Genomic DNA, 57041 nt, shown 5'->3' with positions numbered 1-57041 from the left:
GCTGCCGCTGCGCGCCAGCCGCGCCTGCAGGCGGTCCACCAGTTCCGGCAGCTTGGACAGGCAGCTGGCGAGGTCGGGCAGGTCCTGGGCGTAGGTCTCTTCGACGCTGATCGTCTTGCGGCTGCGATCGGTGGACACCGGCCGCTCGTCGCGGCCCTGCGCCAGCGCCAGCAGCCGCTCGCCGAAGCTGCCGAAATGGCGGAACAGGTCGGATGGCGACCAGCGCCTGAGATCGCCGCAGTTGCGTATGCCCAAGCGGTGCAGCCGCTCGGCGGTGACGCGGCCGACGCCGTGTATCTTCTCCACCGGCAAGGTGACGACGAAGGCGTCGATGTCGCGCGGGCGCACCAGAAACTGGCCGTCCGGCTTATTCCAGTCGCTGGCCACCTTGGCCAGGAACTTGTTGGGCGCGATGCCGGCCGAGGCGGTGATGCCCACCTCGTCGCGAATCTGGCGGCGGATCGCCTCCGCCATCAGCGTAGCGCTGCCCTGCTCGTGCGGCTGGCCGGTGACGTCCAGATACGCCTCGTCCAGCGACAAGGGTTCGATCACCTCGGTGTAGCGCTGATAGATGGCCATGATCTGCTGGCTCGCCAGCCGATAACGCGCCATGTCGGGCGGCAGGATCACCAGCTCCGGACACAGCCTGAGCGCGCGCGCCGACGACATCGCCGAATGCACGCCGTAGCGGCGGGCGATGTAGTTGCAGGTGGCGATCACCCCGCGCGTTTCCGGCCGTCCACCCACCGCCAGCGGCAACGGGCGCAGGCTGGGGTCATCGCGCATCTCGATGGCCGCATAGAAGCAGTCGCAGTCGACATGGATGATCTTGCGCAGCGGGGCGGACATCAGCGGTCTCAGCCGGGGCGGTCGCTATGGCCCAGCGGCTTGTCCGGCGCGATGCGGTCGCGCACAAGCTGCTTGAGAATCTTCAACTCGGGGAAGCCGCCGTCGCGGCTGCGGTCCCACAGCAACTCGCCGTCCACCTCGATGCGGAACACGCCGCCGCTCCCGGGCCGCAGCGCCACTTCGGACAGCTCTTTCTCAAAAGTGGTGAGCAGTTCCTGCGCCAGCCAGCCGGCGCGCAGCAGCCAGCGGCAACCGGTACAGTAGTGGATGGCGACTTTGGGAAGGGCAGTGGGGGAATCAGGGGAAGTCATGACAAAAGGCGATGGCGGAACAAAAGCACAGCATACCGCAAAAAACGTCGCCGGCTCCCTGTCTTGTAGCTTGTTGTCGGGTGTGGAACACCCGCTCCTCCATCATTTCTCTTTTATAGGCAGACTTGGCGCAAAACCAGTTTCGGGAGCCGGCGGCCAGTGATGACGTCTTGTTCAAAACTCATTACCCGGGCCCAGTGTGCCCAGCCGCCATCCGGCTGTAAAGCGAATGGCCGCCGCGCCGGCAGTTGCTGCAAAGCACCATGTAACTTCGGCGCAACGTCGGACCAACGCAAATAAAAACAGCAGCTTGCCCTACGGGGCCGGCTGCTGTTGTTGCAGGCGAAAACGCTCAGTGGCTGTGGCTGTCGGCCTCGCCGCCGTCCTGCACCACCACGTCCACCGTGACGCTGCCGGCCTTGTCGAACTTAAGCGTCAGCGGAAAATGATCGCCCTTGTTCAACGGCTGCTTCAAGCCCATCAACATCACATGATAGCTGCCCGGCGCAAACTTGACGGTCTGGCCCGGCGCCAGCGCCACGCCGCCCTCCACCTTGCGCATGCGCATCACGCCGTTGTCGTTGATATGGGTGTGCAGCTCGGCGCTTTCGGCGCGCGGGGTGCTGGCCGACAACAGGCGGTCTTCGGTCTTGCCCTGGTTCTGCAGCGACAGGTAAACGCCGCCGGTGGGGCTGGCGGCCGGCATCGCGCGGCTCCACGGGTGGCCGATATGGATGGCGCCCAGCTGGAAAGAATGGGCGGCAACCAGGCCGGACAGGCACAGGCCGAGCAGGGCGGCGGCAAGACGTTTCATCGCGGACTCCATCGATTGCAAAGGGAAATGGCGCAACTTTAACATGGCGGAATGCGCGCGCGCCGCGGCAAAATGTCGCAGCCGTCGGTCCGGCACAACACCTCCGCATGCCGCTGGTTTAAAGCGCAAGCGCCTGCTATCCGGCCCAGGCAGAACCCTCTACAATCGCAAGGCTATTCAATCGGCCCTGCATCATGTTCAAAACGTTGTCGCTGCAATTCCTGTTTGGCGGTCTGCTTAGCCTGATCACCATCACCAACCCGCTGTCGAAGATTCCGCTGTTCATCACGCTGACGCGCGAAATGAGCGTCAGCGGCCGCGACAGTCAGGCGCGCCGCGCCTGCGTGTTCGCCGCCGCCATCATGGTGGTGAGCCTGCTGGCCGGCAACCTGATCATGGCGGCCTTCGGCATCTCCTACGGCGCGCTGCGCATCGCCGGCGGCTTCGTGGTGGCGGTGCTGGGCTATCGCATGCTGTTCCTGTCGCAAGACCCGGGCCAGACGCCCAAGCAGTCGGGCGAACGCGAGGACTACGCGTTCTTCCCGTTGGCCATGCCCGGCATCAGCGGCCCAGGAACCATCGCGGTGGTGATAGGCATCTCCACCGAAATCGCCGAACTGGCCACGCTGCCGGCCAAGGCGCTGGCCTTCGCCATGACCTTCTCCGCGATCGGCCTGACCTGCGTCGGCATGTGGCTGACGCTGAAGTCGTCGCTGCTGATCTCGGAACGGCTGGGACGCGGCGGCCGCGAAGTGATGACCCGGCTGATGGGCTTCCTGCTGATCTGCATCGGCGTGCAGTTCGTCGGCTCCGGCATCCGCACCTTCATGGCCGGCTCCTGAGTCCGTACCGCGACCATCCGTAGCCGCACGGCAGCATGCTATATTGATTCTCCCTCTCAGGCAGGATCCGCAGGCATGAGCCGCACCCCTCCGCAACTGGCGCTGGACGGCGCGCGCGACACCATTCCAATGGTGGTCGGCGCCGCCCCGTTCGGCGTGATCTTCGGCACGCTGGCCGTCGCCGCCGGCCTGTCGCCCGCCACAACCTTCGCCATGTCGCTGCTGGTCTTCGCCGGCTCCTCGCAATTCATCGCGGTCAGCCTGATTTCGGCCGGCGCCGCGCTGCCGGTGATCTGGCTGACCACCTTCGTCGTCAATCTACGCCATGCGCTGTACAGCGCCACCCTGCTGCCTTACGCCCGGCAATGGCCGCTGGCCTGGCGCTGGCCGTTGGCGTTCTGGCTCACCGACGAAACCTTCGCGGTGGTGGAGCACCGCTTCCGCAGCCAGGGCGCCGCCGGCGGGCAGTGGTACTGGCTGGGCTCGTCGCTGGCGATGTACGGCAACTGGCTGGCCTGGACGCTGGCCGGCGTCTGGCTGGGGCGCTCGGTGCCCGGGCTGGCCAAGCTGGGGCTGGACTTCGCCATGGTGGCCACCTTCGCCGCCATCGTCGCGCCGCAGTTGAAGAAACGGCCCACGCTGGTAGCCGCCGCCGTCGCCGGCCTCACCGCGCTGCTGGCGCGCGGCCTGCCCTACAAGCTGGACCTGATGCTGGCGGCGCTGCTGGGCGTGGCGGCTGGCCTGACATTGGAATACCGCCAGCACAGGATCCGGCCATGAACGCGCAACACGGGCTGATCATCGCCGGCATGCTGGCCGCCACCCTAGCCATCCGCGCCAGCTTCCTGGTGTTCGGCCACAAACTGGCCTTCCCCGCCTGGCTGAACCGCGCGCTGCATTACGTGCCGGCGGCGGTGCTCAGCGCGCTGGTGGTGCCGCTGGCGCTGGCGCCGGCCGGCCATATCGACGCCTCCCCGGCCAACCCCTACCTGGTCGGCACCATCGTCGCCATCGTCGTCGCCTGGAAAAGCGGCAAGACGCTGCTGGCGATACTGGTCAGCTTCGCCGTCTACGGCCTGATGCGCTGGCTGCTGTAGTCCCGCCGGCCGAAAAATGAACAAGGCCGCCCGGAAGGCGGCCTCGTCACTCAACAACGCTCACACTGCGGGTCAGGCGTTCTCACCCGCCAGCCCGGCCTTTGCCGGCTGCGGCTTTTTTAAGCGGAACCCCACCCACAGCAGCGCCAGCCACGCCGGCAGCACGTACACCGACACCGCCATGCCCGGCGTGAACAGCAGGATGCCCAGGATCATCAGCATGAAAGCCAGGCACACCCAGTTGGCCAGCGGGAACCAGATCGACGGAAACACCAGCTTCTGGCCGGCCTTGGCCTGGCGGAACTTCAGGTGGGTCAGGCTGATCATCGCCCAGTTGGTCACCAGCGCCGCCACCACCAGCGACATCAGGATGCCGAAAGCCTGGCCCGGCAACAGGTAGTTGAGGATCACGCAGGCGAAAGTGGCAGCCGCTGACAGCAGCGTGGCGTTGACCGGCACGCCGCGCTTGTCCAGCTGCTTCAGCGCCTGCGGCGCGTTGCCTTGTTCGGCCAGGCCGTACAGCATGCGGCTGGTGGCGTAGACCCCGCTGTTATACACCGACAGCGCGGCGGTCAGCACCACGAAGTTCAGCGCGTGCGCGGTGAAGCCGGCGCCGATCTGCTGGAAGATCATCACGAAGGGGCTGCCGCCGGCGGCCACCTTGCTCCACGGGTACAGCGACAGCAGCACCACCAAGGAACCGATGTAGAAGATCAGGATGCGGTAGATCACCTGGTTCACCGCTTTGGGGATGGTCTTCTGCGGATCGGCCGCCTCGGCCGCCGTCATGCCGATCAGCTCCAGGCCGCCGAAGGAGAACATGATCACCGCCATCATCATGAACAAGCCGCCGGCGCCGTGCGGGAAGAAGCCGCCGTCGTTCCACAGATTGCTGACCGAAGCTTGCGGGCCGCCATGGCCGGACAGCAGCAGGTAGGCCCCGAACACGATCATCGCGATCACCGCCGCCACCTTGATCAGCGCGAACCAGAATTCCGACTCGCCGTAGGATTTGACGTTGGCGAGATTGATGCCGTTGATGGCGACGAAACAGACCAGCGCGGTCGCCCAAGTGGGCACGTGCGGCCACCAGTACTGCACGTATTCGCCGACCGCAGTCAGCTCGGCCATGCCCACCAGCACATACAGCACCCAGTAGTTCCAGCCGGACAGGAAGCCGGCGAACCTGCCCCAGTAGCGATAGGCGAAATGGCTGAACGAACCCGCCACCGGCTCCTCGGCCACCATTTCACCCAGCTGGCGCATGATCAGGAAGGCGATGAAACCGGCGATGGCGTAGCCAAGTATCATCGAGGGGCCGGCAGCCTTCAGTACGCTGGCCGAGCCGAGGAACAGGCCGGTGCCGACTGCGCCGCCCAGCGCGATCAACTGTATGTGTCGGTTTTTCAGCTCGCGCTTCAAACCGGTATGGGTCTCGCTCACGGTCAATTCTCCTTATTGGGCGGGCGGCAAGCTAGCCGCCCTGACAGGTGCCCAGCCATCTAACCACCCGCGCGCCTCGCCGTCAAACTACTGGGCACAATATAAATGCCCAAAATATGCCTTATGACTGCGTTTTAAAAATATAATTTCCTTATGTTTGCAATTTCAAACCATAAATTGCTCATCAATGCCCATCAAACTGCGAATTTCCACCCTAGTTCCATAGCCGGCGGCGCGAACGTTCGGTTACCTGCGGTGACAAATGCCGAACAAAGCGTTTGCAACTGTCTGCCAATATGCAGTGTCAGAGCAGCAAGCGACGGATAGCGCGTCGCATCAGGGAGATAACAATGAAACAATCGGTATTGATCGCCAGCGTATTGGGTGGCGGCATCGCACTGGGCGCCATCGGCGTGGCGGGCATCCAGGCTTTGAAACCGGCGACTCCGGCCGTGGTGGCCACAGCCAGCGCGCCGCAAGCGCTTGCCTCGGCCCCGGCGGCGCAAATTCTGGCGCCCGCCGCCGCCTCCACTGTCGTGGCGCAAGCCACGCCGCAGCCGGTTGCGCCCGTTGTTGTGGCGCCTGCGCCGGCCCCCACAGTCAAGCCCAAACCCGTGCATTCAAGCTACGCCAAGATCCTGGGCGTGTCGCCGATCAAGCAGACCGTCAGCGAACCCAAGCAGGTGTGCCATCAGGAACAGGTGACCCACCAGGCGCCGGTGCAGGACAACAACCGCATCGCCGGCTCGGTGCTGGGCGGCGTGGTCGGCGGCCTGCTGGGCAATCAGGTGGGCGGCGGCAACGGCAAGAAGGCCGCCACCGTGCTCGGAGCGCTGGCCGGCGGTTTCGCAGGCAACAAGGTGCAGGAAGGCATCCAGCAGCGCGACCAGGTCACCAGCACCCAGACCATTTGCAACACCGAGAACGTCGACAGCGAAAAGGTGGTGGGCTACAACGTCCGCTACTCGCTGGACGGCAAGACCGCCACCGTGCGCATGGACGAAAGGCCGCAAGGCAAGACGTTGCCGGCCCGCGACGGCAAGCTGCTGATGTAAGCGCGGCGCGCCGGGCCTCCAGACGCCCCATGCGCATGAAAATGCCGTTCCGCCAACGCGGGGAACGGCATTTTCGCATTCCGCCCAGCGCGGCCCCGGCGGATCAGGCCGACACGCCCTTGGCGGGTGGCACCCGCCGCTGCTTGCTTGCCACCCGTTCCGCCGCCTCCGGCGCACCAAACAACGCGATCAGGCGGTCGCGCCAGTTCTCCGCCCGCCATGCCTCCAGCAACATGTCGCGCCACTCCACCACGCTGACCCACAGCGGATTGAAGCTGTTCACCGGCTTCACCGTGCCATAGTCGCAGGGCTCGCTGTCCAGCTCTTCAACGAAGGTGCCGAACAGCCGGTCCCAAACCACCAGCACGCCGGCGTAATTGTGGTCTATGTAACGCGGATTCCTGGCGTGGTGGCTGCGGTGTATCGACGGGGTGTTGAACACATACTCCAGCCAGCCCAGCTTGGGCACCGCCTGAGTATGGACGAAAAACTGGAAAGCCAGGTTGAGCAGCACCACCGCCACCACCTGCTGCGGCGGAAAGCCCAGCCAGGCCAGCGGCAGCCAGAACGCCCACATGCCGGCCAGCGGATACATCAGGCTCTGGCGGAAGGCGGTGGTGAAATTCATCCGGGTGGAGCTGTGGTGGACGCTGTGCGCCGCCCACAGCCAGCGCACGCGGTGACTGACGCGGTGGAACCAGTAGTAAAGGAAGTCCTGCCCCAGAAACAGCAGGAAGAAGCTCAGCGCGCTGTCGGGAAAACTGAACAGCCGGTGCTGCTGGTAGATCCAGCCGTACAGCGGCAACACCAGCAGCCAGGCCAGCTTGTCGGCGCCCTGATGCAGCAGCCCCAGACCCGCGCTACACAAGGAATCGCGCAGATCATACAGATTGCCGCGCCGCCGCAGAAACCACAGCTCTCCGGCGACGAACAGCAGGAATACCGGCACCAGCGCCAGCAGGATCAATTCAACCGGAAACTTCATCGACAAGCACCTCGACGGGCAACGAGCAAACACTCGATTGGAGTTTAGACTCTACCACGCCATGGCTGTCAACTGCGCCTCTACGCCCACCACGGCTTCGTCGCCGCCATGTGGCGAGAAAGCCATAGCCGCTAGTCGCGCCGCGCCATCAGCGCCGCCAGGGAGGCGTCGCGGTCGGCCCAGACGCGGGCTACGCTGTGCCGACCGCCCAGGCGCTGCAGATACTCGCCGCAACCGGACAGCCGCAGCGTCATGTCCTCGCCCAGAAAGCCTTGGCTCAACTTGGCCACCAGCGGCAGGATGCTGGCGGCGCTGATGTCGGCGAAGCTGAAATCCTCGCCCGCCAGCCATGGCCTTTGCTGCGCCAGCTGCGCCACCGCGCTGATGCCGCGGGCGATGCCCTGGCGAATCTCGTCGCACTGCGCCGGCTCCGGCCTGCTGCCCTTGACCATATGCCGCACCAACGGCCCGCTGGGCGCCATCACGTACAACTCCAGCATGGTCATCAGTTCGCGCGCCAGCGCGCGGCCGTTGGGCGTGGGCGGCAATAGCGAGGCGGTAGGATAGGCATCTTCCAACCATTCCAGGATCACCGTCGACTCCGCCACCGGATGGCCGTTGATCTCAACGAAGGGCACCTTACCCATCGGGCTTTTTTCCAGCAACCAGTCTTCCTGCGATGGCGAGGTCAACACCTCCTGGAAGTTCACTCCCTTTTCCAGCAGGCCGACTTTCACCTTGTTGTAGTAGGGCGATAACGGAGTACCATGAAGTTTGATCATTCCATCTCCAAAATAGGTTGCGAAAACAGCCCGGGGAATACTCGCATCGGCCGGCCCGCAGTGGCAGCTTGCCGCATATTCAGTTATTTAGCCATCATCTGGCTTTTCTGCTGCAACAATTTGCGGATTTGCGGCAACATCTGCTGCGCGGCCTTCTCGCCCTCCAGAATGGCCTGGTTGCGGGCGTCGAAATCAGCCGAGCCGATGTTCAGCACATTGGGGTGGATCACCACGTCGGCCTGCTTCAGTTCCTGCGCCAGCACCGGTCCGTTCATGATGTTGAGGCTCTGGTCAAGCATCGACAGGAAACCGGTGGCCTTGCCGACCTTGGGCCGCGCGGTGATGTCCACCGCGATCACGAACTGCGCGCCCATCTCGCGCGCCGCGCTGACCGGCACCGGACTGACCAGGCCGCCGTCGACATAACTCTTGCCGCCGATCTTCACCGGCAAGAACACATTGGGGATGCTGGCGGAGGCGCGCACCGCCTGGCCGGTATTGCCGGTGCGGAACACCACCCGACGTCCGGAGTCCAGTTCGGTGGCCACCGCGCCAAACGGACGGGCCAGCTTCTCCAGCGGGCGATTGCCCACCTGGGTGTTGATCCAGTCTTGCAGTTTCTCGCCCTTGATCACACCCTTGCTGGACAGCGTCCAGTCGGTCAGGTCGGCCTGGTCCAGCGCGATCGCGCGTTGCTGCAGCTGCATGCCGTTCAAGCCGGACGCGTACAGGCTGCCCACCACGCTGCCGGCGCTGGTGCCGGTGATGACATCCGGCACGATGCCGGCGGCCTCCAGCACCTTGATCACGCCGATATGGGCAAAGCCCTTGACCGCGCCGCCGCCCAGCGCCAGGCCGATCTTAGCCTTGGATTGCGGCTTGGGGGCTTGAACCGGCGGCGTGGTGGTGCCGCAAGCGGCCACCATGGCGGCGACGCCGGCCAGCAGCCAGCAACGAAAAGTGGTTTTGCTCAACATGATTTCATCAGTCTTTCAGACATTGGCGACCGCAACGGCCGCCCCAACGGGCGCGGGATCGAGCATCACATAATTGAGATGCCGCGCGCCCTCCAATTCGAAATGGGTTTCGCCGTGCAGCGCCATGCCCAGCCGACGGTAAAAGGCGATCGCGCGCTCATTGCCGTGCCACACCCTCAGCCACAGCCGCGGCTGGCCAGACTGAACCTGCGCCCATTGCCGCGCAGCCATCATCAGCCGCCGGCCCAGGCCTTGTCCGGTATGGTTCTCCACCAGATAAAGCCGCTCCAGCTCCAGCGCCGGGCCATCGCACCCCTCGCAAGCGCTATCCAGGCTCAGCTGCGCATAGCCCAACAGATGGCCGCTGCGCTCCAACACCAGCAAGTGGTGCGAACGATCGGCGATCAACGCCTCGAAATTCGCAGGGGTGAATTCTGTCAGCACATAGTCGGCCAAGCTCGGGCGGATGCCATCGGTGAGATAGGTGCTCAACCACACCTGAATCGACAGCGCAGCCAGACAAGCCGCGTCATCGCGGCGCGCTTTGCGGATTTCCACACTCATTAAGCAGATTCCTGTTGGCTCCGCCGGTTCCCGCTCAGTCGGCCCGCGGCGCTTTCTTGACGAATTCGATCACCTGGCGGCCGTCGTCGCTCATCTTGGCCACCTTCTTGCCGCTGCCTTTCCAAGCATGGCCGTACACCACCTCGTAGCTGGCCGGCAGCTTACCGTCGTGGCGGTAGCGCTCGTAGGCCGCCTCCACCTTGCGCCAGGCCTGTTTGCCCATCAGGCCGCGGCCGCGGCCGGCGGTAGCGTTGTGCGCGCCTATCGCCTTCAGGTCGCGCATCACGCCGCGCGCGTCGTCGTAGGTGAGAACGATCTTTTCCATGTCCATCACCGGCTCGGCGAAACCGGCGCGCATCAGCGCGTCGCCGATGTCGTGCATGTCGATGAACTGGTTGACATGGGTGGCGGCGTCGACGCTGGCGAAGGCGCCGCGCAATTCGAACAGCGTATCCGGCCCCAGCGTGGAGAACATCAGCAGGCCGTCCGGCTTCAGCACCCGGCGCAGCTCGGCGAACATCCGGTCCGGCTCGTTTATCCACTGGATGGTGAGGTTGGACCAGATCATGTCCACGCTGTCGTCGGCCAGCGGCAGACGCTCGACGTCCGCCACCACCTGCCACGGCAGGCTGGGCTTGAACAGCTTCTTCAGCAGGCCGTCGCCTTCGCGCTGACGCTGGCGCGAAGCCATCAGCATCGCATGCGCCAAGTCCAGCTCCAGCACCCGCGCCTGCGGATACTGGCCGCGCAGCTGGGCCGCGCCGTAGCCGGTGCCGGCGCCGGCATCCAGAATCACCGCCGGCTGGTGCTTGATGTACTCCAGCCGTTCCGCCATACGGTCGGACACTTCGCGCTGCAACACCGCTGCGGAATCATAGCTGGCCGCGGCCTTTTCGAACGAGGCGCGCACCCGCGCCTTGTCGGTATAAAACGCTTCACTCATGCCTGGGCTTCCAGATGCTGGGCAAGCGCGCGCACGAAATCCTGTTCATGCGACAGGAAGGGCGCGTGCGAGGCTTGCGGGAATTCGTAAAGGATGGCGTCGGCCAGCGCGTCGGCCAGCCAGCGGCCGGCGCCTAGCGGGGTGATGGCGTCGCGCGCGCCGTAGAACAGCGCCGCCGGGCAACGGATGCCGCCGGCCAGCGCGCGCGCGTCGGCCTCCAGCAGCAATTGCAGCGCCGGCAGCAGGCCTTGCGGTCGGCCGTGCGAAAACAGTTCGCCGCGCAGCGCCTTCAAAGTGTCGCGGGCAGCGGGCGCCCCCATCATCTGCAGCGCAAGGAAGCGCTCCAGCGTCTGTTCGAACGCGCCGCCCAAGCTGGCCGCCACCGCTTCGATGGACTTGCGCTCCTGCGCGTGCGGCCAGCTGTCGTCGCGCACGAAGCGCGGGCTGGTGGCCACCAATGCCAGGCTCTTCACCCGCGCGGGATGGCGCGCGGCCCAATGCTGGGCGATCAGACCGCCCAGCGACCAGCCGACCACGTGGACGGGCAAGGGGAAATGGGATGCGATCAGGTCGGCCACCGCGTCGGCGTCAAACATCTCCAGCGCCGGCGAGGCGCCATGGCCGGGCAGATCCACCAGGTGGACGCAGAAACCCGTCGCCAGTTGCTCGGCCACACGGGCAAACACGCCGCCGTGCAAACCCCAGCCATGCAGCATGACCACGTCCGGCCCCTGGCCCAGCGTTTCAACAAACAGATTCATGGACAGACAAATGGGGGAAAGACGCTATTTTCGCAAGAGTACGATGCGAAAGAAACCTCCAAAGCCGGCTTCTTCGTCGTGAATCGGTTGCAGTTTGGTAACAGCGACGATATCCCCCAGCCGCCGGTTGACATCGCTGGCCAGCATCCGGGCCAGCAAATTGCCGGCGCGGCGCCACAAGGACGCGCGCGCGCCGTCGGCCAAGAACTTGTCGAACACCACCGCCCGGCCGCCGGGCTTCAGCACCCGCTCCACTTCGCGCAGGCAGGCCTGTGGATCGGGCACCACCGCCAGCACCAGGTGCAATACCACCGCGTCGAAGCTGGCGTCGGCGAAAGCCAGCCGCTGGGCGTCCATCTGCTCCGCGCGCACCTCCAACCCCAGCGCGGCGGCACGCGCGCGCAGCTGTTCCAGCATCGCTGGCGCGATGTCTATCGCGGTGAGATGGCGGCAGCGCACCAGGAAGTCCAGATCCAGCCCGGTGCCGGCGCCCACCAGCAGCAGCTGCTCGCCCGGCTGCGGATTGAGCAGGCCCAGCGAACGGCGGCGGCTGGCGGCGAAACCCTGCGCCAGCGTGTCGTACAGCGGCGCGTACAGATCGTAGCGCCAGCGGTTGAAGCGGGTGGACCATTCACGCCGCACAGCGGATTTCCTGTTCGAAGCGCGCCAGCCGCGCCCAGTCTATGCCCCATTCCGGCGCGGGCGCGGCGAAGTAGAAACCCTGCAGCTTGCCGCAACCCATCTCCTGCAGCATCGCCAGCTGGGAAGCCGTTTCGACCCCCTCGGCCACCACATCCAGATCCAGCGCGCGCGCCAGCGCCAGGATGGCGCGGACGATGGCGGCCGACTCCTCTTTGTGGTCCAGGTCGAACACGAAGGACTGGTCTATCTTCAGCACGTCGAAACGGTAGCGGTGCAGGTAGGACAGCGCGGAATAGCCGGTGCCGAAGTCGTCCAGCGCCAGCTTCACCCCCAGGCCGTGCAGAGCCTGCATCACGGTGGCGGCGGTTTCCGGCTGGTCTATCAGCGCGCTCTCGGTGATTTCCAGATGCAGCATGGCCGGCGGCAGCTGGTAGTGGGCGATGCGCTCGCCTATCCAGCGCACCAGGTCGGGATCGTGGAAATTGGCCGACGACAGGTTGATGTGCAGCGCGATCTCCTCGCCCACCTGGCCCTGGCTGCGCCAGGCCTGCAACTGGGCGCAAGCGGCATTGATCATGTAGCGGTCCAGCCGGGTGATCAGCCCGCTTTCCTCCGCCATCGGCAGGAAGATGCCGGGCGAGATCAGGCCGCGCTGCGGATGCAGCCAGCGCACCAGGGTCTCGAAGCCCACCAGCTTGCCGGTCTTGGCCTCGATGAAGGGCTGGTAGTAGGGAACCAGCTGGCCTTCCTCCTCCAGCGCGCGCCGCAGCTCGGACTCCAGCGCCAGCTGGTCGGCCTGGTCGATGCGCAGCTGGTGGCTGAACAGGGTGTAGCCCTGGCGGCCCTGCTGCTTGGTGCAGTACATCGCGTGGTCGGCGTCGCGCAGCAGATCGTCGGCCTTGTGGTAATGCTCGCGGTCGGCCAGCACCACTCCGACACTGGAGGTGGAAAACACTTCGCGCCCGGCCAGGATCACCGGCCGCTCGAACTCGCTGACGATGCGGCGGGCGATGACCTCGCACTCGTCCACCGAATCCATGCCGAACATCAGCACCGCGAACTCGTCGCCGCCCAGCCGCGCCAGGAAATCGTAATGGCGCAGGCAGGAGCGGATGCGGGCACCGGCCTCGAACAGCAGGTGGTCGCCGGCCAGATGGCCCAGGGTGTCGTTGACCAGCTTGAAGCGGTCCAGGTCGATGAATACCACCGCGAAGCGGTCGCCGCCATCGGTATACTCATCCCAGGCCCGGCGCAGCGCCTTGGCGAAATAGGTGCGGTTCGGCAACTTGGTCAGAGGATCGTGCAGACTGTCGAACTCCAGCTGGGCGTTGACCGCGTCCAGCTCGCCGGTGCGCTCGCGCACCCTCTGTTCCAGTTCGGCATAAGCCTGCTGCAGCCCCTCCAGCGCGCGCACCCGCGCCAGCGCGGCGCCAATATTGTTGGCGACGAACTCCAGCACCTCCTGATCGCGGAAGTTGTACGTCACGTCGCTCTCGTAGCTTTGCACCGCCAGCACGCCCAGCAGTTCGTGGCCGCAATACAGCGGCACCCCCAGCCAGCTTTTCGGGTTCACGCCCCCGTCGCCGCCCATCTGCCCCGGCAGCGCGCTACTGGGGTCCACCAGCAGCGGCCGCCCGCTGTGCAGCACCTGCTCGATGAAGCCCTTGCCGGGCTTGCGGGGCTGCAGCGGCGGCGAGTACTCGTCGGAACAATAGGGGAAGCTGATGCGATCGTTGACCGTATCGTACAAGGCCACCAGGCAATTGCGCGCCGCCACCATCTCGTTCAGCAGCCGGTGCAGGCCGCTGAGAAAGGCCTCCAGCGACAGGCTGGTATTCGACAGTTCGGCGATGCGGAACAACACGTCCTGGAATTTTTCCGCCCGCTTGCGGCTGGAAACCTCGGCCCGCAGCCGGGCGTTGGCGCCTTCCAGCTCGCTGGTGCGCAGCCACACCTGCCGCTCCAGCTGGCCGCGGTACAGCACCCGGTCCAGCGCAAAGCCGACATGGCGCGCGGCGAACATGAACAGCAGCTGCTCGGCCGAAGTAAACGGCGTCTGGTCCTCATACAACTGCAACACCACCGCGCCGATCAGCGCGCCGCCGACATTGACCATCGGCGCGCCCATCCAGAACGCCGGCAGCTGCGCCGGATGCGCCAACCCCTGCTGCCGGCACACTTCCAGAATGCGCTCGGCGCTCAGCACCATAGGCTTGCCGCCGCGGATCAACCAGGCGGCCAGGGAGGCGTTGGCGCCGTTGAGCGGAAACACGCTGTCGGCGTCCGGCGGCGCCGGATCGCGGGTGTCGAGATAGAAAGGAAACCGCAGGGTGGCGCTGTCCTCGTCGTACAACGCGATGTAGAAATTGCTGGCGTCCATCAGCCGCGACATCAGCCGGTGCAGCCGCGGCAGCATCCGTTCCGGCGTGGCGCTTTCTCCGGCCAGCAAGCTGATCTCCAGCATGGTTTCATTGGCGGCGCGGGCGGCCGCCTGTTCGGCGCGCAGCATCGCGCAGTGCAGGTGGCCGGCAAGCAGGGACGCGACGCCGGCTGTCCAGGCCGGGGCTTGGCCGCGCCAGACCAGCCAGCCCAGCGTCTTGTCGGCCGCGCGCAAGGCGAGCGCGCCGCCATCCGGTCCGGGCAGGCGGCCATTGCCGAGCGCGTCGGCCTCCGGCAGCGTATCCGCCGCGCCCAGGCAGGCGAGGCGTTGCCACGCCATGCCAATCCGTCCCCACACCGCGGCCGCAGTCAAACCGCCAGCCTGCCGCAGCAGCGCCAGGGCCTGCTCGGCAGCCTGTTCGGGAGTTTCCAGGTATTCAGCCGTGCTCTTCATGTCGTTATCGTAGTATGAGTTAGCTGGAAAGTCCGCATGCGACGCCCAAGCCCCTTCCCCAGGGCCGGCACCGCCGGCCTCCTCCCCGAAGACCGGATAAGCGCAAGCCCGGAGCCAAGGCTCCGGGCTTGCGTCGTCAGAGCGGCGACGACATGCCGCGGCGGTTCCCGCCTTAGCGGGAAGTCAGCTTTCGGCCAGCAACAGCATGCGGTCAAGCAAGGTGTCCAGCTGCTGCACATCATGCAGCGCCGACAAGGAAATCCGCAGCCTGGCGCCATTGTCGGGCACCGTCGGCGGGCGGATGGCGGGCACCCAATAACCCTGCTGCTGCAAGCCTTGGGCCAGTTTCATGGCATGCGCATCGCCGCCTATGATAAATGGTTGGATCGGTGTGCGGGAAGTCCCCGTCGAATAAGCCGTGCCGGCCAGGCGCCGGCGGCAGCACGCCACCAGCTGCGCCAGGCGTTCGCGCCGGTCGTCGGCCTCGGCGATCAGCCTCAGGCTGGTGCTCACCGCGGCTGCCAGGGCCGGCGGCTGGGCGGTGCTGAAAATATAGGTGCGGCCGCGATTGACCAGCCAATCGACCAGCAGGCTGCTGCCGGCGACGAAAGCGCCGGCCAGGCCTGCGGCCTTGCCCAGCGTGGCCATATAGATCAGCCGCTCGCTGGAGAGGTCGCGCTCAGCCTGAGAACCGCGTCCCTGCCCCAGCACACCGAAGCCGTGAGCGTCGTCGATGTACAACCAGGCATCGTAGCGCTCGGCCAGCGCCAGCAATTCCGGCAGCGGCGCTTCGTCACCATCCATGCTGTATACCGCGTCCACCGCGATCAGCCTGGTGCGGGCGCTGCTCCCCGCCAGCAACTGCTCCAGATGGTCGAGGTCGTTATGGCGGAAGCGCTGGAAATCGGCGCGCGACAATAGACAGCCGTCGTTGAGCGAAGCGTGGTTAAGCCTGTCGGCGAACACCGCGTCGCCGCGGCCGACCAAGCTGGTGATCACCGCCAGATTGGCGGCGTAACCGGAGCCGAACAGCAGCGCCGCCTCGCGGCCGACAAAGCGCGCCAGCGCCTCCTCGGCCTGCTGGTGGGCCTGGCTGTGGCCGGTGAGCAGATGCGCGGCGCCGCTGCCGACGCCCCAGCGCTCCACGCCCTGCTGCACCGCGCGCACCAGCGAGGGGTGATCGGCCAGGCCAAGGTAATCGTTGCTGGCGAAAGACAGGTATTCGTTGCCGTCGATGATGATCTCGACGCCTTGCGGCGACTCGAGGCTCACCCGCTGACGGCGGCGGTGGCTGGCGTCCAGCTCCAGCAAGGCTGCGGACAGGTCTTGTAGGCGCATATGGCTTGCACTCTTTTACGTTGTTGACCAAACCGCGGCAGCCAAGCCACCCCGGCACGACACACTATATATATGTTTGCATTTAAGCCGACAGCGGGAAATTGCGAAGATTTATTTATAGCGCCTGCAGATCCAGCTTGCGCATCAGCGCCTGATCGGCCAGGACGTCGGGATTGCCCGTTGTCAGCAGCTTGTCGCCATAAAAGATGGAATTGGCCCCTGCCAGGAAACACAGCGCCTGGGTGGCTTCGTCCATCTCGCGCCGGCCAGCCGACAGGCGCACATAACTACGGGGCATGGCGATGCGCGCCACCGCGATGGTGCGGACGAATTCGGTCCAGTCCAGCTTTTCCGCCCCCTCCAGCGGAGTGCCCACCACTTTCACCAGATTGTTGACCGGCACCGACTCGGGCTGCGGATCGAGATTGGCCAGCTGGGTGATCAGGCCGGCGCGGTCGCGCCGGGTTTCATTCATGCCGACGATGCCGCCGCAGCATACCGACAGCCCCGCCGAGCGCACCTTGCCCAGCGTGTCCAGCCGGTCCTCATACTCGCGGGTCTGGATGATGTCGGCGTACTTGTCCGGCGCGGTATCCAGATTGTGATTGTAGTAATCCAGCCCCGCCTGTTTCAGTTGCTCGGCCTGGCCATCGCGCAGCAAGCCGAAGGTGGCGCAGGTTTCCAATCCCAGCGCCTTCACCCGGCTCACCATGTCCAGCGTCTTGGCCAGATCGGCATCCTTGGGACCGCGCCAGGCGGCGCCCATGCAGAAGCGGCCGGCGCCGTTGGCCTTGGCCTGCCGCGCCGCCGCCACCACCTCGTCCACCGTCATCATCGGCTCATTGGCCACCGGTGTGTCATGATGCACCGACTGCGGACAATAGCCGCAATCCTCCGGACAGCCGCCGGTCTTGATCGAAACCAGCGTGGACAGCTGCACGCGGGTAGGGTCGAAAAACTGCCGATGGATTTCCGCCGCGCGGAACACCAGCTCCATGAAAGGCAGCCCCAGCAGCGCCTCTACCTCGTCGACGCTCCAATTAGCCTTTTCCGGATGCGGCGCAGCCGGGCGCTTGAACTCCATCGTTACTGAATGCATCGTATGCTCCAACATGTGTTTGTCATTTTGACGAAAAATCAGGCCGTTCGTCACCCTGCCCGCATGGGCAGAGCTGCAAAATCTTGGAGCGTGGATGCGATGCTGTCAAACCACATAATAGAATTAATTAACAACTGCTCATTTATTAGGCAAAAATGCGCGCTCTGCGGCCGCGCCGACAGCCAGGGCGCGCTCTGCCCCGGCTGCCGCGCAATGCTGCCGCCCCTGCCTGCGTCCCGCTGTCCGCGCTGCGCGGAACCGACGCCGGACAGCATGCTGTGTGGCCATTGCCAGCGCCATCCGCCGGCCTTCGACGCGCTACACGTTCCTTATCTGTTTGGCTACCCCCTGAATGGCCTGATCCATGCGTTCAAATACGGAAAACGCTTACAATTGGCCGGGGCGCTAGCGGACTTGCTCACCGATTTCTCCGGTTGTCAAGCCCACGAATACGACCTTGTCATCCCCGTTCCATTGGCAAATGAACGACTTGCGGAAAGAGGCTTCAATCAGAGTTCCGAGCTTGCCAAAGCGTTCGCTGTTACAATAAACAGCCGTTTTTCGGACGACCTGTGTTGGCGAAAATGCAACACATTGCCGCAAGCCTCGCTCGGTCGCGCCGCAAGACTGCAAAACGTGCGTCATGCATTCGGCGTAAAACGCCGCTGCGACGGGCTTTCCATTGCCATCATCGACGACGTCGCCACTAGCGGCGCCACCCTCTCAGCCCTAGCCAAAGTGCTCAAAAAACAGGGTGCGGAACGGGTCGATGCATGGGTGCTTGCCCGGGCGTTTTCCCCAAATACTTGACCAAGATTTTGATTCCTTGGAACAATCCAGCCTGCCAACGATGTTCACTGTTGTTCTATTTCAGCCGGAAATCCCGCCCAACACGGGCAATGTGATTCGTTTATGTGCCAACACCGGCTGTGAACTGCATCTGGTCAAACCCCTGGGCTTTCCGCTCCAGGATGCCAAGTTGCGGCGCGCAGGACTCGACTATCACGAGTATGCCCGCGTTGTGGTCCACGAAGACTGGCCTGCCTGTTTGCAGGCGCTTCAAGGACGACGGATTTTCGCCGCGACGACCAAGGGCGCTACGCGCCATGACCGGATTTCCTACCAACCCGGGGACGTTTTTCTGTTCGGTCCCGAATCCCGCGGCTTGCCGCAAGATGTGCTGGCTGCCCTGCCGGCGCAACAAAGGATTCGTTTGCCGATGCGTCCCGAGTCGAGAAGCCTCAACCTCTCCAACGCTGTCGCGGTGACAGTGTACGAGGCATGGCGCCAGCTCGATTTCACAGGGGGAGGGTAAGCGGTTCGCAAGGTTGGCCCAACAGCATAGGGAGGTTTATGCAACCTGTACTCCGATGGCTGTGGCTTGTATTCGTCAGTCTCGTGCTTGTGGCCTGTTCCACTGTGAAGACGGCCAGTGCCACAAACCAGTCGGCTTCGCCGACAAACAAGAAGACCGTCGCCAAGAACGGAGCTTATTTCCAGAACGACGGTCCGGCCGATCATATCCCGGTCAACCTGAACCTGGTGCCCGACGCCGTGCCGCAGGATGAGCCGCTGATCAAGTCGGCCAATCTGCCCTACTCGGCGCTGGGCATGAGCTTCCGTCCCGATGTGCGAGAAAAGCCTTACCACGCCACAGGCCGTGCCTCTTGGTACGGCAAGCAGTTCCATGGACGCAAGACGTCCTCGGGCGAACGTTACGACATGTTCGCCATGACCGCAGCGCATCCAACGCTGCCGATCCCGAGCTATGCCCGGGTGACCAACTTGACCAACGGCAAGTCGGTGGTGGTTCGCGTCAATGACCGCGGACCGTTCCACAAGAGCCGTCTGATGGACCTGTCGTACGCCGCGGCGTACAAGCTGGGCTTTATCCAGCAGGGCAGCGCCAAGATCGCGATAGACCGCGTCTGGCCCGCAGCCGACAACACCTTCTCCGCGTCCGCGCAACCGGCCACCCAGCCGGTCAGCCGCGAGTTGCGCGCAGGCGACAATCCGAAGTACCTGCAACTGGGCTCGTTCGCCACGCTGGCCAACGCCGAAGCGCTGTTGCAGAAGACACTGGGCGAGCTGGACGATCATTACGACTCCAAGCTCGGCATCGTCAATCAGCAGGGGGTGTACAAAGTACGCCTGGGACCGTTCCCGTCTGACGACGCCGTGCGCAGCGCGGCCGAGAACCTGCACGTGGAAACCGTGATCACCAGCCTGTAACGGCTGTCAGCTGAACCGTATGGCATAGGGCGAAAGGCGAAGGATGCATCCTTCGCCTTTTTTCATGCCCGCCGGGCAATAAAAAGCCCCGACCTTCTCGGGCCGGGGCAATGCCTGGACATAAACGACTCAGGCCCCGCTCAGGGAGCCAAGCGGGAGGTGTGAACACCTGCTGTTTAGGCGATGGGCCGCTGTTAAAGTTCCTCCGCCGGAGGCAGCAGCGGCGGCTCCTGCTGCGGCAGCGCGTCGAACCAGCCCTTGACCACCTGCTCCACCTCGTCCACTCCGGTCTTCTTCAGGCTGGAGAACATCTGCACGCTGACCGACGGATAATCGGCCAACTCGCGCTTGACCAGCGTCAACACCTTGCTCTGTTCTTGGCGCGACATCTTGTCGGCCTTGGACAACAGAATGTGCACCGGACGGCCGGCGACACGGAAAAATTCCAGCATTCTGCGATCCAGGTCTTTCAATGGGTGGCGAGCGTCCATAATCAACAGAAGGCCGATCAGGCTCTGGCGCGTCTGCAGGTAGCGGCCCAGCAGTTCCACCCAGTGGGCGCGCACCGCTTCCGGCACTTCGGCGTAGCCGTAGCCGGGCAAATCCACCAGAAAACACTCGTCTCCCAGCTCGAAGAAGTTGATATGCTGGGTTCGGCCCGGCGTCTTGGACACATAAGCCAAACGGGTGCGATTGGCCAGCGTGTTGATGGCGCTGGACTTGCCCGCGTTGGAGCGACCGACGAAAGCGACCTCGGCGCGGGTGGCCGGCAGGTCCTTCATGTGGTTGACGGTGGTATAAAATCTGGCGTTCTGAAAAATCGACATGGTAGTAAGGTTGAAATCAGTTGGTATAGAATAACAGGTTTGGAATTGCTATTTTTACAGATATTTTAGGGCAAGCCCCTAAAGGAGCGACCATGAGACGTAAAATGCTGTTGGCGATGGCAACCCTAACCCTGGCCGGCTCCGTGCTGGCAGCCGCTCCGGTGGCAAAGGGGGACCCGGCAAAAGGCAAGCAGATCGTGGATACCGTCTGCGCGGCCTGTCACGGCGCGGACGGCAACAGCGTCGCGGCGGCCAATCCCACTCTTGCCGGCCAGAGCCAGCAGTATCTGTATAGCCAGTTGAAGGCGTTCAAGAGCGGCGAACGCAAGAACCCCACCATGTTCGGCATGACCGCCGGCCTGTCCGATGGCGACATGCACAACCTGGCCGCCTACTTCAGCGAGCAGAAGCCGAAAGAGCGCGAAGCCTCCGACAAGCAGCAGCTGCCGCTGGGCGCCAAAATCTACCGCGTCGGCAACGCCGCCAGCCACGTGCCGGCCTGTATGGCTTGCCACGGTCCGGCCGGCAAGGGCCTGCCCGACCAGTTCCCGCGCCTGGGCAGCCAGCACGCCGGCTACGTCGCCAAGCAGTTGGCCGACTTCAAGGCCGGCGCCGACCGCAAGAACCCCATCATGGCCGACATCGCCAGCCGCATGACCGATGCCGAGATGAAGGCGGTGTCCGAATACATTTCCGGCCTGCGCTGAGCCGTGACGCCTGCGGTCGGCAAGCCGCAGGCCGCATGCCCGTCATGCGGCCCGGTATGCCGACGCAACTTTGCCGACCAGGCGCGTTCGAAAGGGAAGCTCCGGACCGGCTTCCCTTTTTGTGTTACCTACCATGACAAACCATCGCCGCAACACCACTCGCCACGCGCTGTACGAATTGTTCAGCTCAATGCGTTTCGCCATCGGCCTGCTGACCATCCTGGCGATCGCCTCGATCATCGGCACCGTGCTCAAGCAGAACGAGCCCTACCCAAACTATGCGTTTGAATTCGGCCAGTTCTGGTTCCAGGCTTTTGAACAGCTCGGGCTGTTCGACGTCTACCACTCGGCCTGGTTCCTGACCATCCTGGCCTTCCTGGTGCTGTCGCTCACCCTGTGCGTGCTGCGCAACGGGCCGGGCTTCGTCAAACAGATGCGCTCCTACCGCGACAAGGCCGGCGAGAGCTCGCTGGCGGCCATGTCGCACAGCCAGGCCCTCGCCGTCGCAAACGCCGCGCCGGAACCGCTCGCCGCCTACCTGCAGGCCCAGGGCTACCGTCTGCGCCTGCGCGACAATCCCGACGGCAGCCTGCTGATCGCCGCCAAGAAGGGCTCCGCCGGCAAACTGGGCTACTTCTTCGCCCACATCGCGCTGATCGTGATCTGCGTCGGCGGCCTGATGGACGGCAACCTGCCGCTGAAGCTGGGGCAGCTGATAGGCCGCGTGATGCCGGAGACCCGCGACATCCCGCAAAGCCAAGTGCCGGCGGCCAGCCGGCTGTCGGCCTCGAACCTGTCGTTCCGCGGCACCACCCGCATCGTGGAAAACAAGAGTGCCGACGTCACTTTCATCGATTCCGGCAACGGCTATCTGGTGCAGGAGTTGCCCTTCATCGTCACGCTGAAGAAATTCCACGTCGACTACTACAGCAGCGGCATGCCCAAGCTGTTCGCCAGCGATATCGTGGTGACCGACAAGGCCAGCGGCAAGCGCACCGAAGCCACGGTCAAGGTCAACCACCCGTTGATCGTCGACGGCATCGCCATCTATCAGTCGTCGTTCGGCGACGGCGGCTCGCCGCTGCGCTTCAAAGCCTGGAATCTGGCCGATACCGCGGTCGCGCCGGTGCCGCTGCAAGGGGTGTCGATGGCCAACCAGCCGTTGCGCGCCAACGGCAAGGACTATGCGCTGGAGTTCGGCGAACTCAGGGTGTTCAACATTGAGAACGTCGGCAAGCCCGGCGCGGCCGATCCCACGCTGCTGCAACGCATGCACGACGCGCGCGAGGTGAAGCAAACCAAGGAGCTGAAGAACTTCGGCCCGTCGATCAGCTTCAAGCTGCGCGACAGCCTGGGCCAGGCGGTGGAATACCTGCACTATATGGCCCCGATCCAGCAGGACGGCGCCAGTTATCTGATGGCCGGCCTGCGCCGGACCCCGGCCGAGCCCTTCCAGTACCTGCGCCTGCCGCTGGACGACGAGATGGGCATAGACCGCTTCATGCGGCTGCACGCCGCCTTGCGCAACCCGGCGCTGTATGACGAAGTGGCGCGTCGCGCCACCCGCAAGGCGATGGCGGGCGGCGTGATAGACCAGCAGTTGGCGCAGAACTTCGGCGACAGCGTCAAGGGCGTGCTGCAGCGCTTCGCCGACGGCGGCTTCGCCGGACTGGAGAAATTCCTCGATGAGCGGGTGCCGGCCGACAAGCGCCAGGCGGTGGCGCAGACCTATATCAAGATCCTGCAGGGCGCGGTGGTGGACGTGATGGCGGTGGCCGACGAAAAGGCCCATGCCAGCCCGCTGGCCGCCGACGCTCAGCATTACCGCTTCCTGCTGGACGGCCTGGTGGCCAGCAGCGGCCTGCACGACTACAACGCGCCGGTTTTCCTGCAGCTGGACGGCTTCGACCAGGTGCAGTCGTCCGGCCTGCAGATGACGCGCTCGCCGGGCAAGAACCTGGTTTATCTCGGTTCGATCTTGCTGGTGCTGGGCATCGTGCTAATGTTCTATGTGCGTGAATTCCGTCTGTGGATACGCATCAACGGCAAACAGCTGCGGGTGGCGATGACATCCAACCGGCACAACCGCGATCTCGACCGCGACTTCCAGCGTCATCTCGACGCCATCCAACAGCTGACACGGGGATCATGATGGAACTGGCTACGAATTCTTTTGCACGGACGCCGCTATGGAAGCGGCTGAGCCTCTGGGACTGGGGCTACGCGCTGTTGATCGCGCTGGCCGCCGGTCGCGCCTTCCAGCTCTACCACCAGGGCATGGACGTCTACGAACAGGGCATCCTGGCCGGCGCGGCGCTGGGCCTGGTCGCGCTGGGCTGGTTCTGGAAATCCTGGCGCTGGTTCTTCCCGCTGGCGGGCGCCTTGGCGCTGCTGGCCATCGCCGACTACCGCCACGACCTGGCGCGCGGCCAGACCGCGTTCTGGCTGAAGTTTGCGTTGTCCAGTCAATCGGCCATCATGTGGATGTGCACGCTGTTCTTCCTGGCCACCGCCGTCTACTGGCTGGCGGTGGCGCGGCGCTCCGAGCTGCTGCTGCGCATGGGCCGCGGCCTGACCTGGTCCGCCGCCGTCATGGGCTTCGCCGGCCTGTTCGTGCGCTGGTACGAGAGCTACCTGATCGCGCCGGACGTCGGCCATATCCCGGTGTCCAATCTCTACGAAGTGATGGTGCTGTTCTGTCTGATCACCGCGCTGATGTACCTGTACTACGAAGCGCAGTTCGCCGCCCGCCAGGCCGGCGCGCTGGTGCTGCCGGTGATCAGCGCCACCGTCTGCTTCATCCTGTGGTACAGCCTGGACCGCCAGGCGCATGAGATCCAGCCGCTGATCCCGGCGCTGCAGTCGTGGTGGATGAAGATACACGTGCCGGCCAACTTCGTCGGCTACGGCTCCTTCGCGCTGGCAGCGATGCTGGGCGTAGGCGAGCTGCTGGTACTGAAGGGCTGGCTGAAGGACCGCCTGCCCTCGGCCGAGGTACTGGACGAGATGATGTACAAGGCCATCTCAGTCGGCTTCCTGTTCTTCACCATCGCCACCATCCTGGGCGCGATGTGGGCGGCCGACGCCTGGGGCGGCTACTGGAGCTGGGACCCGAAGGAAACCTGGGCGCTGATCGTCTGGCTCAACTACGCCGCCTGGCTGCACATCCGGCTGGTGAAGGGCTGGCGCGGCGCGCCGCTGGCCTGGTGGTCGGTCGGCGGCCTCCTGGTCACCACCTTCGCCTTCCTCGGCGTCAACATGTTCCTGTCCGGGCTGCACTCGTACGGCGGGCTGTAATCTTTCCCTGCCATCATCAACGCCCCGCCGCAAGCGGGGCGTTTTGCATTTTCCCCGCCTACCGCAGTGGCATTTGGTATCCTTGTAGCGCTTTTATCCCTTTTTTATCCCTTAAGGAACGTTCTACACCATCATGGACTTATCGTGGCTGTCCGACCCCGCCGCCTGGCTGGGCCTCTTGACGCTGATCATTCTCGAGATCGTGCTCGGCATCGACAACCTGATTTTCGTGGCCATCCTGGCCGAAAAGCTCCCGCCGGAACAACGCGACCGCGCCCGCATCACCGGCCTGTCGCTGGCGCTGATCATGCGCCTGGCACTGCTGGCCAGCATCTCCTGGCTGGTCACCCTCACCACCCCGCTGTTCTCGATCTGGGGCCAGGGCTTCGCCGGCCGCGATCTGATCATGCTGGGCGGCGGCGTGTTCCTGCTGTTCAAGGCCACCACCGAGCTGCATGAGCGGCTGGAAGGCGTGGACGAGGTGAAGGGCAGCGGCCAGCGCGCCTACGCCGCCTTCGCCACCGTCGTCGCGCAGATCCTGGTGCTGGACGCGGTGTTCTCGATAGACTCGGTGGTGACCGCCATCGGCATGTCCGAGCACCTGCCGGTGATGATGCTGGCCGTGGTCATCGCCATGGTCCTGATGATCGCCGCCAGCAAGCCGCTGACCGCCTTCGTCAACGCCCACCCCACCGTCGTGATGCTGTGCCTGGGTTTTTTGCTGATGATAGGCTTCAGTCTGGTGGCCGACGGCTTCGGCTTCCACATTCCCAAGGGCTATCTGTACGCCGCCATCGGCTTCTCGGTGTTGATCGAATCGTTCAACCAGGTGTCGCAGGCCAACCGCGTCCGCTACCTCAACCGCAACCAGAGCTTCCGCGAGCGCACCGCCAACGCGGTGCTCAGCCTGATGGGCACCCGCCTGTCGGAAGCCAAGCCCGAGGCCAAGCCGGAAGTCGGCCCGCAGCCGGTGGAAGACACCGCCTTCGGCCACAACGAGCGCGCGATGATACACAGCGTGCTGACCCTGGCAGAACGGCCGATCCGCGTGATCGCCACTCCGCGCGCCGACATCCACCGGCTGGACCTGAGCCAGCCGGAAGCCGCCCGCCGCAAGGCGCTGCGCGACAGCCCCTATTCGCGGCTGGTGGTGATTCGCGACGGCAGCATAGACGAGCCGCTGGGCATCGTCGCCCGCAAGGACCTGCTGGCCCAGCTCTTGGACGGCGGCCAGCTCGACATCGACGCCGCGCTGCGCCAACCGCTGGTGCTGCCGGAAACCGTGACCGTGCTGAAGGCGCTGGAGAGCTTCCGCCAGAACGCCGCCGACATGGCCTTCGTGGTCAACGAATTCGGCAGCCTGGAAGGCATCGTCACCCAGAAGGATCTGATGGAGGCGATCGCCGGCGAATTCCCGGAAGAGCATGAAAAACACGAGCTGCCGGCCATCGTGGTCAACACCGACGGCAGCTACGACGTGGAAGGCAGCCTGGAGTTGATGACGCTGGAGCAGTACCTGACGCTGGGCGACTTCGAGGACGAAGACTTCCACACCGTGGCCGGCCTGTTGATGGACTGCCTGGAACGCATCCCGCGCGAGGGCGACGAGGTGACCGTCGGCGACTGGAAGCTGCGCGTCACCGCGCAGAAGGGCAACCGCACCGAGCGGGTGCTGATCAGCCCGCTGGCCGAAGGCTTCGATGCCAGCATCTGATGTTCCCCAGGGCCGGTCCCGGCCCTGGTTCCTCTATGTGCTGCGCTGTGGGAACGGCGCGCTCTACACCGGCGTCAGCACCGATGTGGCGCGCCGCTACGCGCAGCACCAGACAGGCAAGGGCGCGCGCTACACCCGGCTCAATCCCCCCGCCGCCATCGCGCTGGTGATCGAATACCCGGACCGCTCCGCCGCGCTGCAGGCGGAATACGCGTTCAAGAAGCTCTCCGCCGCAGCCAAACGGGATTTTCTCCGCCGCCATGGCGATGCCGTCGGTTTTGGCTGAACCCGCTTGGTGAAGGGCTGTAATCGACGGCCCTCCCACTCGATGCCAACCGGCAATCGCCGCCACTCTCAAATCCGCGCCGGATACGCACTGCGAAACACTGTTCAAGCCTGAACAGCGGCTTCCATCGATTGCATTATTTCCCCTCCGCACACCCCCCATCGACCAAACAGACAGCGATGGCAGACGGTGGCGCCGGCACTTCACGCCATAGGCTACGCGTGAAAGTGCAACTTTCTTGCATCACACACGCAAAAACCATTGGCATATTTATTCCTCATTGTAATATTCATGGGAATAGACTGCCAAACAGTCAGACAATTTTAATAGTTCTCAATATTCCATAAAGTTCATTGTTGTCATCAAAAAGTGCCTGTGGCATTTTTACTCCATAAAAGTTCCCCACAGTCGCCTACCTATCTATGCCTCACCCCGATGCCCACCCAACTCTGCTGATCCAGCGGATGGCCAAGCGCCAAGCCAAAACCGGCATGACCATCCGCGCCAGCGCCAGCCACGACCAGTTCCTCGCCGGAGATGAACTCTGGCAACTGGCCGGTCGATACCGCGCCGGCTTTCTGCAGCGCGGCTTGCAGCGCGGCGACATCGTCGCCATCGCGCAACCGACTTGCGCAGAATCGATGGCCGCGGTGATCGCCGCTTGGTCCGAAGGCATGGCCATCAGCTTTCTCCCCCACGATATTGCCGCCAGCAACAGCCGCATCACACCCGAACAGTTCACCCAAATGCTGGCGCTGCTGGAACCTGCATTGTTACTGACATCGCGTGCAGTGGTTCCGCATATTCCCGGCGGGCTTGCCGAAAAAATCCTGCTGCAAGAGGAACTTAGCGACTGGGCGGCTGGTATCCTGCCCCAATCGGGACCGATCAAGACCTCAGCCGGCGACCTTGCCGTGCTGCAGCTGACTTCCGGCAGCACCGGACAGCCCAAAGCCGTCGAAATCACGCAGCATATGCTATCGGCCAATTGCGATGCCATTGCCAGCCGGGTGGGGGCCAACCGGCAAGACATCATGGTGAGCTGGCTGCCACTCCACCACGATATGGGTTTGTCCGCCATTACCCTGGCATGGTGGGTCGACGCGCAGTTGATCCTGATCCCCACGGCGAGCTATGCCCGCCGCCCCACCATCTGGCTGGAGACGATTTCCAACTTCCGGGCAACGCTTTCCCCTGCGCCGGCCTCGGCCTATACACTGATGACCCGATTCGCGGACGCCTTCACCAATCGGGCCTTGGCGCTGGATAGCTGGCGTTACGCTTGGGCGGGAGCAGAGCCCGTGCACGACAAGCATGTCCAGGATTTCATCCGGGCGTTTTCCCGGTACGGTCTGTCTCCCTCCACCGTACAGCCTGCCTATGGCATGGCCGAAACCGTGGTGGCCACATCGCTGAACCGCCCTGGAAAACCCTATGCCATTTGTTGGGTTGATCGCGCCAAACTGGAGCTGGCGGGCGAGGTCCAGGCGGCCTCTGCTGGCGCACCCGATGCGATTGCGCTGGTTTCAAACGGCAAGGCCGTCGACGGTGTGCAAATAGCCGTGTTCGACGACGCCGGGAACCCATGCCCGACCGGCCGCAGCGGACGGCTATGCATTCGCGGCAGCTCGGTCATCCATCGCTACCACAAACAGCCTGTCTGCCTGGATCAGGATGGCTGGTTTGACACCGGGGACATCGGTTTTCTTCATAACGACGAGGTCTATGTCTGCGGTCGCGTCAAGGACTTGATCACCCGTTCCGGCGTCAACGCCAGCCCCTACCAGATCGAATGGGTGGTAGAAGAACTGCTGGCGCTCCGGCCCGGCTCCGCCGCCGCCTTCTCCTATCTGGACTTTTCGTCTCACCAAGAGCGCGTGGTCGTCCTCGTCGTTCACACGCCCTCCATGGACAAGGAGGCCGCGACTTCCAGCCGCATCGCGGTGGAAGTTTCCAAACGCTGCGGCATCCAGATCGACCTGGTGCAATACGTTACTCACTCCCAGATTCCCAAGACCACCAGTGGAAAAATCAAGCGCCAACAACTGCGCCAGCAATTTGCGCAGGCCCGGCATTCGTCGCCGGCGGCCGCCCTGCAACCCCAGCCGCACTCTAACGCCGAGGATTTATCAAGTGTTTGATCTGATTTGCAACGTGCTGCGCGAAAACGCCGAGCGAGGCATTCTGCCGACGCATCTGGCGACATCCGAACTGGATCCCGACACGCTCCTGCCGGAGCTTGGCATCGACTCCCTCGGGGTCATGACGCTGATTTCCGAGCTATGCGGCCGCCTCGGCATCGAGCCGCTAGACCTCGCAGCTTTCGAGCACTCATCGCTCGAGGAGCTTGCCGGCCTGCTGCAAGCCGCGACTGCACCTCAACTCCAGCCCGTCGAGTAGCGCCGGCACCGAGCGGTCGCCGGCTTCAATCGACTTGTCCCCTTCACAGCAGCAAGAGCGAAAGAATCATGAGCAACGCCAACGCCAACAAGATGCGCCCACCTTGGTTTTTCAACTTGCGAGCGGATGCGGCAGCCATTCTGCTAGCCGGCCCCCTCGTCTCTCTGGCCCTTTATTTGGCGGTCCAACAGCGCGGCCCATCCTTTCTGCTCTGCGCGCTGGCCTTTGCGCTGCTGCTAGATCTGCCGCATGTCTTGCACACCTATATCCGCCTGTTCGCCAATCCGGCCGATTTCCACCGCCATCGCCAGAGCTTCTGGAGAAGCCTGCTGATCCTAGCCCTGCTATGCAGCGCGCTCGGCACGCTGGGCCAGTACGCCATCTTGGTCACGATCTGGGTATATTGGCAGCCCTACCATGTCTGCAAGCAGCACTTCGGCGTAGCCACACTGTATGCGCGCAAGTCCGGCTACAAGCACAGCACTCGCCATGTATTGCTTCTGCTGATCTGCGGTTTCGCGGCTCCGCTGCTCTACCGGCTTTGCCACGGCGGCTTCCGCTTCGGCCAGTACCAGCTATTCGGCCAGTCGCTGCCGTTCTCGGGGCTGCAGGTATACACGCCGCCGCTTCCCGCCTGGAGCGCCGGCATAGGCTACGCCGTTTTCGGCTTGGCGGCGCTTGTCTACATGGCACGCGAATACCAGGCTGCTCGAAGAGCGGCAGGCCTGCCCCGCTTTGTCAACCTGATGCTGGCTATCGTCCTAATCCTGTATAACGCGGCCTATCTGCTGATTTCAGACCTGTACGCGCTGATATTGATCGCCACCAGCGTGCATGCCATTCAATACCATTTGGTTTGCGCCTCTACAGTGCGCAATCTGTATGCCCAGCCGTCGGAACAGGACAATGCTGCCAGTCCTCTACTCCATGCGCTGCAGCGCGGGGTCCGCTATCTGACCCGGCATCCGCTGGCCTGGTGTGGCGCCCTGCTGATGGCAAGCCTGCTGGTGCTCTGCAGCGAACTGCCAACCCTAGGCATTCTGCCGCTGATCGTGGTGCTCCATCATTTCTATCTTGATGGTGTGATCTGGAAGCGCTCATGAATACCGCAAGCCTCCATTCCCGCGCCGCGCCGCCCACTGCCCGCCAGCACTCCCTGATCTCAGACCTGCTGCCCCTGGTACAAGACCTGACGACGCATCGGGCATGGATCTACTGGAGCGACCTGGCGCTCAGCACCGGCCTGTTCTGGGGAGGCCTGTACGCGCTGTCGAGCAATAGCTGGCTGCCGGCCTGGCTGCAACTGGCCGTCGCGGTCGTCGCCACGCTCGCGCTCTATCGGGCAGCGATCTTCATGCACGAGATCGTGCATGTGCCGCGCCGCAAGATGCCCGGTTTCATGCTGGCCTGGAATCTTGCATGCGGCATTCCGCTGATGCTCCCGTCCTTCATGTATCAAAGCCATCTGGACCATCATTCGGCGCGCCATTACGGCACTGGGCAGGATCCTGAGTATTTGCCTTTTGCCCGCAGCCCTCTGGCCAGCTGGCTGATACTGATCGCGGGCGCCCTGCTGACGCCTGTTCTGCTATTTGCGCGTTTCGCCCTCTTGGCACCGGCCTCCCTGCTCTCGCCGGCGTTACGCGCATGGCTGGACCGCCATCTGTCCTCCGTGGTGCTGCACTTCCGGTATGTCCGGCCCGAGGCAGGCCCAAAGCAGGCTCGAGAGCAACGTTGGCAGGAGGCGGGCGCCACTTTATTTATCTGGCTGATGCTCTGGCTGCTGGCCAACGGCCTCTTGTCGGCAAGAGGACTGCTCTTTTACGCGGGCATGGTGCTATCCACCTTGCTGATCAATGCGATTCGCACCCGCTTCGCGCACCACTACCGGCTGGACGGGCAGCCGGTGAGCCATGTCGAGCAGCTTGCCGACTCGGTCAACCACCATGCCGCCGGTCGGTGGCTAACCCTGCTAGAGCCGGTTGGCATGCGCTTCCACGCATTGCATCACCTGTTCCCGTTTCTCCCCTACCACTCCCTGGCAGAGGCCCATCGACGCCTGATGAACGCCCCTGGCGAAGCCGCGCGCTTTTACCGGGAGGTTTGCCTGAGTCCGACGCAGCGACAAGTTGCTGATCTGGCATTTGAAAAAAGGATTGCCCCTTGATCACTGAAAACCATCCCCAGGAAACCAGCCTCTTCGAGCGTTACGTCAATCCCGAACTCGGAGAGCTGACTCGTCGGATCGGCTTGGACAAAGCCTATGTCTGGGGCAAGGACTGCATATTGCGGGACGCGGAAGGCAATGAATACCTGGATTTCCTGGCGGCATACGGCGCCTTGCCATTCGGGCATTCCCCCAAACCCTTGCTGGACAGCCTGGCCAGTTTCCGGGATACCCTGGAGCCTATTTTCGTCCAGCCCTCCGCGCTGCAGGCCAGCGGCGAGTTGGCCCGCCGCCTGCTTGAAATCGCTCCCGGCCGTTTCAAAAGCGTAACCTTCCAGAACAGCGGCGCTGAAACAGTAGAAGCCGCCATCAAGGCCTGCATCGCCGCCACCGGCCGGCGACGCATACTGGCGGCGCGCAATAGCTTCCATGGCAAAACGCTGGCGGCCCTGTCCGCGACCGGCAATGCAAAATACCAGGACGTCTTCTTTGCGCCGCTGCCCGGATTCGATTTTGTCGACTTCGGCGATGCCCAGGCATTGCACGAGGTCCTGGCGTCCAAACCCGGCGAGTATGCCGCCGTGATCCTGGAGCCGATCCAGGGCGAAGGCGGCATCCGCGTGCCGCCCCCGGGCTACTTCCAGGCGGTGCGCGCAGCCTGCGACGAATTCGATGTGCGGCTGATCATAGACGAAGTCCAAACCGGCCTCGGCCGGACCGGCCGGCTATTCGCCATCGAGAAAGAAGGCATTCAGGCCGACTGCCTTCTCATTGCCAAAGCGCTGGGCGGCGGCGTGATGCCGATAGGCGCCTGCCTGCTTGGCGAGCGCGCCTATAGCGAAGACTTCCAGCTCAAGCACTCCTCGACCTTTGGCGGCAACAGCCTGGCCTGCCGGATAGGCCTGCGGGTGCTGGATCTGCTTTTGGATCGGGACTCGCCGCTCCTGGCAAACGTCTTGGAAAACGGCGCTTATTTATTGGACCGCCTGCGCAGCATGGCGCGGAAATACTCCAACGTGATTGCAGAGGTCCGCGGCGAGGGCTATCTGCTGGGAATCGAGTTCAACGTTGGCCGCGAGTCGTTTGAACCTTATTTCGGGAGCTTCCTGGGCATCATCGCCGAGCAGGAAAACCTGGTGCCGCTGATTGCCGGCCATCTCTTGAATGTCGGACGCGTCCGCGTGGCGCCCACGCTGAACGGCGCCAATACGCTGCGCGTGGAACCGCCACTGATCGCCACCCGCGCCGATTGCGATCGTTTCCTGCAAGCGCTGGAACACACCGTGGCAGTGGTCGCCGCCGGCAACACCGGCGCCCTCATCGCCCATTTGGTTGATGGGGAGCCGCTGCAACGCCAAAGCCAAAGCACTTCGGCCTCCCGTCCTCAGCCCAGCAGCGGCATTCCGCGCTTCGGCTTCATTCTGCACCCGCTGGAACTGAACAATTACCGGGAATTCGACGAAAGCCTGCAGAACTTTTCCGACGAGGCACTCCTCCGGATGGAGGAACGCCTCAATCCGCTGCTAGAGCCCTTCCACGTCTCCTCCATCCAGCTGCAGTCTCCAGACGGCAGCCGTGCCGAAGGAGATTTCATCATGGTGCCGCGTTCCGCGGCCCAACTGGCGAAAATGCCGGTGGAGGAGGCCGCGGCGTTGATCGAGGACGCCATGGCGATTGCGCTGCGACGCGGAGCGCAACTGATAGGCCTGGGAGGACACACCTCGATCGTCACCGGCGGCGGCATCCGAGTAGCGGGCAAGGGAGTGCCCATCACCTCCGGCAACACCTATACCATGTTGTCCGCCATCGAAGCGGCCGGCATCGCGCTTGAGACTACCGGGCGGAGCTTCTCGCAAGTCCGCGTCGCCGTGGTGGGCGCCACCGGCAGCATCGGCTCCGCCATCGCCCGCCTGATCGCCGTCAAGGCTCACCGACTGGTATTGGTGGGCAACCCGCGCAGTGCGCGCTTCAACCTTCCGCGCTTTACCGGGGTGATTCAGCAGATCGCGCATTATGCCGCAACCGGCGTGGCCTACGATCCAGGCAGTGTGCTGGACTGCCTGGCCAAGCGGCTGGCCGCGGGCGAATCCGTAGAGCAGGTGGCGCAGGCCGTGCTAGACGACAATAGTCCGGGCGCCACTTTGCGCTACAACAATGAGTTGGAGGAGGAGTTGCGCCAGGCAGACGTGGTGCTGGTGGCGACCAGCAGCACGGAGCGCTTCATCGAACCCGAGTTCATCAAGCCCGGCGCCATCATTTGCGATCTCTCCCGCCCGGCCAACGTCAGCCACGCCATTGCCCGGCAACGGCAGGATGTGCTGGTCATCGACGGCGGCATCGTCGAAGCGCCCGGCCGCGCCTCGCTTGGCTCACGCTTCGGCATACCGGAAGACCTGTGCTACGCCTGCATGGCGGAAACCATGATGATGACCCTGGATAAGGTCTTCAGGGACGCCAGCCTGGGCCTGGATCTGGACAACCGGGATCTGGAGCTGTTCCCTCTCCTGGCGCAGCGCCATGGCTTCCGCATCGCCGGGCTGCGCAGCTTCGACCAAGCGCTGGAACCCGGCCGCTGGCAAAGTTTTCTCGCGCAATTCGAGCATGCCAGGCCGCATCGCAAGATCGGGGAGCCCGCCTAATGCCCATCTTGCAAAAAACCGTGCTGCTGCCAGGCCGCACACCGGAGGAAGTGTTCGAGTTCTGCTTGGACGGCGTCAACTTCCAGCGCATTTTCCCCGAGCCGATTACCCCGATCGGCGACGTCGACCCGTCGCAGCTGCGTATCGAGGCAGGCAAAGAGTTCATGTTTCGCCACTGGATGTTCGGCCTGCTGCCTTCAACCTGGCGGGTACGCATTGCCGATCTGCAGCCCAACGAGTACTTCATCGACGAAATGCTGCGCGGCCCGCTCAAGCGGTTCCGGCATGAGCACCGGGTCGCCTCCTGCGCGGAGGGCACGCTATACACCGATCGCCTGGATTACGCATCCTACGGCGGCGCGCTGGCTGAGCAGCTCTTCGTCAACAAGTACATGGCGCGGATTTTTGCCGCCCGTCACCGCAATATGCAACGTCTATTGGCTCCCTTATGATCAGAATCGTTCCCGTTACTGACCGCCGCAGCCGCGAATGGTTTATTGATGTGCCCTTCCGGCTGTACCGCAACGATCCGCTGTGGGTTCCGCCTTTGCGCAGCGACATGCGCAAGCTGATTTCCCCCAAGCACAACCCCTTCTTTGCCGAGGCGGACATTCAGAATTTCGTCGCGCTGGATGCCGACATGACGCCAGTGGGCCGCATCAGCGCCATCATTCACCATGAATACAACCGCCGCTTCGGCGAGGACCGGGCTTTCTTCGGCTTTTACGAAACCAGCCCCGACCCCGCGGTCAGCGCCGCTCTGTTCCAGACAGTAGAGTCCTGGAGCCAGGCACGGGGCAAACGCACCCTGATCGGCCCGTACAGCTACACCTCTACCCAGGATGCCGCCCTGCTTCTGGAAAACCTGGACAGCCAGCCGCCCTGCCTGCTGCAAACCTATAACCCCGAGTACTACCGCCAACACCTGGAGTCCGCAGGCTTCAACCTGGCCTTCACCTTCAGCACCTATGGCGTGGACAGCGTCAAGACGCCGCGCACGGACAAACTGCAAAACCAGGCCGCCATGCTACGCCAGCGCCATAACATCCAGGTCCGCAATGCCAGCAAGGCGGAGCTCAAGCAGAATCTGGACGAGCTGCGCCGCCTATTCAACGACTGCTTCGCCGACAATCTCGAAGTGGCGCCGATATCCCGGGAATCCTTCCGCTTCCAACTGGACTCGGTGCGTCCGTTTATCGATCTGGCGGGCATCCGGGTCATCGAGGTGGACAATCAGCCGGCAGCCTTCTTCCTCATCCTGCCCGACCTGAACGAACTGCTGACGCGCCTGGGCGGCAAGCTTGGGCTACTTGACCTGATCCGGCTCCCACGCTACCGCAAGCAAATCCGCAAGTGCGTGATCGCGCTGATCGGCGCTCGCCCCATGCTGCATGGCCAGGGAGTGGGCCGCATCATTGCCGACGAAATCATTCGATACGCTTACGGACGCTATGAAGAAGTCCACACCATGTGGATAGACGACCGCAACCCATCCAGCTACGTCTTGGCCGCCAACGGCGGCATGCAACGGACAAAACGCTACGGGGTGTTCCAGAAGTCACTTGGGGCGGGCAGCGCCGCCGCGAAGGAAGCGCAGGCATGACTGAGGCAATCATCCGCCTAAGCGGCGTATACAAGCATTATCTGATCGGCGAGGAAAAAACGTCGATTCTGCACGGCATCGACCTTTCCATCGCACGCGGAGAAATGGCCGTGATCCGCGGCATGTCCGGCTCCGGCAAGACCACGCTGCTCAACATCATCGGCGGTCTGGACACGGTCGACGCTGGGGAGGCCATCGTCGCCGGGCATCCGCTGCACCGGCTGAACTTCAAGGAGATGACGCGCTTCCGCGCCGAGAATCTTGGCTTCATTTTCCAATTCCACAACTTGATTCCCACGCTGTCGGTGATGGAAAACGTGCTCTCGGGACTAGAGGCCATGCGCCCGCTCAAGCATGCCGATGAGCAGCTGGCATTGCACTATCTGACGCAAGTGGGCCTGGCCGGCCATGAAAACAAATTTCCCAACCGGCTCTCCGGCGGCCAACAGCAGCGGGTGGCCATAGCCCGGGCGCTGATCAAGCACCCTGCCGTGATCCTGGCCGACGAACCTACCGGCAGCCTGGACGAGGAAACCGGCCGGACGGTGATGCAGTTATTGCGCCAACTACAGACCGAACAGAAAACCACGGTGGTCATGGTGACACATAACCCGGAACTGAGCCGGTATGCCAACCATGTCTACGAAATGCGCTCCGGCCACCTGCAAACTCACACGCTTCAGGCGCTGGAGCCGGTATGAAATCATTGCTGCTGCGGCATGTCGGCCGCTCCATGCTGCGGATACGCTACCGCCTGCTGGTCATCGCCATGATCTGCGCCACCACCTTCGGCGTGCTGGTGGGCGCCTATTCCGCCATTGATGGCCTGTTCCACACGGTAGACACCATACAGGGCGGGTCTCAAATGGCGGATATCGAACTCTTGTTCGCCACCGACGACCACAAGAACCTGCCAGATTTCACGCAGATTCCAGGCGTCCGCCAGGTTGAAACCCGTTTGCTGCTGACCGGCCAGGCAAAACTGCAGCCACAGGGAAACGTTTCCGCGCTGCTGATCTCGGCCCCTCCCGCGCAATTCTCCAACATCAATAGGCTAAAGCTGCTGCAAGGCCGGCTGCCAATGGAAAACGACCCCCAAGGCATTGTGCTGGAACGCAACTGCGCCAGTTTCTACGGCAAAAGCATAGGGGACGCCATTCCGGTCAAGATCGGCTACGGACAATACCGGTTCACGGTACGCGGCGTTGCGGAAAGTCCCGAATATCTTGTCGCGCCGCTGAATCCAAGCGTCTATGTGCCCACCAATGGCTCGCTGTGCGTCATGTTCGGCGCCGACGCCTTCATGGACCGGCAATTGGGTTTTCCCGCCATCAACAGCGCCCTGCTACGCTTCAGCTCTCCCCACGCCGCGGAAAAAGCCAAGGCCGGCATCATCGAATTGGCGCAGACCCGGCTATCGCTGGACTTCGCCCTGTCCCGGCAGGAACAGTTCAGCCAGAAATTCCTGGAACTGGACTTGAACACGTTCAAGGTGTTCCTGCCCACCGTGGTGCTGGTCTTCGCCATCACCTCGGTCATCGTGGTCTTCTTCCTGATGTATCAATGGATCAAGGAGGAACGCCCGCAAATCGCCATGCTGTTGACGCTAGGCTACAGCCGTGCCCAACTGGCCTTTGCTTATTTGCTGCCGGCCTGGGTGATCATTCTGCTAGCGCTCATCATGGGACTGGCGGTAGCGGAGTTCGACATGTGGGCATTCGGCAGCAACTATGCCCGCGCCATCGGCATGCCAGAACCCACGCTAGTGTTGCAGCCCGTGTATCTGGCGGCGGCTTTCCTCCTGCTGGGCGGTTCCGTGGGCATCGGCATGCTGCTGCCGCTACGCTCCATTGCAAGCATCGCCCCTATCGATGTGCTAAGGGAACAGTCCACCACCCAGACCAGTCACCGCACTGAAGCTCTGGTGCAGGCCGCCCGCCTGGTGCCCGGTCCGTTCTGGCTGAAATACGCCATACGCAATCTGCTGCGCGCCTGGCCGGTGTCATTGGTATCCAGTCTTGCCATCTCAGCCAGCTTGGCTGTCACCGTGTCTTTCTATATTTCGCTGACATCGATGGAGCATACCGCGCTGGGCAGCGTCCAGCAGGATCGCTGGCAAGCGGTGGTCGATTTGGACGCCCCATGGTGGGATGACCAAATCGCCAAGCTGCAGGCCGCGCTTCCCCACAGCCGATGGGTTCCGTTCGTCAAAGGCGGCGCGCAGCTGATCAGCCCTAACGGCGGCGGCCTCCGGGTCGACAACGCTTTCCTGCTGGGAATCACGCCTCGCGACCAAGTGCGCCATGTCAACCTGATCCAGGGACGGATGCTGACGGACTCGGATGCGCAGGGCATCATCATTGAACGCCGCCTGGCGGCGGATCATCATGCCAGGGTCGGTCAACCCATCACGCTCAAAGTCCGCGGGCGCATCTTCCAGGCAACGGTGGTCGGGATCCACTCCAGCGCCGTGCCGGGGGAGATCATCACGCTGCGCCCGTTCGCTCAGCAAATGCTCTCGCTGGACGGCCAGTTCACCGGCGCCTATCTGGTTTCCGGCTTGGATGGCAAAAATGCCGCAGCGCTCGCTCATGTCCCCGGCATTGTCCGCATCACCAGCAAGGATGAGATCGTTGCGGCCATCCTGAATATCAGCAGCCATATCTGGGTCATCATCCACCTGTCCGCGCTGATGAGCATCGTGGTTTCCGCGCTGTTCATCCTGACCAGCATCACCTTCACTATCATCAGCCGACGCGGCGAGTACGGCATGCTGCGCATCATCGGCTACCGGGACAGCCTGATCACCAGAATCGTGCTGGCGGAAGCGGCGATGATAGCTATCGTCGCCGCCCTTCTTGCCATCCCTCTGGCCTACGGCTTGGGCAATACGCTCAATGAGCAGCTGACCCAGGTGTGGTTCAAGGTGAACACCTATCTGAGCTGGATGGACTACCTGCGGGTTCTGCTGCCCGCCTTGCTGGCCATGCCATTCGCCACCATGCCGGCGCTGAGGTCGGTGTTCCGCCTCCCGCCCACGGAAATTCTCAAAGAAAGGAAATTCGGATGAACGCTATTTACCGAGCTTGCTCGCTTCTGGCGCTGCTTGCCCCGCTGCAGGCGCTGGCGGCCGATGCAGGCCCCTTGATGCATGAGTCCGACAAGCGCCTCAAAGCTCCCGACGAAACCATCCAGTACGACATGGAGCTTTACGACGGCGGCAAACTCACCACCAGCCGCAAGCTGGTGCGCCTAGACAAGCAAATGGCCGACAGGAACAGCACCGTGGTGCGCTTCAGCTCCCCTGTCGCCGTCAAGAACGTGGCGTTGCTGATCGAGGACTCGGGCGCGGCGATCAACGATATCTGGTCCTACACCCCATCCACCAAAACCTTGCGGCGCATCGCGGGCTCGCAGAAACAGAACTGGTTCATGGGCACGGAGTTCACTTACGAAGACTTCGAGGACTACAAGCTCAATGCCTACCGCTTCGATCTGAGCGGCAGCCAGTCGCCATGCCTGCAATGGGCGAAATGCGCCGTGGTGGACGCCACGCCGCAAGCCTCAGCCGAGCAGCAAGCCAGCGGCTACGCCAAGAAGCGCTACTACATTGAGGCCAATAGCTACTACCCGGTGCAGATCGAGTACTTCGACCGGCACGGCGCCCTAGTCAAAAGACTGACGACCGAAGGACTGAAGCATTACGGGCAATACTACCGCCCCACCAGCCAAACCATGTGGAATCTGGCCAATGGTCGCAAAACCAAAATGATCGTCTCCGACGTGAGCATCAAAACGGGGCTGGCCGACAACCTTTTCACTCCACGCTACCTGCGCAACGAAAACGAATAAGACCGGAGCCGAAAATGACCACTACCTCCCAATCCCTGCGCGCTGCCGTGCTGGATCTGGTCGCCAGCTTGCTCAATCTGGACCGCCAGCTGCTGAGCCCGGAGCTGACCATTGAAGATCTGGGCCTGGACTCCCTGGACGTGCTGAAAGTGACCCATGCGCTGGAAAAACAGTTTCGCATCAATCTGTCCGCGTATAGCCATCAGGATGTCTCGTCGCTGGGACGCCTGAGCGAGATTCTGCAATACGAGCTCGGCAAGCTGGGCCTGAAAACATGAATCGCGTCGTGATCACCGGCATCGGCTGCGTCAGCCCCTTCGGCTACGGCGTTCCCGCGCTCTGGAGTGGGCTGGCCCAGCCGCGCAGCGCCATCGCCCCCGTGCCGTGGCTGGAAAACGAGCAAGTGGCCTACCGCAACGGCGGCGCCTGGGCCGACTACCAGCCGCAAAACCATTTCGCCAACTCGCGACAAGCCTTGCTCGACCGCGCCAGCCAGTTTGCCTTGCTGGCCTGCCAGGAAGCCATCGAGCACACCGGCCATCCTGCCGCCGGCATTCGGCCCAACCGAGTCGGCGTGTACATCGGTACCGCGGTAGGCGGCAGCGATACGCTCAGCCAGGCATACCAGGAGCTGCTGGTCAGCGACTACCCCGTCATCTCCCCGCTGACAGTACCCAAAGCGATGGCGAATGCCGCTGCCAGTCAAATCAGCCTGCAATACGGCTTGCGCGGCCCCTCGCTGACCATCGCCACCGCATGCGCTTCCTCGACCCAGGCGGTTGGCGAGGCGTTCCGGTTATTACAGAACGGCGGCGCCGACGCGATGATCGCAGGCGGAACGGACGCGTGCCTCAACCCGCTGACCTGGAAGGCCTGGGAGGCCATACGCGCGATGGCGCCCGACACCTGCCGTCCCTTTTCGCAAGGGCGCAGCGGCATGGTGCTGGGAGAAGGCGCCGGCATCCTGGTGCTGGAAACCCTTGAACATGCCTTGCTGCGCGGCGCACGCATCCTGGCGGAAATTGCCGGCTATGGCAGCAATTGCGACGCGGTCGATCTTGTCAAACCCTCGGTGGAAGGCGCGGCGCAAGCCATGCGCGATGCGCTGGCGGACGCGCGGCTCACGCCGGCCGACATCCAATACATCAATGCGCATGGCACCGGGACAGTGCTGAACGACAAGGTCGAAACCGCAGCGGTCAAGGCGGTCTTCGCGGAGCATGCCCGCAAGATTGCGATATCGTCGGTAAAGTCGTCCATCGGCCACCTGATGGGGGCCGCCGGCGCCGTCGAGCTGATCGGCGGCCTGATGGCCTTCGAACAGAACACGCTCCCGCCGACGCTGAACTATCTTGGACCGGCGGAGGATTGCGACCTGGATTACGTGCCGAATCGGCCGCGCCATTGCCAGGTGGACGCCTGGCTGAAAAACTCGTTTGCTTTTGGCGGCCTGAATGTGTCCTTGGCCCTGAAAAGGTACGAGGCGTCGGCATGATCCTGGTAACCGGAGCCAGTGGCTGCCTTGGCTCGCATATCGTACGCGCGCTGCTGGATTGCGGGGAGAAAGTGGCGGCGCTTAAACTGGCCGGCGATCCGGCCTGGCAGCTGCGGGATGTGGAGTCCCGCATTGAGTGGCGGATAGGCGACCTGCGCGACCCCGCCTCGCTGGCGACTGCATTGCAAGGGATGGACAGCATCTATCATGCGGCCGGCCTGTCTACGCCCCGGCCACGCGATCACCAGGCGATGATGGAAGTCAATGCGGAAGGAACCCGCCGGCTGCTCCAGGCCGCGCAGGAGGCCGGCGTACAACGCGTCGTCCACATTTCCTCCATTGCTGCGGTCGGCTACCCCCATGCCCCTGCCGATGGCCGCGCCGACGAAACCATGGCATATAACGGGGCCAGCATTTCCTATCCCTACATGCATAGCAAGCATGCAGCGGAAGCGATTGTCAGGGACTTCGTCACCGGGGGCATGGATATCGTGATCGTCTGCCCCGCCGCCGTGATTGCCTCGGGCTGCGACCCGCAGCACGGCTGGGGCCGAATCATGCTGGACATCGCCTCCGGACGGCTTAAAGCCATCCCCCCTGGCGGCATTTCCTTCATCGGCCACCATGATTTGGCGATGGGCGCCCTGGCCGCCATGGCGCGCGGCCGGAGCGGCGAGCGCTACATCCTGAGCAGCGGCGACGTCCGCTACTGCCAGCTGATCACCGCCATCGCCAATGCCGCCGGCGTGCCTCCTCCCGGCCTGATCCTGCCTCCCGCCCTGCTGCGCGGCGCCGCAAGGGTGCTCGGCCATCTGGAGCCGCTGCTTAATGCGCTACTGCCCGATATGCGCATGACACCGGGCATCCTGGAGCTGCTCTGGCGCGAGAAATACTACGACATCAGAAAAGCGCGCGCCGAGCTTGGGTTCGTCCCCAGGCAGTCTCTGGCCGACGCCGTCACCGAAGCCTGGCGCTGGCTGCATCTACGGTCCCCCAAGGAAACGTCTCGATGATGATGCCCGAATTATTCAGCAACACCCCAGATGCAGAAAAAACCGGCGAACTGCTGGCCTGGCTGCGCGACTACGCCAGCCGGCATGTCAATTCTTTCCTGATAGACCGCCGCTGCACCATCCCGCCGCATATTGTGCTGGACCTTGGCAATAAAGGCGTGTTGGGCATGCAAGTGCCCGAAGAATGGGGCGGGCGGCTGGCGCTTAGCCATGCCGGAAGCTGCCAAGTCCTACGGCAGCTGGCCGGCATTGACCTGGCGCTGACCGCATTCGTTGGAGTCAACAACCACCTGGGCACCCGGCCGCTGCTGCGCTTTGGCTCCGCAGAACAGAAACAGCGCTATCTGCCGCAGCTGGCAAGCGGACGTATTTTGGCCGCCTTTGCCCAAACCGAGCCAGCCGCAGGCGCCAACCCCCTCGCCATGACCTCCGTGGCACGGGCCTGCCCGGACGGCGATTTTATCCTGTCTGGCGAAAAGTGGTGGTCCGGCCTGGCGGCCTGGGCCGGCGTGATCACCGTCATCGCCCGCCATCAAGACAGCCAGGGCGTCAACCGCGGGTACATCGCGCTGGCCATAGACAAGGAGCAGCCAGGCATGCGCCAGGGGGAGGAGGCCCCCACGATGGGCATGAGGGGCATGGTGCAGAACAAGATCCATTTCGATCAGGCCCGCATCCCTCGGGCAGCCGTGCTGGGCAGCCCCTACGCGGGCCTGGCCATCGGCAACGACACGATGGGCGCGGGAAGGCTGGCGATAGCGGCCGCCTGCAGCGGAGCCATCTGGCGCACCTTGCAGCTCATGGTGCAGTACGGCGGCAAGCGCCGGATCGCCAGCGGTTTGCTCTATCAAAACCAACATACGCAATACGTGATTCACAACACCTGGATGGCAGCCATCGCGCTGGACATGCTGGTCGAGCACATCGCCCTCCATCTGGACCAGGAGCAAGCGCTGCCTAGTGAAGTATTCGCCGCCGCCAAGCTGCTGGCCAGCGAACTGCTGTGGACGGCGGTAGACGCCGCTGGACAGCTGCTGGGCGGCCGGGGGTATTGCGACAACAACCCCTTGAGCCAGCTGGCGCGGGATGCCCGCGTTACCAGAATCTTTGAGGGCCCCTCCGAAACGCTGTCGGTTTTCCTCGGCCAATCGCTGTGGCAGGGCGGCCATCCCATGCTGTCGCACCTGGGTCGGCTTGCCGGCGGCAATGCATTATGTGGCCGGCTGGCGGAGCTGCAGACGATCCTGAAACAGCGCTATCCGGACGATGTCAGGCTCGAAGAGGTAAGCGCGCGCCATCTGCTGCTATTAGGCCAGGCCTTGGCATGGGCCACTCTGGGCGGCATCGTCCACGACGGCGATGCCGCGCTGCGCGGCTGGTGGCAGGAGCGCTGGGATGAACTGCATCGGCAAATATTCCAAGACAAGCCCGTCCTGCTACCGGAAGCCGCGGCGCTTGAGCATATGATCGCCAGCCGCATCGGCCGCGTAGAGCAAGGCGCCGCCGGTGAGGAAGTCCTCCCCAACCTCCTCCACTGCTGATGTATTTCTTCCGATGACGAAAACCATTGTTACTGCGGCAGCTGTTGGCCTATGGCTGGCTGTCGCGCCGCCAGCGAATGCCGATGACGGCAACAATTTCAATCTATTGCTGGAAACCCGGCAGGGCGAGAACGCCCATGGCACGAGCGCTTTGCAAGCATACCGGCTGCAACTGGACGGCATCGTGGAGTGGAATCCGCAATGGAAACTGAAAAGCTCACTGGTCGCCTCCAACGAGAACCAGCTGGATGTCGGCACCTATCACGAGCAGCCGGTGCATGAGCTGCTGCTGAACTACAGCGGCCAGGCCTGCACCGTCAACGCAGGCATGCAGCAAGTCGTCTGGGGACAGGCGGACAGGCTGCGAGTGCTGGATGTGATCAACCCGATGAACCTGCGCGAAAGCTATTTCGGCAGCTGGGAGCACAAACGTCTGCCGCTAGCGATGGTGAACACAGAGTGCGGCATCGGCGACAATGCCTTACAGCTATTGCTGATACCGCAAACTCGGTTCAACGAAGATCCGAGTCCTGCGGGACGCTTCTGGACGCCCGGCATCGCCGGCCTGTTGGCCAACAAAGGAATACCCGTGCAATCAACCAGCCTGCCATCTGAAGGCAGGCCGGCCGACTGGAATACCGGCATCCAATGGTCGGGCAGGCTGCGAAACATAGACTACACCCTGAACGCCTACCATGGCTGGCAACCCGAAAAACAGCTGGCCCCCATCCCCGGCCCCATTCCGCAATTTCAGAGCCAGGCTGCCCGCTATACCCTGTGGGGCGGCTCGCTTACCGCTCCCGTCGGCCCGCTGGTCGCGCGGGCTGAGGCGACCCGCGCCAGCCACGTAACCGTCTACGGCACCAATGCCCTGGGACTGCCAGCACCCGCGGACGCCACGCAGAACACCGGTCTGCTGGCGCTTGACTATCAAGCGGAGCCTTGGTTCTTCAATGTTCAATACTTCGCCCAAGATACTTCCGCCGATCTCTCCCCAGGCATCTCGGGCAGGCAAAGAATGCTGACTTTTGGCATCCGCCGCAGCTTTCTCCAGGACCGGGGCAAAGTCTCCCTCTATTCCGCCTACGATATCGAGCATCCTGCAAGCTACCTCTCGCTGGAAACCAGTTACGACCTTAATCAAAACCTGCAGGCCAGCTTGACGCTGGAAAATTTTGACGGCAGCGAACTGAGCTTTGGCCGTTTCCGCAGAGAAAAACGCGCCTTTGTCGGCCTCAAATACAGCCTGAAATAAACGCTGCCGATCTGTCCGCAGACGCCGCGGCGGCGCAGTCGGCCGGCGATGCCGGGCCAAGGCGCGGCCTTATTGGAATCGCCGTCGTTTTGTCCGGCGCTTGGCTCAAAAGGAAACAACGTCCCTCCCCAGGATGCACGCCTCCGTTTCGTCGCTCCAACCGCGCCTGACGACATACGAAGACGCTACAAACGGGTGATCGCGAGGAAAATCATGAAACACCGTATTTTTTCACCATTAAGAACATGGCTAGTGGCTATCGCCTTTCCATTTGCCGCGTTGGCCTGTACCGGGCAAGCTCGGGCACAGGAGAGTCCCGGCATAACGCCAGCCGTTCAGATCGGCTCGGTCCAGCTCAGACTGAGCGGTTCTGGCAAACGCGCCATTTTTCTTTTCGATGTCTACAATGCCGCCCTGTACCTGCCGCCAGCAGCCCAGAGTCCTGGCCAGATACTGGCTGGAGAAACCCCGCGAGCGATCGAAATCCTCACCTTGCGCGACATTAGCGCCTACCAGCTGACAGAGGCTTTGATCCAGGCCCTGCCGCTCAATAATTCAGCGGAAAGCCTGGCCAGGCAGCAAGCCGAAATCGGACAGCTGCAGTCCATCATCACTCAGGTTGCCCCCATCAAGCGTGGCAGCCGCATCCGCATATTCTTCGATGGCCGCGATACCATCATCTCCCGCGATGGCATCGCCATCGGCAATCCCATACCCGGCAAGGAATTCAATTCCATGCTGTTTTCCATCTGGCTAGGCAAAAAGCCAGTCAGCATGCAGCTGAAAAACCAGCTGCTCGGGCTATCTCGGACACCATAGGGCAGCAGCCGAAAACCGCTGGTTCCGCAACGGGACTGGTCGGCCACGCCAATTCGGCCAGGTCGTCGCCAGCAGGCCGAACTGGACCTTTCGCGCCTAAAACGCCAAGCATGGAGTGGTGCTGTTCTGGCCGCCTCCGCACGATGGGCGGTATAGTAAACGCCATCGTCATCAAAGCCTGTCCATTATTGGGGGGAAATCATGCCTAGCAGCACTTACCGCATCGCCGTACTTCTGGCCAGCATCCTGCTCTCCGGCGCCGCCTGCGCCGCCGACGCCGTCCGAGTCGGCTCCAAGATAGACACCGAAGGCGCGCTGCTGGGCAATCTCATCCAGCAGGTGCTGGAGGCGCACGGCCTGAAGACCATAGGCCGCCTGTCGCTGGGCAACACCAAGGTGGTGCGCACCGCGATTGCCGCCGGCGAGATAGACATCTATCCCGAGTACACCGGCAACGGCGCGTTTTTCTTCGCCGACGAAAAGAACCCGGCCTGGAAATCGGCCGCCGCCGGCTACCAGCGGGTGAAGCAGCTGGACTACGACCGGAACCGCATCGTCTGGCTCGCTCCGGCCCCCGCCAACAACACCTGGACCATCGCGGTGCGCCGCGACGTGGCCGCCGCCAACCGGCTCGAATCGCTGGCCGACCTCCCCGCCTGGCTGGGCAAGGGGGGCCGACTCAAGCTGGCGGCCTCCGCCGAATTCATCGAACGGCCGGACGCGCTGCCTGCCTTCCAGCAGGCCTACGGCTTCAAGCTGCGCCAGGAGCAACTGCTGACGCTGGCCGGCGGCGACACCTCGGCCACCATCAAGGCGGCGGCCGAGCAGATCTCCGGCGTCAACGCCGCCATGGCCTACGGCACCGACGGCCCGGTGGCGGCGCTAGGGCTGATCGCGCTGAAAGACCCCAAGGGCGTGCAGCCGGTGTACGCGCCCGCGCCCATCATCCGCGCCGACGCGCTGGCCCGCCAGCCGCAGATCGCCGCCTGGCTAAAACCAGTGTTCCAGTCGCTGGACGAAGCCACGCTGCAGAAGCTCAACGCCAGCATCGCCATCGAAGGCCGCGACGCGCGCCAGGTGGCGGCCAACTACCTGAAGCGCAAGGGCTTCATCAAGTGAGGACGCGCGGCTGATGCGGCTCCACAGCCGGGTGCGGCTGCTGCTGGCGCTATTGCTGCTGGCGGGTTGCTGCCTGCCGCTGCTCAGCTACGCCCCCAACCGCCTGCTGAGCGGCCAGGGCCGGTATCTGCCCAGCCTGCCCGGCGCGCTCGCCGTCCTGCTGCTGTTGCCCGCCCTGCCGATGGCGCTGGCCCCCTGGCTGCGCCCCTCCCCCCGCGCGCAACTGCTGCTGGCCTTGTGCGCCGGCCTGCTGGGCAACAGCCTGCTGTGGATCGCGGGTCAGGAAGCGCTGCGGCTCTCCGGCGGCGAGGACTCGCTGGCCCGCACCACGTTCGGCGCCGGCTTCTGGCTGCTGCAATTGTGCGCCGGCCTGCAACTGGCCGAGGCGCTGCGCGGCCTGCTGCGGTCCCTGCCGCAACGCGCGCTGGCCGTCTGCGCGGCCTGCCTGCCGGCTCCGGCCATGCTGGCGAGCGGCGCGCTGGACCAGCTGGCGCTGCTGCGCGAATACCGCAACTACCAGGACAGCTTCGACCTGGCGCTGTTGCGCCACCTGCAGCTGGTGGTTTTTTCGGTGCTGCCGGCCGCGCTGCTGGGCGGCGCGCTGGGCCTGGCCGCCTTCCGCCGCCCGCGTTTCGAAGCCTGGCTGTTTCCGGCCTTGAACGTGCTGCAGACCGTGCCCTCCATCGCTCTGTTCGCGCTGTTGATCGCGCCGCTGGCGCTGCTTGGCCGGCTGTGGCCGCAATCCGGCATCGCAGGCGTCGGCCTGGCCCCGGCGCTGGCGGCGCTGACGCTGTACGCGTTGCTGCCGATGGCGCACGGCACGCTGGCGGCCTTGCGCCAAGTGCCGGCGGCCGCCCGCGACAGCGCGCGCGGCATCGGCATGTCGCCATGGCAGATATTCGCCAGCGTGGAGTGCCCGCTGGCGCTGCCGGTATTTCTCGCCGGCCTGCGCGTCACCGCCGTACAGGCGGTGGGACTGGCGGCGGTGGCGGCGCTGATCGGCGCCGGCGGCTTCGGCGCCATCCTGTTCCAGGGCCTGTCCGCCAGCGCGCCGGACCAGGTTCTGCTGGGCGTGCTGCCCATCGTGCTGCTCGCCATTGGCTGCGACACCGCGTTCAAGATCGTCATTTTTTGGATGGGTCAAGCTGGCCATGATTGAAATCTCAGGCGTAAGCAAGCGCTTCAACGGCTGGAGCGCGGTGTCGGACCTCGACCTGGAGGTCGCCGAAGGCGAACTGGCGGTGCTGGTGGGCACCTCGGGCTCCGGCAAATCCACCACGCTGAAAATGCTCAACCGGCTGATCGAGCCGGACTGCGGCGTGATCCGCATCGCCGGCCGCGATATCCGCAGCCAGCCGCCGGAAATCCTGCGCCGCCATATCGGCTACGCTATCCAGTCGGTGGGCCTGTTTCCGCACTGGACGGTGGAGCAGAACATCGCCGCGGTGCCGCAGCTGCTCAAATGGCCGCAGGCGCGCATCCGCGCGCGGGTGGAAGAGCTGCTGGAGGTGCTGCAGCTGCCGGCGCGGCAGTTCCGCCAGCGCTATCCGCACCAGTTGTCCGGCGGCCAGCAACAGCGCGTAGGCGTGGCGCGGGCGCTGGCGGCCGACCCCGACGTGCTGCTGATGGACGAGCCCTTCGGCGCGCTGGACCCGGTGACGCGCGCCACTCTGCAACAGGAGCTGGCGCGCATCCAGCAGCTGTTCGGCAAGACCGTCATCCTGGTCACCCACGACATCGACGAGGCGCTGCTTTTGGGCCAACGCATCGTGGTGATGGACCAGGGCCGCATCGTGCAGCAAGGCGGCGCGCGCGACATCCTGCTGACGCCGGCCAACGGCTTTGTCCGCGAGTTCTTCAATCCGGCGGAAGTGGGCGTGCGCCTGCTGGGGCTGGTGCGGGTGGAGGAGAGGATGCGGCGCGGCGAACACGCCGACGGCGCCGCCATCCGCGCCGACAGCACCCTGCGCGAGGCCTTGTCCGTCTTCATCACCCGCAAGGTCCCGGCTCTGCCGGTGGAGGATGGACAGGGCGCGAGACTAGGCGCGCTGCGTTTCGACGATTTGCTCGGAGCGCGCGCATGAGCCTGGCCGGCCGGCTGCGCCAGCGCCGCGGATTGCTCCTGGCCAGCCTGGCCCTGGCTGGCTTGCTGCTGGGGCTGCCGCATAGCGCGCCGCTGTTCCACCTCGGCTTTCCCGAACTGGACCGCCCGCTCTACCTGCAGGACAGCTTCGCCGCGCTGGCGCTGGCCCACCTGGAGATTGTCGCCCTGTCCAGCGCGCTGGCGCTGCTGCTGGGCGGAGGGGCCGGGCTTTGCGCCAGCCGCCCATCCGGACGCGAGTTTCTGCCGCTGTTGGAGTCGGTCCTGTCCATCGCCCAGTCGTTCCCGCCGGTGGCGGTGCTGGCGGTGACAGTGCCGCTGCTGGGCTTTGGCGAACTGCCGGCGCTGGCGGCGCTGACGCTGTACAGCCTGCTGCCCATCACCCACGCCACCCTGGCCGGGCTGGCGTCGGTGCCGCGGGAGATGCGCGACGTCGCCGCCGGCATGGGCATGAGCCGGCGGCAGATCCTGCTGCGGGTGGAGCTGCCGCTGGCCGCCCCGGTGATCCTGGCCGGCGTGCGCGGCGCGGTGGTGATCAATATCGGCACCGCCGCGCTGGCGTCCACCGTCGGCGCCAAGACCCTGGGGCTGCCCATCATCGTCGGCCTGTCCGGCTTCAACACCGCCTATGTGATCCAGGGCGCGCTGCCGGTGGCGCTGCTGGCCGTCGTCGCCGACCAGCTGTTCCAATGGCTGGGCGACCGTCTCGCCCCGCAGCATCAGCCGGCGGCGAACAGCGCCTCCGCCTCGGCGAATCCGTAACAGCGCGTCGCCATGGTCGGCCAGGCGCCCTGGACGGCTTCGCACGCCATATCGCGCACCAGCCCCATGCTGGCCAGCATCGGCCCCACGCCCAGGCTGACCCGGCTCGCCCCGGCGGCAAACCAGGCCTCGGCCCCAGCCACACCGGGCAGCGCCATCAGATTGAGCGGCCCGCTCAATGCCGCCGCCAGGCGCGCAGCCAGCGCCGCATCCGTCAGCCCCGGCACAAACACCATGTCCGCGCCGGCAGCCAGATAGGCATTGCCGCGCGCCACGGTCTGAGCCAGGCGGTCCTCCTCATCCCGGCCCAAGCCCAGCAACCAGGTATCGACGCGAGCATTGATCCACAAGGGCAAACCCGCCTGATCCGCCGCCTGCCGTGCGGCGGCGAGGCGCGCCGCTTGAGCCGCGATGTCGAACAAGGGCTGCGTCAGCAAGCCGTGGCCGTTGTCCTCCAGATTCACTCCCACCGCGCCGGCGGCAAGCGCCCCCCGAACGGTGAGCGCAACCTCCTCCGGATTCAGGCCATAGCCGGCCTCGATGTCGGCGCTGAGCGGCAGCTTAACGCACTGCGCGATGGCGGCGATCTCGCGCAGCATCGCCTCGCGGCCGATATGCTGGGCATCGCGATAACCGCGGGCATAAGCGATGCCGCCGCTGGTGGTGCCGATGGCGGGCAGTCCGGCGGCGGCGAACAGCCGGGCGCTGGCGCAATCCCAGGCGTTGGCCAGCAGCAGGCGGCCCTGGCGGTTCAGTTGGCGGAAATGGTGAAACTGCTGGATGGCTGAGGCCATGATGCGCTCCGTTGCGGTGGGAATGGACAAGGCCAACATCTTGCCGCCGCGCGCCGCCGGCCACCGGCGGTTTCCGGACCCGGCCATCGGCGCTGTCAGTGTCCGAAAAGCGCTGGCTGGCGGCAACGTTTCGCCGGATGATGCCAACATGCAACTCGATCCCGACATCTGCTACCGCGCGCTGGCCAGCCGCGATGCCCGCTTCGACGGCCGTTTCTTCATCGGCGTGCGCACCACCGGCATCTACTGCCGGCCCATCTGCCCGGCGCGTACCGCCAGACGCGAAAACGTGGACTTCTACCTCACCGCGGCGGCGGCGCAGGAAGCCGGCTTGCGGCCATGCCTGCGCTGCCGGCCGGAAGCCGCGCCCGATTCCGGCGCCTGGCGCGGCGTGTCCAACAGCGGCCACAGCCATACCGTAGCGCGCGCGCTGGCCTGGATCGAACAGGGCATTCTCGACGAGTCCGGCATGGCCGCCCTCTGCGACAAGCTGGGAGTGGGAGACCGGCAGCTGCGCCGGCTGTTTGCCGAACACGTCGGCGCTTCGCCGCTGGCGGTGGCGCAGACGCGGCGGGTGCTGCTGGCCAAGCAATTGATCCATGAAACGCGGATGCCGCTGACCGACATCGCCTTCGCTGCCGGCTTCGGCAGCGTGCGCCGCTTCAACGAGGTGTTCCAGGCGCTGTACCGGCGTCCTCCCGGCGCGCTGCGCCGCGACACCGGCGCCGCTCCCGCGCCTGCTGGAGAAATCACCCTGCTGCTGCGATACCGGCCGCCCTACCACTGGCCAGCGATGCTGCTGCACCTGGCCGCCCATGCCATCCCCGGCGTGGAAACCGTGCAGGAAGACTGCTACGCGCGAACGATTGAGCTGAGTGGCGCCAGCGGCACGCTGGCGGTCCGCCCCGGCTCGGGCCACGCGCTGCGCGTCACCATTCGCTTTCCGCGGCTGGCGGCGCTGCCGGCCATTTTGGCGCGGGTGCGGGCAATGTTCGACCTGGCGGCCGATCCCGCCACGATAGAACAGCATCTGTCGCATGATCCGCAATTGGCGAGGCTGATCGCCGCGCGCCCGGGCCTGCGGCTGCCCGGCTGCTGGAACGCGTCGGAACAGCTTGCGCCCGCCATGCCGGGCCCCCCCGCAGGCTTGGCCGCGCCGCCAGGGGCGCGCCTAGCGCAAACCGACCCGGACTTGTTCCGGACAGGCCACGCCCTTGCCGAGACGCAAACGCGACTAGCCATTGCCCCGCTCTCATCCCCTCCCGCTGCCGGCAGTCGGCAGTCGGCAGATGCTGGAGGATTTGGGGCTGGCCGCCGCAGAGCTTGAGTGGCTGGCGGGCCGCGCCGAAGCCTGGCGGCCATGGCGCGCCTACGCCATTCAGCATCTGTGGACGGAAAAACACGCCGCCCAGTCGGCAAGCGGGTGAAACACGCCCGCCGCGCTACGACACATGCTGCTTCAGGACGCTGCGCAGCCGATTGAAGTCGAATGGCTTTTCCAGCCTCTCGGCAAAGCAGGCGGAGCGGGGATCGGCGTACTCCTCCGGATAGGCGGTCATCGCGATGATGCTGGCGTGCTTGTTGTTGCGGCTTTTCTTGACGAACTCCAGCACGTTATAGCCGCTGCCCTCTCCCAGCTGCATATCCAGCAGAATCGCGTCGAAAGACTGCTGCTGCAGGCGCTGGCAGGCCTCCGTCACCGAACCCGCCATCACGACGGCATAGCCGTCTATGCTCAAACAATCGGCGAAGGGCTCGCGGATGTTTTCATCATCGTCCACCAGCAGCACCGAGCGCTCATTGCCGCCCTCCTGCTGCTGGATATGCACCGGCAGCCTGACGATGAACTCGGTGCCGCAGCCTTCCTCGCTTTTCAATTCGATCTCGCCGCCCAACAGGCAAACCAGCTCCTTTACGATCGCCAGGCCCAAGCCGCTGCTGCCGGGCTTGCGCTGCTTCCCCTGGAAGAACGGCTGGAAGATGCGCGACTGGTAATCGGCGGGAATCCCGATTCCGGTATCGCCCACCTTGATTTCCAGGCTATTGAATCCCCTGATGCCATTCACCCGGGCGCTGACCGAAACGTGTCCATGGTCGGTATAGCGGATGGCGTTGGCCAGCAGATTGCCGACAATCTGGCGCAGCCGGTTGCCGTCCATTTTGGCCGTCTCCGGCAGGCCGGCCATGGAAAGCTCCAGCTTCAGCCCCTTGCCGTCCAGCTGCACCCGATAGGCGTCCACCACCTCGTTCAGGATCATCGCGATGTCGATATCCTCCGGGTGCAGCCGGAATTTCATATTATTGATGGCGGAAAGATCCATGATGTCGCGCACTTGCGTCAGCAAGTGGGTCATGCTGGCCTTCAAGCGCATCAGATTGGCATGGATCCGGTTGCCCGGCGCCACCTCCAGCTCGATCAGCTCCAGGCAGGCCTGCATGGTCTGCAGCGGCGAGCGGATTTCATGGCTGATGGTGGCCAGGAAAGTGGTCCGGTCCAGTTCCGCCGAGACGGTCGCCTTATGCGCGGCCCTTTCCTTCTCCAGCAAGGCCTGGCGCGAGGCCACGTCGCGGCGGGCGCTGCGATAGCGGGACAGCAGCACCCAGATGATGATGCCGATGCCGCCCCACAAGGCGAACCACAAGGAAAACACCAGCCGCTTGCGCTCCAGATCCTTGTTGCGCGCATCGCGGAACGAAACCTCCGACACCCTGGACTGGACCGCGAACTCGGCCAGGCGCGGGCGGATGTCGTCAATCTGGTCGATGTGCGTCTGGGCGGTCTGCCGGCTCAAATGGCCAAGGTTTTCATCGCGGAAGAACGTCTTCAGCACCGCCGAGGTTTCCTGGAAACCTTCGACGGAATTGAGCATGCCATGCAAGGGAGAGGGCGTGACATAGTCCATGAAGCGGCTTTTGGCGATTTCCAGCCAGACATCGGCCTGCTCCGGACGGACCTCGCCGGCCTTCAGCCGCACCAGCTCCGCGCGCGACCGCTCCAGAGCGATCTGCAGCTGCGCGACCGACCAGTACAGATCCTCGCTGCGCCCCTCGAACTTTTTGACCGCGGCATAACGGTCAATCGCGATATAGGCGCTGATGGAAACCAATAAAAACACCAGCCAGAATACCGGAGACAGCCTTCCGGACAACCAGGCCGGCTTCTTGATCACGCTGCTTTCGCCATCTGCCATTTTTCTCGCGCCAGGATAAGCATCAATACACCACGATGCGGTTGACCTGCCAGATCAGTTTCGCGTCCAGCAATGGTCCTCTTTCCGCCGCCGGCATGTCCGGCAGCGGATACATCAGCCAAAGAGGCCCGCGGTCCTTGATTTCCAGCCGCTTGTTGTTGATCGACCGGGCCAGAATCACATTGTATTTTTCCAACTCGTCGCGGTTCAGCGTATAGGCGTAATCATTCAAGGCGAACAGCTTCACCCGCGAACCGCTCGCGCCGACCGTTTTCAAGACATCGTCGATCAACGGGCCGGAAAAGGTGGACTCAGGCGTCCAGCTGGTCTTGGTGACGATCGAGTGCTGCTTGAGGGCACGCAGATCGCTTTCCCTGAACTCGTATATTCTACTTTTCTTATTTGTCAGTTTCGCAATGCTGCCGGATACCGTCAGTATCACCGGGTCAGGCTCTGCGCAAACCATTCCACTGAGCAACAGAACGCCGAAAAACACACCGAACCATCTGTGCGACATGGAATCCTTTCAATACGCAGCCATCGCAATGCGCATGGTTTGTTGGCACACCGACCAGCCGGACGCAATATCAGCGGGCTGCGCGCCAATAAAAACTGGATAAAACCAAACCGGACAGGACAAACGATTATTGCGCCGACAGCCCGTATCTTATTCCAGAATCCGGCAAAATTGGCTTTAAACCGAGCCATTTTCCATGCCGTGCCATAAATGCCGAAACGCGGCTCGCGGCCCCGCCCGCGCCATCAAGCGCCGCAAACGCGGCCGGAAAAGAAAAAGCCCCGATCGACGGGGCTTTTATCATTCATGGCCATCCGCAACAGCCTGGACTCATTTCGATGCAGAATGTTTTTAACAAACACAAAGCATTGAAAATAAAGACATTATCAGATTGTTTATTGCAAAAGTGTACCTAAGCGTGTACCTAAAATGCAGCGCACCTGCCAAGGAACCGCTGATCTAATCAGCGATTTGATCTCAAGCCATCTCCAGCCCTGATTTGGGAGACGACTACGCATATTAGCGGCTCGCATTTCCCTGTCTAACCCGCCTGCCCCTCTCGGCAGGCGGACTTGCCCCTCAGGCGACCTGGAGCCGCCCGCGCAGCATGTACAGATTGGCCAGCCCCACCAGCATGTTCACCTGCGCCGCATTCTTCGCCAGACCACGGTATCGCACCTTGGTGTAGCCCAACTGTCGCTTGATCACTCGGAACACATGTTCCACCCGCGCCCGAATGCTGGATTGCTTGCGGTTCTTCTTGCGCTGACTGGAGGACAGTTTGCAGGCATGTGAGCTTTTGTCCTGCACGCACCAGCGCAGGCCCATCGCGCGGGCACCACGTTTGTAGTCCTGGCTGGCATAGCCAGCGTCGCCGAACACCACCTCATCCCCTTCACGCAACAGCTTGGGTAACTCGGCAATATCGGGCCGGTTGGCCGCCGTTACCGTCACACTGTGCACCACGCCGGAGTTCACATCCGTGCCCACATGCACTTTCATACCGAAGTACCACTGCCGGTTCTTCATGGTCTGATGCATCTCCGGGTCGCGACGGCCAGCCGCATTCTTGGTGGAGCTAGGGGTGTGGATGATGGTGGCGTCCACCATGCTGCCGCGCGAGACAGTCATGCCTTTGGCCTGCAGGTGGGTGTTGATGCGAGCCCGCAGTGTCGCCGGCAGATCATGTTTCTCCAACAGGTGGCGAAAGTTGAGGATGGTGGTTTCATCCGGCAGCGCGTCGGTAACGCAGGCAAAGCCGGCAAAACGACGCCCGCTGTCGATTTCGTACAGCGCGTCCTCCATCTGGCGGTCGGAGAAGTTGAACCACTGCGGCAGGCAGTAGATGCGGAACATGCTGGCCAGCGGCATGGGCTGGCGGCCACGCCGCCCGGCCTTGGGGTAGTGCGGTTCGATGCAGGCGAGCAAGTCGGCCCACGGTACGACAGTTTCCATTTCCGCCAGGAAGAGTTCGCGTCGGGTCTGACGCTTCTTGTTGCAGTACTCCAGTTCGGCAAAAGAGGTTTGCTGATGCATGGTGGCGCCCTGGCGATGGTGGTTGCGGCATTCTCGCATGATGGGGGATTTGATCAGCGGTTCCCCAATAATCGACATTTTTCCGTAGTCACCGCGTCGTCACATCAATCGGCGGCGACCCCATCGTCACGGTGATGATGTACCGCCGGCAGTCCAAGAAGCGCAACTTAAAAAACTGCCAAGGAATAATTTTTGGACCAAGCTCAACTTGATTAGACTCAAGACGGCACGAAGATCGGTAGCCTTTGAAGGGATCGAATTGTTTGTTTAACTTGTTGAATTTATTTTGTTCTACTTTTTGCACTTATTCCGGCATCCCCGACAGGAATCGAATTGATTTCAAAGGTAATTGTTTTTAAATTGATTTTGTTGTATTTTTTATTCAAAGTACCCCCACAAATACCCCCTGGACAATTTTTGCGGGCTGCCATGGCCATTTTCTACCCTCCGCGGTCATTCGGATAACTGTTCGAGAGATGGTGGCTTCTAAATCTCAGAACGGGCTGTCGGCTGATTGCCTGTTAATTATGATGTCGGGATCTGCTGTGGGTTGTGGTATGCGAGAGCTTGACGCCCGTTAGCTAGCCTTCCGTGCGGACCCGATTGCCGTTTTATATGGGCACAATTATCTATTACGGCGTGTCAATAATGACCGAAGGAGCATGGGTCGCACGCTTTATTTCGTCGATAAATTTTGATAAGTCGACTCTAAATGATGGTATATATTCAAACTTACCATCGAGTGTACGGATCTTAGCCTCACCTGTTCGATTATCAATATATGCTTTACGTCTGGGGCCAAATTTCTCAATCTGACGTTGACCAAACTCACTCCATCGCTGTTCTAATGATGCAAGATTGTACTCTGCGCTTGATTTGCAATTCAGATCGAAAAATAGTTCAACATACAAAAATATTTTTGCATAAATATTCTGGTCCCTTGGTTGTTGAGCACCAGTCTTCCCACGCACGACAGAAAATAACTCTAATCCTGTGTTGGCACGGTCAAAATTTTCAAGCATATTTAAATCGATATCGGAGAATTGGTTCTTTTTGAATAGCCGGCGCTCTGAGCCTTTGTCTATTTTTCCATTTGCTGCATAGTAAATTCGCCAAAAAAGATTTCTCTCGATAATTTTCTTAGGGTCGACATATCCATCGTTTATGCCTGTAGAAAATTCCCCACGCTTTCTTTCATAAAGCAAGCCATATCGTTCAAAGACGAGTTGCTGAACCTTTATATGAAATTGCTCATTTGCAAATCTATCTGCGTTTATGACGGGGGTTTGTTTGTTTGTTGCGTTTGATATTTCGTCGATTAGCTCAAGCTTCGAGGTGTGCGATTCGTTATCGAATACAGTTATGACTTTCAGTAAAACCTCTTTGTTTCTGAAAATGTCTTCCGCTTTTTCTGGATTTTCACTCAATATTCTGCTTAGAGTGAATGATGTCTGCCCGCCGTTTATGATTTGGGGATTTTTTATCCAAAGTTGCGCTTTATTCTTTTGTCCAATCTTTTCGTTGATGTTCGTCTCGTCGGAAAGCATTGTGATGCCATTATTGAAGAGAGAGAATTCGTTGGTGTCGGATTGAAGAATGGTATCGCGAATTGACTCGTTTACTGTATGGCCCTCAAATTCCAAATAGCTTCTCGGGTTGTACTTAAGTATGGAGTTTCTGTACTTATCCATCAGTCTCGCTACTTCAATTGTGGGGACAAATAGAGCCGTTATTTCGCATTCTCCATATTTGGTAGAAACGTTATAGCTGATCTTGCTTCCGGCATTTTTATTTGAAAGATCAATCGGAATTACAATATCTAACGCAGTATAATAGGTT

At 63.1% G+C, this 57041-nt stretch carries 54 protein-coding genes (2 of these 54 only partly in view); 33 read left to right on the top strand and 21 right to left on the bottom strand.

Annotated features, from left to right (window positions below; all coding sequences use genetic code 11):
- From dinB to BI344_RS05595, 3 genes are all read right to left on the bottom strand, one after another.
- Window positions 1-849, bottom strand: the 5' portion of a protein-coding gene (dinB, locus tag BI344_RS05605; protein WP_071111921.1) for a DNA polymerase IV. Its footprint begins 294 nt before the window's first position; only the first 849 of its 1143 coding nucleotides appear in the window; it begins with the start codon at window positions 847-849; the stop codon falls past the left edge of the window.
- A gap of 8 nt (window positions 850-857) precedes the next feature.
- A complete protein-coding gene (locus BI344_RS05600; protein WP_071111920.1) occupies window positions 858-1160 on the bottom strand; it encodes an Rdx family protein in 303 nt (100 codons plus the stop codon).
- 352 nt (window positions 1161-1512) lie between these two features.
- Window positions 1513-1974, bottom strand: coding sequence for a copper chaperone PCu(A)C (locus tag BI344_RS05595; RefSeq protein WP_071111919.1), 462 nt, complete (start codon window positions 1972-1974; stop codon window positions 1513-1515).
- A gap of 194 nt (window positions 1975-2168) precedes the next feature.
- Here BI344_RS05595 and BI344_RS05590 point away from each other — a divergent pair, with 194 nt between their 5' ends.
- The 3 genes from BI344_RS05590 to BI344_RS05580 all read left to right on the top strand — a co-directional run bounded on the left by BI344_RS05590 (window position 2169) and on the right by BI344_RS05580 (window position 3913).
- Complete coding sequence (locus BI344_RS05590; RefSeq protein ID WP_071111918.1) at window positions 2169-2816, top strand: MarC family NAAT transporter; 648 nt, start codon at window positions 2169-2171, stop codon at window positions 2814-2816.
- Between the two features lie 75 nt (window positions 2817-2891).
- Window positions 2892-3596, top strand: a complete 705-nt coding sequence (locus BI344_RS05585; RefSeq protein ID WP_071111917.1) for an AzlC family ABC transporter permease — start codon at window positions 2892-2894, stop codon at window positions 3594-3596.
- Entirely contained in the window at window positions 3593-3913 is a 321-nt protein-coding gene (locus BI344_RS05580) for an AzlD domain-containing protein (protein ID WP_071111916.1), read from the top strand. The genes BI344_RS05585 and BI344_RS05580 overlap by 4 nt, the downstream gene beginning before the upstream one ends.
- A 72-nt stretch (window positions 3914-3985) precedes the next feature.
- Here the strand turns inward: BI344_RS05580 and BI344_RS05575 are convergent, their stop codons facing one another.
- Window positions 3986-5356 carry an amino acid permease gene (locus tag BI344_RS05575; protein ID WP_204378020.1) on the bottom strand — a complete coding sequence of 457 codons (1371 nt, stop codon included), beginning with the start codon at window positions 5354-5356 and terminating at the stop codon, window positions 3986-3988.
- Between the two features lie 350 nt (window positions 5357-5706).
- Here BI344_RS05575 and BI344_RS05570 point away from each other — a divergent pair, with 350 nt between their 5' ends.
- Entirely contained in the window at window positions 5707-6411 is a 705-nt protein-coding gene (locus BI344_RS05570; protein WP_071111914.1) for a glycine zipper 2TM domain-containing protein, read from the top strand.
- A gap of 103 nt (window positions 6412-6514) precedes the next feature.
- Here the strand turns inward: BI344_RS05570 and BI344_RS05565 are convergent, their stop codons facing one another.
- The 10 genes from BI344_RS05565 to bioB form a co-directional block, all read right to left on the bottom strand.
- Window positions 6515-7396, bottom strand: a complete 882-nt coding sequence (locus tag BI344_RS05565) for a sterol desaturase family protein (protein WP_071111913.1) — start codon at window positions 7394-7396, stop codon at window positions 6515-6517.
- Between the two features lie 131 nt (window positions 7397-7527).
- Entirely contained in the window at window positions 7528-8178 is a 651-nt protein-coding gene (locus BI344_RS05560) for a glutathione S-transferase family protein (protein WP_071111912.1), read from the bottom strand.
- A gap of 83 nt (window positions 8179-8261) precedes the next feature.
- The gene (locus tag BI344_RS05555; protein ID WP_095210779.1) at window positions 8262-9155 is read right to left on the bottom strand and encodes a patatin-like phospholipase family protein; all 894 of its coding nucleotides are present in this window, start codon (window positions 9153-9155) and stop codon (window positions 8262-8264) included.
- A gap of 15 nt (window positions 9156-9170) precedes the next feature.
- Window positions 9171-9719, bottom strand: a complete 549-nt coding sequence (locus BI344_RS05550; RefSeq protein ID WP_071111910.1) for a GNAT family N-acetyltransferase — start codon at window positions 9717-9719, stop codon at window positions 9171-9173.
- Window positions 9720-9753: 34 nt separating this feature from the next.
- Window positions 9754-10662: a malonyl-ACP O-methyltransferase BioC gene (gene bioC, locus BI344_RS05545; protein ID WP_071111909.1), complete on the bottom strand. Its 909-nt coding sequence runs from the start codon at window positions 10660-10662 to the stop codon at window positions 9754-9756.
- Complete coding sequence (gene bioH / locus BI344_RS05540) at window positions 10659-11423, bottom strand: pimeloyl-ACP methyl ester esterase BioH (protein WP_071111908.1); 765 nt, start codon at window positions 11421-11423, stop codon at window positions 10659-10661. The genes bioC and bioH overlap by 4 nt, the downstream gene beginning before the upstream one ends.
- Before the next feature lie 24 nt (window positions 11424-11447).
- Window positions 11448-12065, bottom strand: coding sequence for a class I SAM-dependent methyltransferase (locus tag BI344_RS05535; RefSeq protein WP_071111907.1), 618 nt, complete (start codon window positions 12063-12065; stop codon window positions 11448-11450).
- Window positions 12055-14898, bottom strand: coding sequence for a bifunctional diguanylate cyclase/phosphodiesterase (locus BI344_RS05530; protein ID WP_071111906.1), 2844 nt, complete (start codon window positions 14896-14898; stop codon window positions 12055-12057). Before BI344_RS05530 ends, BI344_RS05535 begins: the two co-directional genes overlap by 11 nt.
- 183 nt (window positions 14899-15081) lie before the next feature.
- A complete protein-coding gene (bioF, locus tag BI344_RS05525; RefSeq protein ID WP_071111905.1) occupies window positions 15082-16236 on the bottom strand; it encodes an 8-amino-7-oxononanoate synthase in 1155 nt (384 codons plus the stop codon).
- Window positions 16237-16351: 115 nt separating this feature from the next.
- Window positions 16352-17335 (bottom strand): biotin synthase BioB, encoded by a 984-nt coding sequence (gene bioB / locus BI344_RS05520; RefSeq protein WP_083338767.1) that lies wholly within the window; start codon window positions 17333-17335, stop codon window positions 16352-16354.
- 3 nt (window positions 17336-17338) lie between these two features.
- On the opposite strand from bioB, the gene BI344_RS05515 reads away from it, so the two are divergent.
- From BI344_RS05515 to BI344_RS05505, 3 genes are all read left to right on the top strand, one after another.
- Window positions 17339-18145, top strand: coding sequence for a ComF family protein (locus BI344_RS05515; protein ID WP_241499254.1), 807 nt, complete (start codon window positions 17339-17341; stop codon window positions 18143-18145).
- Between the two features lie 40 nt (window positions 18146-18185).
- Window positions 18186-18650, top strand: coding sequence for a tRNA (uridine(34)/cytosine(34)/5-carboxymethylaminomethyluridine(34)-2'-O)-methyltransferase TrmL (gene trmL, locus BI344_RS05510; protein WP_071111903.1), 465 nt, complete (start codon window positions 18186-18188; stop codon window positions 18648-18650).
- A gap of 104 nt (window positions 18651-18754) precedes the next feature.
- Window positions 18755-19567 carry a septal ring lytic transglycosylase RlpA family protein gene (locus tag BI344_RS05505; protein WP_239690845.1) on the top strand — a complete coding sequence of 271 codons (813 nt, stop codon included), beginning with the start codon at window positions 18755-18757 and terminating at the stop codon, window positions 19565-19567.
- Between the two features lie 194 nt (window positions 19568-19761).
- On the opposite strand, the gene yihA is transcribed toward BI344_RS05505, so the two are convergent.
- Window positions 19762-20394 (bottom strand): ribosome biogenesis GTP-binding protein YihA/YsxC, encoded by a 633-nt coding sequence (gene yihA, locus BI344_RS05500; RefSeq protein WP_071111901.1) that lies wholly within the window; start codon window positions 20392-20394, stop codon window positions 19762-19764.
- A 92-nt stretch (window positions 20395-20486) separates the two neighbouring features.
- Here yihA and BI344_RS05495 point away from each other — a divergent pair, with 92 nt between their 5' ends.
- From BI344_RS05495 to BI344_RS05375, 25 genes are all read left to right on the top strand, one after another.
- Window positions 20487-21101 carry a c-type cytochrome gene (locus BI344_RS05495; protein WP_071111900.1) on the top strand — a complete coding sequence of 205 codons (615 nt, stop codon included), beginning with the start codon at window positions 20487-20489 and terminating at the stop codon, window positions 21099-21101.
- 133 nt (window positions 21102-21234) lie between these two features.
- Entirely contained in the window at window positions 21235-23253 is a 2019-nt protein-coding gene (locus BI344_RS05490) for a cytochrome c biogenesis protein ResB (RefSeq protein ID WP_071111899.1), read from the top strand.
- The gene (ccsB, locus tag BI344_RS05485; protein ID WP_071111898.1) at window positions 23253-24398 is read left to right on the top strand and encodes a c-type cytochrome biogenesis protein CcsB; all 1146 of its coding nucleotides are present in this window, start codon (window positions 23253-23255) and stop codon (window positions 24396-24398) included. The genes BI344_RS05490 and ccsB overlap by 1 nt, the downstream gene beginning before the upstream one ends.
- A 133-nt stretch (window positions 24399-24531) precedes the next feature.
- A complete protein-coding gene (locus BI344_RS05480) occupies window positions 24532-26112 on the top strand; it encodes a TerC family protein (RefSeq protein ID WP_071111897.1) in 1581 nt (526 codons plus the stop codon).
- Window positions 26099-26398, top strand: a complete 300-nt coding sequence (locus BI344_RS05475) for a GIY-YIG nuclease family protein (RefSeq protein ID WP_071111896.1) — start codon at window positions 26099-26101, stop codon at window positions 26396-26398. Before BI344_RS05480 ends, BI344_RS05475 begins: the two co-directional genes overlap by 14 nt.
- Window positions 26399-26820: 422 nt before the next feature.
- Window positions 26821-28539 (top strand): AMP-binding protein, encoded by a 1719-nt coding sequence (locus tag BI344_RS05470; protein ID WP_083370083.1) that lies wholly within the window; start codon window positions 26821-26823, stop codon window positions 28537-28539.
- Entirely contained in the window at window positions 28532-28798 is a 267-nt protein-coding gene (locus BI344_RS24315) for an acyl carrier protein (protein WP_071111894.1), read from the top strand. The genes BI344_RS05470 and BI344_RS24315 overlap by 8 nt, the downstream gene beginning before the upstream one ends.
- Before the next feature lie 176 nt (window positions 28799-28974).
- The gene (locus BI344_RS05460) at window positions 28975-29901 is read left to right on the top strand and encodes a hypothetical protein (RefSeq protein WP_206600328.1); all 927 of its coding nucleotides are present in this window, start codon (window positions 28975-28977) and stop codon (window positions 29899-29901) included.
- Window positions 29898-30965: a fatty acid desaturase family protein gene (locus tag BI344_RS05455; RefSeq protein ID WP_071111893.1), complete on the top strand. Its 1068-nt coding sequence runs from the start codon at window positions 29898-29900 to the stop codon at window positions 30963-30965. Before BI344_RS05460 ends, BI344_RS05455 begins: the two co-directional genes overlap by 4 nt.
- Window positions 30962-33604 (top strand): aminotransferase class III-fold pyridoxal phosphate-dependent enzyme, encoded by a 2643-nt coding sequence (locus tag BI344_RS05450; protein WP_083370080.1) that lies wholly within the window; start codon window positions 30962-30964, stop codon window positions 33602-33604. The genes BI344_RS05455 and BI344_RS05450 overlap by 4 nt, the downstream gene beginning before the upstream one ends.
- Window positions 33604-34056, top strand: coding sequence for an SRPBCC family protein (locus BI344_RS05445; RefSeq protein WP_071111892.1), 453 nt, complete (start codon window positions 33604-33606; stop codon window positions 34054-34056). The genes BI344_RS05450 and BI344_RS05445 overlap by 1 nt, the downstream gene beginning before the upstream one ends.
- Window positions 34053-35207, top strand: coding sequence for a hypothetical protein (locus tag BI344_RS05440; RefSeq protein WP_071111891.1), 1155 nt, complete (start codon window positions 34053-34055; stop codon window positions 35205-35207). Before BI344_RS05445 ends, BI344_RS05440 begins: the two co-directional genes overlap by 4 nt.
- Entirely contained in the window at window positions 35204-35908 is a 705-nt protein-coding gene (locus BI344_RS05435) for an ABC transporter ATP-binding protein (protein WP_071111890.1), read from the top strand. The genes BI344_RS05440 and BI344_RS05435 overlap by 4 nt, the downstream gene beginning before the upstream one ends.
- Window positions 35905-38277: an ABC transporter permease gene (locus tag BI344_RS05430; protein ID WP_071111889.1), complete on the top strand. Its 2373-nt coding sequence runs from the start codon at window positions 35905-35907 to the stop codon at window positions 38275-38277. Before BI344_RS05435 ends, BI344_RS05430 begins: the two co-directional genes overlap by 4 nt.
- Window positions 38274-39059, top strand: coding sequence for an outer membrane lipoprotein-sorting protein (locus tag BI344_RS05425; RefSeq protein ID WP_071111888.1), 786 nt, complete (start codon window positions 38274-38276; stop codon window positions 39057-39059). Before BI344_RS05430 ends, BI344_RS05425 begins: the two co-directional genes overlap by 4 nt.
- 14 nt (window positions 39060-39073) lie before the next feature.
- Window positions 39074-39337: a phosphopantetheine-binding protein gene (locus BI344_RS05420; RefSeq protein ID WP_071111887.1), complete on the top strand. Its 264-nt coding sequence runs from the start codon at window positions 39074-39076 to the stop codon at window positions 39335-39337.
- Window positions 39334-40554 carry a beta-ketoacyl-[acyl-carrier-protein] synthase family protein gene (locus BI344_RS05415; RefSeq protein ID WP_071111886.1) on the top strand — a complete coding sequence of 407 codons (1221 nt, stop codon included), beginning with the start codon at window positions 39334-39336 and terminating at the stop codon, window positions 40552-40554. The genes BI344_RS05420 and BI344_RS05415 overlap by 4 nt, the downstream gene beginning before the upstream one ends.
- Window positions 40551-41567: an SDR family NAD(P)-dependent oxidoreductase gene (locus BI344_RS05410; protein ID WP_071111885.1), complete on the top strand. Its 1017-nt coding sequence runs from the start codon at window positions 40551-40553 to the stop codon at window positions 41565-41567. The genes BI344_RS05415 and BI344_RS05410 overlap by 4 nt, the downstream gene beginning before the upstream one ends.
- On the top strand, window positions 41564-43108 hold the full coding sequence (locus tag BI344_RS05405; protein ID WP_071111884.1) for an acyl-CoA dehydrogenase family protein: 1545 nt from the start codon (window positions 41564-41566) through the stop codon (window positions 43106-43108). Before BI344_RS05410 ends, BI344_RS05405 begins: the two co-directional genes overlap by 4 nt.
- 13 nt (window positions 43109-43121) lie before the next feature.
- Window positions 43122-44363 carry a DUF1302 family protein gene (locus BI344_RS05400; RefSeq protein WP_071111883.1) on the top strand — a complete coding sequence of 414 codons (1242 nt, stop codon included), beginning with the start codon at window positions 43122-43124 and terminating at the stop codon, window positions 44361-44363.
- A gap of 213 nt (window positions 44364-44576) precedes the next feature.
- Window positions 44577-45182 carry a chalcone isomerase family protein gene (locus tag BI344_RS22715; protein ID WP_158020757.1) on the top strand — a complete coding sequence of 202 codons (606 nt, stop codon included), beginning with the start codon at window positions 44577-44579 and terminating at the stop codon, window positions 45180-45182.
- 201 nt (window positions 45183-45383) lie between these two features.
- Window positions 45384-46301: a glycine betaine ABC transporter substrate-binding protein OsmF gene (gene osmF, locus BI344_RS05390; protein ID WP_071111881.1), complete on the top strand. Its 918-nt coding sequence runs from the start codon at window positions 45384-45386 to the stop codon at window positions 46299-46301.
- 13 nt (window positions 46302-46314) lie between these two features.
- A complete protein-coding gene (locus tag BI344_RS05385) occupies window positions 46315-47460 on the top strand; it encodes an ABC transporter permease (RefSeq protein WP_071111880.1) in 1146 nt (381 codons plus the stop codon).
- On the top strand, window positions 47453-48385 hold the full coding sequence (locus tag BI344_RS05380) for an ABC transporter ATP-binding protein (RefSeq protein WP_071111879.1): 933 nt from the start codon (window positions 47453-47455) through the stop codon (window positions 48383-48385). The genes BI344_RS05385 and BI344_RS05380 overlap by 8 nt, the downstream gene beginning before the upstream one ends.
- On the top strand, window positions 48382-49164 hold the full coding sequence (locus BI344_RS05375; protein ID WP_095210778.1) for an ABC transporter permease: 783 nt from the start codon (window positions 48382-48384) through the stop codon (window positions 49162-49164). Before BI344_RS05380 ends, BI344_RS05375 begins: the two co-directional genes overlap by 4 nt.
- Here the strand turns inward: BI344_RS05375 and BI344_RS05370 are convergent.
- Window positions 49122-49958, bottom strand: a complete 837-nt coding sequence (locus tag BI344_RS05370; RefSeq protein WP_083370096.1) for an isocitrate lyase/PEP mutase family protein — start codon at window positions 49956-49958, stop codon at window positions 49122-49124. The two genes, BI344_RS05375 and BI344_RS05370, sit on opposite strands and share 43 nt — an antisense overlap.
- On the opposite strand from BI344_RS05370, the gene BI344_RS05365 reads away from it, so the two are divergent.
- Entirely contained in the window at window positions 49957-51285 is a 1329-nt protein-coding gene (locus tag BI344_RS05365) for a bifunctional transcriptional activator/DNA repair enzyme AdaA (protein WP_206600327.1), read from the top strand. The genes BI344_RS05370 and BI344_RS05365 overlap by 2 nt on opposite strands.
- A 115-nt stretch (window positions 51286-51400) precedes the next feature.
- Here the strand turns inward: BI344_RS05365 and BI344_RS05360 are convergent, their stop codons facing one another.
- From BI344_RS05360 to BI344_RS05345, 5 genes are all read right to left on the bottom strand, one after another.
- Window positions 51401-53149: an ATP-binding response regulator gene (locus BI344_RS05360; protein ID WP_071111876.1), complete on the bottom strand. Its 1749-nt coding sequence runs from the start codon at window positions 53147-53149 to the stop codon at window positions 51401-51403.
- Window positions 53150-53171: 22 nt separating this feature from the next.
- The gene (locus BI344_RS05355) at window positions 53172-53645 is read right to left on the bottom strand and encodes a putative pterin-binding protein (protein WP_158021035.1); all 474 of its coding nucleotides are present in this window, start codon (window positions 53643-53645) and stop codon (window positions 53172-53174) included.
- A gap of 600 nt (window positions 53646-54245) precedes the next feature.
- Window positions 54246-55202 (bottom strand): IS5 family transposase, encoded by a 957-nt coding sequence (locus BI344_RS05350; protein ID WP_071112081.1) that lies wholly within the window; start codon window positions 55200-55202, stop codon window positions 54246-54248.
- Window positions 55203-55483: 281 nt separating this feature from the next.
- Entirely contained in the window at window positions 55484-55633 is a 150-nt protein-coding gene (locus BI344_RS24310; RefSeq protein ID WP_158021034.1) for a hypothetical protein, read from the bottom strand.
- Window positions 55634-55834: 201 nt separating this feature from the next.
- Window positions 55835-57041, bottom strand: partial view of an AIPR family protein gene (locus tag BI344_RS05345; RefSeq protein ID WP_083370077.1) — the 3' portion only. The gene runs 587 nt beyond the window's last position; 1207 of the gene's 1794 nt are visible here — the last part of the coding sequence; the start codon falls outside the window, past its right edge; it ends in the stop codon at window positions 55835-55837.

Origin of the sequence: Chromobacterium sphagni (genome assembly GCF_001855555.1) — a bacterium.
Lineage (GTDB): Bacteria > Pseudomonadota > Gammaproteobacteria > Burkholderiales > Chromobacteriaceae > Chromobacterium > Chromobacterium sphagni.
Note: the sequence above shows the minus strand (reverse complement) of the source record. Positions and strands in the feature narration are given on the sequence as shown.

Coding starts and splice junctions, on each gene's coding strand:
- BI344_RS05530 (WP_071111906.1), bottom strand. CDS start 14,898: ATGAAGAGCACGGCTGAATACCTGGAAACTCCCGAACAGGCTGCCGAG.
- BI344_RS05375 (WP_095210778.1), top strand. CDS start 48,382: ATGAGCCTGGCCGGCCGGCTGCGCCAGCGCCGCGGATTGCTCCTGGCC.
- BI344_RS05585 (WP_071111917.1), top strand. CDS start 2,892: ATGAGCCGCACCCCTCCGCAACTGGCGCTGGACGGCGCGCGCGACACC.
- BI344_RS05590 (WP_071111918.1), top strand. CDS start 2,169: ATGTTCAAAACGTTGTCGCTGCAATTCCTGTTTGGCGGTCTGCTTAGC.
- BI344_RS05400 (WP_071111883.1), top strand. CDS start 43,122: ATGACGAAAACCATTGTTACTGCGGCAGCTGTTGGCCTATGGCTGGCT.
- bioC (WP_071111909.1), bottom strand. CDS start 10,662: ATGAGTGAAGCGTTTTATACCGACAAGGCGCGGGTGCGCGCCTCGTTC.
- bioF (WP_071111905.1), bottom strand. CDS start 16,236: ATGCGCCTACAAGACCTGTCCGCAGCCTTGCTGGAGCTGGACGCCAGC.
- BI344_RS05430 (WP_071111889.1), top strand. CDS start 35,905: ATGAAATCATTGCTGCTGCGGCATGTCGGCCGCTCCATGCTGCGGATA.
- BI344_RS05455 (WP_071111893.1), top strand. CDS start 29,898: ATGAATACCGCAAGCCTCCATTCCCGCGCCGCGCCGCCCACTGCCCGC.
- BI344_RS05515 (WP_241499254.1), top strand. CDS start 17,339: ATGCTCCAACATGTGTTTGTCATTTTGACGAAAAATCAGGCCGTTCGT.
- ccsB (WP_071111898.1), top strand. CDS start 23,253: ATGGAACTGGCTACGAATTCTTTTGCACGGACGCCGCTATGGAAGCGG.
- BI344_RS05370 (WP_083370096.1), bottom strand. CDS start 49,958: ATGGCCTCAGCCATCCAGCAGTTTCACCATTTCCGCCAACTGAACCGC.
- BI344_RS05385 (WP_071111880.1), top strand. CDS start 46,315: ATGCGGCTCCACAGCCGGGTGCGGCTGCTGCTGGCGCTATTGCTGCTG.
- BI344_RS24310 (WP_158021034.1), bottom strand. CDS start 55,633: ATGGCAGCCCGCAAAAATTGTCCAGGGGGTATTTGTGGGGGTACTTTG.
- BI344_RS05550 (WP_071111910.1), bottom strand. CDS start 9,719: ATGAGTGTGGAAATCCGCAAAGCGCGCCGCGATGACGCGGCTTGTCTG.
- BI344_RS05445 (WP_071111892.1), top strand. CDS start 33,604: ATGCCCATCTTGCAAAAAACCGTGCTGCTGCCAGGCCGCACACCGGAG.
- BI344_RS05350 (WP_071112081.1), bottom strand. CDS start 55,202: ATGCATCAGCAAACCTCTTTTGCCGAACTGGAGTACTGCAACAAGAAG.
- BI344_RS05570 (WP_071111914.1), top strand. CDS start 5,707: ATGAAACAATCGGTATTGATCGCCAGCGTATTGGGTGGCGGCATCGCA.
- BI344_RS05600 (WP_071111920.1), bottom strand. CDS start 1,160: ATGACTTCCCCTGATTCCCCCACTGCCCTTCCCAAAGTCGCCATCCAC.
- bioH (WP_071111908.1), bottom strand. CDS start 11,423: ATGAATCTGTTTGTTGAAACGCTGGGCCAGGGGCCGGACGTGGTCATG.
- BI344_RS05440 (WP_071111891.1), top strand. CDS start 34,053: ATGATCAGAATCGTTCCCGTTACTGACCGCCGCAGCCGCGAATGGTTT.
- BI344_RS05480 (WP_071111897.1), top strand. CDS start 24,532: ATGGACTTATCGTGGCTGTCCGACCCCGCCGCCTGGCTGGGCCTCTTG.
- yihA (WP_071111901.1), bottom strand. CDS start 20,394: ATGTCGATTTTTCAGAACGCCAGATTTTATACCACCGTCAACCACATG.
- BI344_RS05565 (WP_071111913.1), bottom strand. CDS start 7,396: ATGAAGTTTCCGGTTGAATTGATCCTGCTGGCGCTGGTGCCGGTATTC.
- BI344_RS05595 (WP_071111919.1), bottom strand. CDS start 1,974: ATGAAACGTCTTGCCGCCGCCCTGCTCGGCCTGTGCCTGTCCGGCCTG.
- BI344_RS05420 (WP_071111887.1), top strand. CDS start 39,074: ATGACCACTACCTCCCAATCCCTGCGCGCTGCCGTGCTGGATCTGGTC.
- BI344_RS05380 (WP_071111879.1), top strand. CDS start 47,453: ATGATTGAAATCTCAGGCGTAAGCAAGCGCTTCAACGGCTGGAGCGCG.
- BI344_RS05475 (WP_071111896.1), top strand. CDS start 26,099: ATGCCAGCATCTGATGTTCCCCAGGGCCGGTCCCGGCCCTGGTTCCTC.
- osmF (WP_071111881.1), top strand. CDS start 45,384: ATGCCTAGCAGCACTTACCGCATCGCCGTACTTCTGGCCAGCATCCTG.
- BI344_RS05490 (WP_071111899.1), top strand. CDS start 21,235: ATGACAAACCATCGCCGCAACACCACTCGCCACGCGCTGTACGAATTG.
- BI344_RS05470 (WP_083370083.1), top strand. CDS start 26,821: ATGCCTCACCCCGATGCCCACCCAACTCTGCTGATCCAGCGGATGGCC.
- BI344_RS05435 (WP_071111890.1), top strand. CDS start 35,204: ATGACTGAGGCAATCATCCGCCTAAGCGGCGTATACAAGCATTATCTG.
- BI344_RS05425 (WP_071111888.1), top strand. CDS start 38,274: ATGAACGCTATTTACCGAGCTTGCTCGCTTCTGGCGCTGCTTGCCCCG.
- bioB (WP_083338767.1), bottom strand. CDS start 17,335: ATGCATTCAGTAACGATGGAGTTCAAGCGCCCGGCTGCGCCGCATCCG.
- BI344_RS05415 (WP_071111886.1), top strand. CDS start 39,334: ATGAATCGCGTCGTGATCACCGGCATCGGCTGCGTCAGCCCCTTCGGC.
- BI344_RS05410 (WP_071111885.1), top strand. CDS start 40,551: ATGATCCTGGTAACCGGAGCCAGTGGCTGCCTTGGCTCGCATATCGTA.
- trmL (WP_071111903.1), top strand. CDS start 18,186: ATGTTCACTGTTGTTCTATTTCAGCCGGAAATCCCGCCCAACACGGGC.
- BI344_RS05580 (WP_071111916.1), top strand. CDS start 3,593: ATGAACGCGCAACACGGGCTGATCATCGCCGGCATGCTGGCCGCCACC.
- BI344_RS05495 (WP_071111900.1), top strand. CDS start 20,487: ATGAGACGTAAAATGCTGTTGGCGATGGCAACCCTAACCCTGGCCGGC.
- BI344_RS05560 (WP_071111912.1), bottom strand. CDS start 8,178: ATGATCAAACTTCATGGTACTCCGTTATCGCCCTACTACAACAAGGTG.
- BI344_RS05360 (WP_071111876.1), bottom strand. CDS start 53,149: ATGGCAGATGGCGAAAGCAGCGTGATCAAGAAGCCGGCCTGGTTGTCC.
- BI344_RS05555 (WP_095210779.1), bottom strand. CDS start 9,155: ATGTTGAGCAAAACCACTTTTCGTTGCTGGCTGCTGGCCGGCGTCGCC.
- BI344_RS05405 (WP_071111884.1), top strand. CDS start 41,564: ATGATGATGCCCGAATTATTCAGCAACACCCCAGATGCAGAAAAAACC.
- BI344_RS05365 (WP_206600327.1), top strand. CDS start 49,957: ATGATGCGCTCCGTTGCGGTGGGAATGGACAAGGCCAACATCTTGCCG.
- BI344_RS22715 (WP_158020757.1), top strand. CDS start 44,577: ATGAAACACCGTATTTTTTCACCATTAAGAACATGGCTAGTGGCTATC.